Origin of the sequence: Tenacibaculum litopenaei (assembly GCF_964514025.1) — a bacterium.
GTDB lineage: Bacteria > Bacteroidota > Bacteroidia > Flavobacteriales > Flavobacteriaceae > Polaribacter > Polaribacter litopenaei.
The window spans coordinates 173,015-230,685 of sequence record NZ_CAZEQT010000006.1 but is presented as its reverse complement, the minus strand read 5'-3'; the positions used below and the strand labels follow the sequence as shown (position 1 = coordinate 230,685).

Below are 57,671 nucleotides of genomic sequence, written 5' to 3'. Positions count from 1 at the left end.
ATTGATGGCAATTTTTGAGATGATTTGTTCTTCGTCAAAACTCAAAAACAATTTGAAGCATGCATTTTTTGTGATATCGGCCGTTAAAAGCGTATTTTCCATGGCCTCGTTTATAGTAAAGGTGAACTTTTTACCGTTTAACGTATAAGCAATTCCTTCTTCCAGAACAACTTCTTCACTACCGTTATCCAATACCCACAACTGCTCTAGGTTTTTAAAAACCGCATAGGTTTGTGCTCCTAATTCCAAGAGTTCTCCATCGGGGTGAATCCAAAGGGTCGAGCTTCCATCAAGTTCTTTAAAATAGCATTGTGGCGCATCTAAATTGCTTACTGTCCAAACATCATTGGACTTCGAAGAAAACTGAATTTCGTCGTTCATCTTTAGCGTATAGGTCGCTCTGTGTAGCAACTTACCATTTACTTTAGTACCATTGCTACTCAAGTCTGTTAATTGCCAATGATTATTTTCCCAAAAAATGATTGCGTGCTTTCTTGAAATATCACTTTGTGTAAATACACTCGTATTGTTTTTATCTCTTCCAATGGTGTGTTGACTGTGAAGTACAACCACCCTATTGAGTTGTTGATTTTGAACTAGCGCCATGTGGGGGACGTTTTAAAAGATTGGTTATTAACCAAATATAATAAAAAAGAAAATCTTTTGGAAATACTAACTGAACGAATTTGATTGAAAATTTCAAAAAAAATGAGCTTCGTAAAACGAAGCTCAAAAAAGGGAGGACTCTAAATACTTGACAAGTTATATTATTTACTGTTTGGGTTTTACTTACTTTCTTTTAGTTTTATCCAAAAGTAGCGAGAAAGCATTACTTGAATCTTGAATATTCGTTAAATGGTAGTAAGCACTCGGTCAATATCAAAATTTCGTAGAGGAACAACTTTTGTAGCGTACTGATGATGCTATTCTCAATAGGCATCAAAATAAAAAATACATAATGTCCTAATTTCACAGCTTTTTAGAAAAAAATAAGGTTCGTATTTAACAAATTGCCCCAGTATAGGATTGCCAGCATAGGTATCCCTAGAAATGAATCATTTAGGAATCCTGATTGTGTAATTTTAATTTATTTTTTAATTGCCAATCATAGTATTCTTCTGGAAACAGTAATTCACCAAGTAACACCAATTCCTCAACAGTAAAGCTATTGTCTTTTAATTTTCTGTAAAAGGTAGGCTTGGAAATGTGTAATCGTTGAATAAAATATTTCGTTTTGTAATTGGAGTTTTTAACTAGTTCTGGAACATCATTGACAAAGGTTTCGAAGCTCTTAATTAATTGTATCATAATAATTTGTTTTTATAGCACAATAAAAAGGTAAAACGTTTTTTAATAAGGAAAATGATGTTTGGAAAGGCATTGCTTGTTTACGGAATAAACGGGAATATCAACGTTGCAAACGATAAACTACTACCTTAATTTTTTTCATAAATTCTCAAAATCTGAATGGTATAACGTCTTATTTTCATCTTTCATAAAGTTAAATTATCGTTCTTTTCAAGTCTCTGATACATTGCTATTAGGGAGCAACCATATTGCCTTTATCCGGTGTTCAATAACTATACATGTACTGATTTAATTAACTGAAAAACCTGTAAATAGTTAAAAAAATATACCCCAATCAGGCTGCTAGTTCCTTTTTAGGGTAATTTTGTATTCGTCATAAATATTTAAGCGGTAACATAGGTAATTTCAAGTTCAATCAGAGTGTTTAATAGTTTTGATACTGGGCATATTTCCTTCGCTTTTTGTGCGAGCTCTCTAAAATCCTTTTCTGACATTCCAGGCACTTCCCCGTTGAGGTACAAGGTGATGCGCGTAATGCTTCCGTCTTCAAAGTAGACCTTAGCCCTAGTAGTTAACTCTTTGGGCGTCCTTCCCGTTTCCGTGATTAAAAAACTTAATTGCATGGCAAAGCAGCCAGCATGAGCCGCCCCAATAAGCTCTTCCGGGTTCGTCCCCTTTTCATCTTTAAAACGCGTATGAAAAGAGTAGGCCGTATTGTTGAGTACTGCACTCTGTGTTGAAAGTACTCCAGTTCCTTCCATCCCAGTTCCTTTCCATGTTGCTGTAGCTTGTCTTGTAAATTTCATATGTATAAATTTTAATTGTTATGGTGGTAAAAGTAGCGGTAGCAGCGCATATAAATCAAATTAATAATTTTTATCTTTGATTAAAATTATTTATCATGACACTTCAGCAACTTAGGTATATCGTCGCTTTGGATGACGAACGGCACTTTGGACGAGCAGCCGAGCGTTGTGCAGTTTCGCAACCCGGATTAACCATACAGCTAAAAAAATTAGAAGAAGCCATAGGAATCCAAATATTTAATCGTAGTACTACTCCCCTCTCTCCAACAGGTAAAGGAAAAGAAATCATTGATAAAGCTCGTGTTATTTTAGAGGATGTAGATGCCATTCGCAATTTTATTGTCGATAGTAAGAACGAACTCGCAGGGAGCTTAAAACTAGGGATTGTCAGCACTTTGGCTCCTTATTTGATTCCTATAATCATGGAACCACTGCGCACAGCACTCCCAGCAATTCGCTTTGAAATTGTAGAAAAATCTACTGTCGATTTAATCAACTCCTTACAACAAGGAACCCTAGACATCGCCTTAATGGCAACTCCTACCGGACGAGATCGCTTACGTGAATTCCCTGTGTTTTACGAAGAGTTCATAGGGTATTTTCATCCTACATTAAAACCCTCAGCAACAAACATTCAGGTCGACATGTTGGATTTAGAGAATTTGTTATTATTACAAGAAGAGTATTGTTATAATTCTCAGTTGTTAGCTATTTGTGATCTGAAAAGTCCGGTAACACAAGAGCGATCTTTTCACTTTGGAGTCAGTTCCATCACTACCTTAAAAAACTTGGTAAGAGCTAAAGCAGGCTTTGCCTTTATACCTAGTTTGGCTACCATTCATGAGACCAATGATGCTTATCTACTTCGGTTTCCAGAACCGCGTCCGGTGAGAGAAATTAGTTTGGTGGTTTCTAAAAATTTTACCAAAACAGCTGCTCTTGAAAAAATGAAAGAGAGTATTTGGAACGCCTTACCTCCCTCTTTGCGCCAAGGAACGACCTTCACGAAAATTCGCTGGGATGATGCCCCTTATTTTAGACAAAAAACAAAAGAACTATGAGTTTTATTAGGTTGAAACTGTTACCATTTGTAGGGGTTTTAGGTATAGGTATTAGGGGAATTATCGACGGCAAGCATAGGGCTTTACCGTATTTTTTAATAGCGGTATTTCACGTATTTTGGTAGTATCCAATTAATACCGCTCTTATGAAACCGATATACTACCTTTGTCTCATAATGATAAGTTTGTGCTTGTTTTCATGTACTACAAATAATGATTTTGAGCTGCTGCAAAATAGAGAATTGACCACACGTGATTTTTTTCAAAAAATTACAGAAAAGGAGGTTCAAATAAACACAGAACACGTGTATTATATTTCGTATCACTTCGATTCCGTTACCCAAAAAATACGATTATTAGAGTTTGAAGAAAAAGCTCCTGATTTTTTTCTGTTGGAAAGTCAGGAAGAGGTCGCTGCTAGGCACCGTGATGATTCTTATGAAATTTACCTAAACATTTCGGGTACTATACGTGGATCCATAGGGAAAACCTGCAATGGAAAGTGGTCTTGTGCGGATGTAATCAATGATTTTCTTAAAAACAATTCAAATCTACGCTTCCGTGGAACATTGGTGTACGCACCTCAAAACCGTTCGTTTTACCTTATGTAAGTCCCCCAAATTATAAAGAAGTTTTACCTGTGTAAAACTTCTTTAGTTGTCTAGCTCTTCTTTCTTCGTTTACGATTCCCAGGAGCGTTATTTTGTATGGCTCCGGCCATAATACATCCGTAAGGCAGTACCTCGTCAATAACTTCTCCTAATCCAAATTCTTCCATTTGTCTACGTACGGTGTCGGCATTTTTGTAGGCCGAAGGAAGTTCTGTTATATCAATTTCACCCGAATAGAAACGAACGTCCAAACCGGCGGTTTCTTCTTGAAAGATTGCCTCCATAGATCGACCTTCTTTGATTTTACGGTGCGCCGTTCTACTGATGTTGCGTCCAGCTCCATGAGGGGCAAAACCGAGATTGGATGCCGTAGTTTCTCCTTGGACTATAAGAACTGGTTCACTCATATTTAGTGGAATCAATCGCGGTCCAGAAACATCCGGCATAAATTGAGCAGCCAAAGGAGTAGCCCCTTTTGCGTGGTAAAATAAATCTTCCTGTTTAAAAACAAAATTATGTTCATTCCAATACCTATCGCATTGTTGAATTCCAAGTTTTTCCAAGGTGGCATCGTGCAATACTTCGTGATTCAATTTAGTCCACTTCCTAATTATTTGTAAGGCCTCCCAATACCGAGTACCCTCTTCCGTATCAAAAGGAATCCATGCATTTTGTTTCAGCGTATCAGGAGACAATTCTTTTCTAAATCGTTCGGCAACACGCATTCCTTGTTTGTACAGTCCTGCACCAAATCCTCTACTTCCGTGATGTGTGACCATCATCGTATTTCCAGTATTCTTAGAGGTACCTACAAATAAAAAATGATTCCCATCGCCTTGGGTACCTAATTGAGCACGGGCTGCAGCAATACTTTTTTTGGAGTTTAGATAGAAATTTCCTTCGATTTCTTGAAGTAAATTTGCCGGAAGCCTAAATTGATCTTCTCGCGACCTTCCTCCATATCCAAAATGAGTAATGCTATGGGCGGCATCCAATACTTCTTTGGGAGCTACCTTACCAAAATCTGTAAGCATTACAGAGCAACAAATATCGGCACTGTGCATTCCAGGGTGAATCGCATTTTTCGCAACGGCCACCCCTCCCACAGGAATAATTCCTTTCGGTCCTGTTGGACAAGAATCTGGCATCACTCCTCCATTCACGAGCGTAGGCGTTTTCATCAATTCTTTCATGCTTTCCAGGACGCTTGCCACATTTTCTTCTTCCAACACGGTTTCTGCACGAATATTTACCTTAAAATCAGGAGGGCTTTCATGCAATTTTATAGTTTTTTTAGGTCTAAATTGTTCTAAATACTGAAGGCATTCCCTTTCATTCAAATGATTCGTGTTGATATACTCAACGGCCTCAGGTATCCATTTTCCTGACTTAAATCCCATTGCTATTAGTTGTTTAGCGGTTATCTTTTCCATTTTTTTAAAAATTTTAATTTTCTAATAAATTAACAAAATTGGTTATATTTTATTTTTGAGATTACAAATTTGAAGTAGTTATGCGCATTCTTTTTGCGTATTCGAAAATTTTTTCCATTTTTACCGAAAACCTATTAGCATGGATTTAGAACATCGATTTAATCAATTGGCCAAAGAATATACACAAGATTCTAGGCAGGTTAAAGTTTTGTGGAACGAACTATACAACGCTCATCACGAGTCACACAGAACCTACCACAATATGCGTCATCTACAAGAATTATTTCGATATGTAGATCAATACAAGCATCAACTAGCAAGCGTAGAGGCTGTTTCTTTTGCTGTATTTTATCACGATAGTGTCTATAAGTTAACCTCTAAAAAAAATGAAGAACTCAGTGCTAAGTTGGCAAAAAAAGCACTTACCAAAATAAACGTTCCGAAGCACTTAATTAGCTTGGTAACCGAAATGATCCTAGCGACCAAGAAACACGAAGGATCAGGCCATGATATACCGTATTTTATCGATTTTGATTTGGCCATACTAGGACAATCGGAAGCCATTTATGATAACTATGTTGAAAAACTTCGCGAAGAATACGAATGGGTACCACAAGTACTCTTTAATAGAAATAGAAAGGCGGTATTACAGCGTTTTTTAGACAGGTCTTTTTTGTATCAAACAGCTGAGTTTAGAAACGAATTTGAAGTACAGGCACGTGCTAACATCGCACATGAATTAAAAAATCTATAGTGCTTGGCATCTAATAAAAATGCACTGATTCGATACAAGGTTATCGATCAGTGCTTGCGCAATTCATTCCGCCGTTGGACACTTAATGATTTAATTGACGCCTGTTCAGAGGCTTTGTTCGAGTACGAGGGGAAAGATGTTTTTGTCAGTAAAAGAACGGTCCAGCTCGACATTCAGCACATGCGCAGTGATAAGTTGGGGTACGAAGCTCCTATAGAAGTATACGACCGTAAGTATTATAGATATACTGATCCCAATTACAGTATCAAAAATATTCCCATTCGCGAAGGAGACATTGCAGTAATTCAAGAAGCGATTACCGTTTTAAAGAATTTAAAGATTTTTCGTTGTTTGAGGAAATGAATGGTGTTGTACAACGCTTGGAGGATTCTGTATTTTCAAACACGAATAATCAGCGCAGGATAATACATCTCGATAAAAACGAATTATTGAGAGGTCTGGAGTTTATCGATCCGCTGTATAGAGCTATCAAAGATAAAAAGGCAGTCGATATTACCTATCAATCTTTTAAGGCAGCTGCTGCCAATGTCTTGACCATCCATCCGCAATTGTTAAAAGAATTCAATAATCGTTGGTTTGTATTAGCTTATCGGAAAAACAATATGGCTACTTTTGCACTCGACAGAATTCAATGTATTTCCAATTCGGTTCAAACGGATTATATCGATTGTGAAATTGACGGAGATACTTATTACGAGCACGTCGTTGGTGTCACCGTGGCTAATTCAGAAGTCCAAGATATCGAGTTTTGGGTAGATAAAAAAAACACCCCTTACGTTCTTACAAAACCCTTACATAAATCACAGCAACTACTTCGAACAACTGCTGACGGGAGTTATTTTAGCATGGCCGTTATTCCTAATAGAGAATTAGAACGCCTGCTCCTTGGCTTTGGTCACTCATTACTAGTAACAAAACCCCAAAAATTGAGAGATCGATTGTTCGATGATATAAAGCGAAGTACAGCTGCTTACAAAGCACTACCCTAGCTGCGATGGTACAAATGTACATCGATACAACAAGGCCTCTTGTGAGTGCAACCCGTTACAGCACTGCCTTATTTTTTAACATTAATATCCCGACGTATATTAGATATATAATAAACAAATAGATAAAAAAGTTTAAACCAATAAATAACAAGGTCTCCAGCTCCATAATCACTGTTTTTTCATCTATGTTTAAGAATAAGAGTACTGCGTTGACCTTTCCAGGACAACACAATAAAATGATACCGAATATCGTACATACGCCTCCTATAACTCTTTTTACCATATAAGAGTATAAGCGATATTTCAAGGTTTTGATAAAAAATTAGTTTATCCGAGCTGTAAATTCGTTAAAATACCAATAATTGTCTTTGAGCGGAAGCAAAAAAAGCACTTCAATGAAGTGCTTTTTTAGTTATCTGGTTGAAATGAAATAAGGTTCTGGATAAGTTTTTACGGGTAATTTTGTGACCCAACTAAAAACGATATTAGCAGTTAAGGCCGCGGCCAAATTTGAGCCAACCACCAGTTGTGGTGGGCTTATTTGATTGGAAACAGCTTTGTAATCTTCTATTATTTGATAAAACCAAGACAATTCTATGTCGTTGCGTTTTTCTAAATACGCAAGCATTTTTTCAATTAAAACGAACTCAAAACGGTCTTCCTGCTCTTCCACTTGAAAAATTTGATCACTATCGGGTGTCACCAGAAAAGCTCCTGCCGCCCAACCAAAATTTAACGGATGTATTACTGGAATTCCTAGTTCCTTACAAACTTGATCAAAGACAAAAGGGGTATCCATCACATCAAAGTCAATAGCATTAATAGCGATATCACTACCCTTTAGATATTGCTTTACCGTATCCGGTTCTAGAAAAACATTATGGAATTCAATATTTACATTGGTATTAATTGATTTTAATCGCTCACTAATGGCAGCCACTTTGGAACTCCCTACCTGTGCTTCGGTATAATTTTGTCGGTTTAGATTTGAGGCGTCTACTGTATCTCCATCGATAAAGACAAAATTTTCAAAACCAAGGCGAAGCAAGGACTCTGCAAGTACACTACCAAGACCAACCCCTCCAAAAACAATTTTTACCTTCTTTAATACATCCTGTTCTTCTGGGCGTATGTATAGTACGTTTTTGTGATACCTTGGCTCCTCGTGCATGAGCTCGAGTTTCTTTTTTTCTTCTATCATTTATTTTATACGTTTGGTGTTTGTGGTAAGATACTATTTTTTGAGAAAAATAGGCGATTATTCCCTCGCGCAATTAACATTGACTACTCAAATAGAAAATTGTTGTACCTAGCCCCCTTATATTTGTGTTTCATAGTGTATTTGGAAAGTATGAACCTACAGGATAAAATATATCGCGATCGGTTATTTGAATATATCAACACAATAACCCCGCTAACTCTTAGTGAATTTGAAGAACTTATTAGCTTAGTCTCAGTTGAGTATTATGAAAAGAATAGCATTGTTTTAAACCAAGGTGCTTATTGTCAATCCATCAAGTTTGTCCTTTCCGGAGTGTTTCGAAATTTTCAATTATACGAAGGCAAAGAAATTACGGATTATTTTAGTTACTCCCTCAGAAATCCCATTATCGCTTCCTTTACGAGTTTATTGACACGAACTCCAAGTACTTCCAGCATTCATTGTATTGAAGCCGGTGAGGTATTGAGTATTCCCTATCACAGTTGGACTAAGCTCTATAAATACAGGAGTTTTAATACGCTAGGTAGAATCCTTGCAGAAAACAACTATTTGCTCGCGACCGAAAGAATAGCTTCTTTACAATTCCATCGTGCCAATGATCGTTATTTGGCATTTATTAGTCAATATCCCGAATTGCTGAATAGAATTCCTCATCATTATATCGCATCTTATCTTGGAATTACTCCTGAGTCTATGAGTCGATTGCGAAAGCAAATACGGAATTGAAAATCTTATCATAGGTCAATGCCTAACGTTATTGTTCCTGAGATATTTGCTCCTAGCAAACTTGTTAACCATGAATGAGCAACAACAATTTAACAAACTACAGCTATTAGAAATTCCTCAGTTTTTGACTGCGGAAGAATGCATTGAACTATTAAATAGCGTAATGGACAATTTTACAGCAGCCACTTCACATTATCCCACTTACTACAGAACCAATGATCGCTATGTAGAAGAAAATGAACCGCTGGCAACGAAATTATTGACACGACTTCAGGTATACTTGCAGTCTAATAACCTTTCCTTGAGCCCTAAAATATCAGGGATCAACCCTCGGTTACGGTATTGTAAATATCAACGTGATCAGCACTTTTCGAAACATCAAGATGGTGTTTACTTTACAGATGATCACACAAAATCGGCATATTCCTTTGTACTGTATTTAAATCCATCGCATGAATACCTTGGCGGTACAACTTCGTTTTACAAACAGCAAGATTCAGCTATCCCGTGCAAAATTATTCAGCCGACACAGGGAAAACTTATCGTCTTCGATCATCATCTATGGCATAGTGGAGATTCAGTAATCCAAGGGATGAAATTTGTCCTAAGAACGGATTTACTGGTAGATGACAACTCGGAGTATCCATTTCACCGAGGGTATATCTGGACCTTGCTGCAAATGAACGGGAATATTATAAGTGCTGGCAGAGATGGGATGATTAAAATGTGGAACAGACAACTTACACGTATTTCAGCATTTAAAGCACATACACTTTCCGTAGTAGTATTACGTGCTGTTGGCCCCGAGGAATACCTGTCTTGTTCGAGAGATTTTACCATCAAAAAATGGCATAGTTCAGGAAAATTACTAGCGAGTCTAGCATTAGATGAAATGATTATTTCTGCCAGACGCTTCAATAATCAATACGTCTTAGGAGGTACTCGAGGGACACTTTATTTTACAAATACTGAGTTGATCTTAAAAGATTCCATTCAACTTCATCGTTCTTGGATTTGGGCATTATTCTCAGTCAAAAACCATCTGCTTACCTGCGGTGGAGATGGAATGCTCAAAAAAGTTCAGCCCGATAAAAAGCGAACGTCGGTGCTCGTTCACTGGAAAGAGGCTTTGTGTTGTATAAACCAGCATCGGAATTCCCTCGTTTTAGGTACGGACAAAGGTAGCTTACTGCTGCTCAGAAAAAACTATCAAATCAAACGCGTTTTTAAGCTGCATACCAGAAGAATAACGGTAATACTTCCGTATAAGGACGGAGTGTTGAGTGCCAGTGAAGACGGAGCTGTTAGCTACTTGGATTTAAAAAACAATAAGAGTTCCATTTTGATTCGTCAGGAGCACTTTATTCAAGCTATCAGTATTCTAGATAATCAACTCTACATTGCAGGATACGAAGGCGTTATTAGCCAACTAGATCTGACGGTAAGCTAACAAATTGCTTAGCTTAGATAATTTCTTTTGATGACAGCAAAGCAGGTAGTAAAATAGGTCCTAACAGAGCAACAACAGCAACCACTTGTTTACCCGGAAAATAAGGAATAAAGCTCATTACGAGAATAAAGAGTCCACTTAATAAAAACAAGGAACTATACTGCTTTACCACAAATGCTTTCCGCAGGTACACTAACCCGATAACGACATACATCAATGAGTTAATGAACATGGATATTTCCCAAGAAAAATTGAAAATCCAATGCAAAATTTTGGCTGTGATAATTCCTCCTACAATCAGCAAGAAAGAATACCCTATACACCTGCGTAAGAATAAAATCATTTTTTTCTCTTTAAGATACAAAAAAGAACAGTTATTAGCCAATTGCAAGGATAAATCAGGTGATTTTCCTATTGAAAATCAACATTTTGACAAACTACTCCATTTTTTTATTAATTAATATATGAGCAGTAAACTTATTTAACAGCTTACGAATTCTTTTTGATAACCAAGGCTCATAATAGTTACTTAAAACAAATGAAATAGACAGCATTACAAGGATTACAATACTGACCAACAAAAATTTACTAACTCCTTGAAATTTGCTGAAAATAATAAAGCCGATGTTCTGATGAATCAAATATAAAGGATATGTCAATACACCTAACTTAATAAAAATTGAAGAGTTAATCTTTTGCATTTTGTGAGTTGAAACCATTAACATTATTATATAGAAAACACATATAATGGCTACCACAATTAAAGGAGAAAAACTTATTTTATAACTACTTTCGAGACTAGGTAACCTTAAAATAGCGTAGTGAATGGATGTACCCAGAGAAATTAATAATATTAAAACATATTTTATTGACAAATTTCGTTGTGAATAAATCTGATAAAAAGTCATTCCTGCTATAAAATAAGGCATCCATTCTACAATGAAATAATAGTTTATTTTTTTCATTAAATAAAGATGCCCAAATGGAATATTAAGTATAGTAATTACCGACCAAAAAATTAGTAGATAGTCAAAATTGACTTTATGTAGTTTATTCACTAATAAATACATTCCTATTGTAAATAGGTAAAATTTCATTTCCACAAACAAAGTCCAATAAACTCCATCTACGTTTTTCGTCCCCAAATAATTTTGAAACATAGAGAGATTGACGATAAATTCCCTTATGCTTACATTATAGTTTTCTCCCCCAAAAAAGGTAATTACCAAAAAGGATAATGTAACGCATACCCAATAGACAGGGTAAAGCCTTGAAATCCTTGATATCGCAAACCTTGTGATTGATCTATGTTGAATAGAAAGAGCAATCACAAATCCACTTATTATAAAAAATAGGTCAACTCCCAAATATCCATATTTGAAAAATGATCCTAGTATGTAGAAATCAAGGTTAGAATCTATATTACCCGCCCAGCTTCTAAATAAATAATGATACAAAACCACACTTAAAGCAGCAATAAACCTAAACAAATCAATTTGATAAACTCTGTTCGTATCGGGGGTATTCATAATGTCAACTTACTTAGTATTGTTACTTTCCAAAATTTAGATTTGACGAAAATAACAAATTTAAAATTGTACTGTTATAGAATATAATAAATGTATTTTTTGTAAGGTTGTTAAAGTAAAAACGAGAGGGTCCCTAATCAGGAATCTCCTCTCGCTTCTTAATACAAGCTCCGCGCTCTACTACTAGTGATTTTAACTTAAAACCTTTCCCTTCTTTCTCTTCTATCGTCGCGTAATTCACTAATATCTTCGCGTTGCTCTCTTTTGTCTTCTATCAATTCGCGTTTGGTGGCTTTCAAATCGGCCTCCATGGTTCTAAGAAAATCTTTTACAATCTCCATGCCCTCAAGTCGATCTCGTTTAATGCGCACGGATAAAGACTGAAACTTTGCAAACAATCGTTCTTGCATCAACAATCGTTTTCTTAGGTTTCGAACGTCAGCCTTATCGTCGCGTACATCTCTTCGATCATCTCTGCTATCTCGTCTGTCTCTGGCGATATCGCGATAATCATCAGCCGTGCCTCTAAACTGTCGTAAGTTTCGAGCCTGCTCTCTTGTATTACTGCGGACTTCGCGTTTGCTGGAGCTCACTTCTCTCACTGCTCTTGCCAACTTGGTTTTGAGTTGTGCAATTTCGAGTTCCATACTGGCCTCAACGCCCCCTTTTAGTTGTAAGGCATTAAAGTATTTTGAAGCTTCCCAAGTTCTTTTAAGTTTTTTTATTTTACTTCTAAAGGCTTTAATTTCGTTTTTATCGCGTTTCAACTCCTTCACCCCTATCTTGATCTCTCGCTTGTTTTGGGCCATTTCTCTTCGGTTTTGCCCCTGAGCGTTCATCGTAACAAATAAACCTACGACAGTGATAATTCCAGTTGATATTTTTACAAATCCTTTCATAATCTTCTGGTTTTGTGTTCTGTTTTCTTAGACCTTTATAGTTTGAAAAAGTTTTATTTTTTTCAAAAAAAAAAGAGCAGCACACTGCTACTCTCTGTTAATTAACGAGTTATTACTCCTAAAAAAGTTTCAAAAAATCTTCATCGTTCATGGTTTGTATACTTTTTGCAAGATTAAATAGAATTTGATAACTCTCTTTAAAATTTTCATCAGGTCGTGTAAACCTATAATTTTGATGACGCCAAAAACCCATGGCACCCGCAGCATAAACAGTGTAATCCTTTAATGCTCGTTTGTCATTGTCGTCCAATGGTGCACTACTTTGATAACCTTCAAGTATTATTGCAACCTTGGCCAAATCCAATACGTTATCCAAAACACAACACCCTATCAAGGCCATTCCTATATCAAAAACTCGATGGTAATAACAGGCTTCTTCAAAATCCATCAATACGACATTTCCATTGGGAACTACCACCACATTATTGAAAAATAAATCAGAATGAATCAATGATTTACTCAATCCTTCATAAGTGCTTAGTTTTGATTTTAGGGCCAATAACCATGCGTAAAACGGACTTTCTGGTTCGTATGTTGCAATTTGATCAAAAAAACGCAAACCATAAGCAGGGCTGTCCGGTAAGTACGAAGGTGCAATAATGCTGTGAAGTTTAGCCAATTCACTACCGATGGCACGTAATTCTGTGTCGCTAAAATCTTGTACGATGGTTCCCTGCACATACTCCTTTAAGAGTACTGGTTTATTTTGGTAAAAAGCCAATAGTTTATGGTCTTTATTTCGTACTAGTACAGAAGTATCAAAGGAGTTTGCTTTGAGGTATTCAAGTAACAATGCCAGTTTTACACTGTCTTCACAAGATTTTTGTTCACAAATAGTTAAAACGTACTGTCTTGAATTAACGGTAATCTTGTAATTGCTATTTTCAAACCCTCCACTTAGCGCTACAAATTCGCACGGTCCGTCAATACCGTACTGAGTTGTTAAGATTTCTCGGATAGTCTCTTTAGACATATGAGTGTATATCGCCATGCTTAGGATTGTTTTTGTGTATAGTTTTCTTCCATAAAAGCCATTAAGGCTTTTTGTGCGTATGCTAGGTCACAATGAAGTTTTTTTTCACAGGCTTCAGCAGCCTTTTCAATAGAAAAATGTGTCGCCCCTTCAGGCAATACCTCAGTTGTAAGCGCTTCTTTTACTATTTCAGGAAACTTAGCAGGATGAGCCGTAGCCAAGCAAAGCGTTGTTAGAGAAGCATCCACTCGATCCGCATTTTTTGCTGCCTGTAGCGCTACGGCAGCGTGTGGATCTAGCAAGTAGGCCTCATTTTCAAAAACCTGCTTCATTTCTGCCAATGTTTCACTATCAGAAACGCTGTATGAACTGAATCCCTCTCGCAATATACGATGGTGTTCTCGTTTAAAACGCACAGAACCTACGGTGTCAAAAACCTGTTTGTATTCTTTGATTGCGTTGGTGTCCCCTTTGAGTTTAAAGTAAAGATATCTCCAGAAATTCATCGGGATAAGGATGTCGATAGCTGATGCCGGTGTTGAGACAATGGGTTCTAAAGAAAAAATACCCTCCTCAAAAATGCGGTGTAAACAGGCATTTTGATTGTTCGCCGCTACAAAGGTCTGAATCGGTAAGCCCATTTCCCTTGCCAAACTTCCTGCCCCCAAATTACCAAATCCTCCTGATGGTGTAGCAATATTGATAGGAGTGCCTATTTCTTCAACGAGCTGTAAATAGCCGTAAAAATAATGAACGGTCTGCATCATAACACGTCCCCAGTTAATGGAATTGACACTTGAAATGTTGAGCTTAGCTTTAAATGCTGGGTCGGCGTACATTTTCGCAATAATCGCATCTAAATCATCCCCTCCTTGGGTACAATTGGCTACGCTTACCGGATAAACATTAGACGCCACTAAGGTGGTAATTTGTCGTTCCTGCTCGGGAGTGATTTTCCCTTCTGGATACAACACCCAAACATCTAAATGCTTTTTACCTGCCGTATAGAAAGCTGCCGCAGGTCCAGTATCACCGGTGGTAGCAACGACAAGCGATAAATGTTCATTGCGCTTAGCCAGAAAATAATCGACGAGATTCACCAAAAATGCCATCCCTATATCTTTAAAGGAAATGGTAGGTCCGTGAAACAACTCCATGATATAAGTATCTTTTCGTGATGCTAATTTTGTAATGGGGATTATCTCTTCGACGTAAAAATCGGCATAGGCTTGAGCCAGTAAACCTTTTAAATCTTCTGCGGGAACGGCAGTTCTTGGAATAAACAATGATAATATTTCGAAGGCCAGCTCCTTATAAGAAAGTCCCTTCCACGATGCTAATTGAGCGCTGTCAATTTTTGGTAATTGTTCTGGAACATACAGGCCTCCATCACTGGCATACCCATTTAATATAGCGGTTTCAAAATCTACAGCTTCTCCACCTCCTGTGGTACTTACATAATTTAGCATTTTGTTGAGGTTTTATAGTGATGATATACTGCTTTTGCAATCATAATATCCTGAACAGCGACTCCGGTTAAATCGACCACCGTGATATCAGACTCTTTTCTTGTTATTCCTGACTGAATTGCCGTTCCTAACTCTACAACCCTAGAAGCCTCCAGGGTACCCGCTTGTGTTGCTTTAAAAATTTCACCACGGCTTTTGCTTTGGTTCAGGCTGTCAGCAATGACAAGAGAAGCTTTGATAAATACTCCTGCTTCTAATTCCTGTTTGTGAGGAGTATCAGAACCTACAGCTGTAATATGTGTCCCTGGCTGAATGGCAGCTGCCGGTATTAAAGGAACTTCAGCTGGTGTACAGGTTACAATCAAATTTGATTTTCTCGCCAATTCATCAGGTGATTTCGCGATAATAGGAGTCCATTCCGTACCTAAAGAGGCAGCGAATGCAGCTGTTTTTTCCTGATTTCGGCCCCACAAATATACGTTGCGACAGGAGCTAACAGATTTTAACATTTCCAGTTGCCATTTTGCCTGAATTCCAGTTCCTACAATCCCTATGGCTTGTACCTGCTCAGGAGCAAAATATTTCGCAGCAAGTGCTCCTGCTGCTGCTGTTCTCAGGTCTGTTAAGTAGCCTTCATCTAATAAAACTGCTTTCGGCACTCCTGTTTTTTGATCAAATAACAACATTAATCCCTGGCTTGAAGCCAAACCTAGTGAGGGATTATCGTAAAATCCTGAGGCAATTTTCACCACGTAGTAATCGTCATTTTTGATATATCCATATTTGATATGCGCATCCCCTTTGGGCTCGTCGAATAGTAACTCCCCTACCGGTGGAACAACTGTTTGTTCATTACTATAGGCGATAAAACCTTCTTCCATGGCCTGAACCAAATCGAGGTTCTCTGTGATTTCCTTTATCTTTTCAAGATTGATAACACTTGTCATTAGTCTGTAATATTTTAAGTAATAAATTTGAATCTATTTTCTTCCCTGTGAGTACTAACACTACTTTTTTTCCCGACACTTCAGTGTCTTTAAGCAATGCTGCTACGGTAAGTGCCGCTGTTGGCTCCGTAATAAGTTGATGTTCCTCAATGAGCAAGCGAACGGCACAACTAATTTCTCGTTCACTTAATAACTGGATCCTCGCTAAATGAGCACTGCAGATATCATAGGTAATGGCATCTTTAATTATTCCTCCCGCAGCAGCATCCGCGATGGTTAAAGCTGCAGAAGGAGCTACAATTTTATTGGCGTTAATAGAATCGTACATCTCAGATGCATTTTCAGGTTGACAACCGACAACCGCTGTGGTCGTGTCTTTAAAATACAAGCACAAACCCGCTGCTAATCCACCACCTCCTATAGGTGTGTAAACCGTATCTACAGCTCCCAGCTGAGCTTCGATTTCACAACCTAAGGTTGCTTGCCCCTTAATAATATTAATATCGTTGTAAGGATGTATCAGTATTCCTTGGTGCTCTTTTGCATATTGAAAGGCTTGTTCTTCCGCTTCTACACTATTCTTACCAAAGAGTTCTATGCGAACGCGACTACTCTTTAATGCCTTGAGTTTCGCCTTTGTAATGGTCTCTGGTAAAAATAACACTCCTCTAAATTGAAGTATCTCAGCGGCATAGATAAAGGCTGCTGCATGATTCCCTGTAGAAGATGCCACCAAGGTTTTCGCCAACTCACTCGGAGTCAAACTTCGGAGTTTTGAAAACATGCCTCTAATTTTAAACGACCCTGTTCGCTGTTGCAATTCTAATTTTAAATACACTTCAGCCCCAGAAATATCACTTAACACCTGTGAATATAGCAATGGTGTGGTATAAATACTTCCTTGTAAATCAAGGTGCTTTTGTTGTATTTCTTCTCTCACATTCATTTTACAAAGGATTTAACTGATCTATAGCAACTAAGGTACGGGCTATTAAAGCTACTACATTTTTGTAATACACTGGATGTGTATTTTGAATATCATCTGTTGGTTGATGATAGTCTGCATGATCTTCTTCACTAAAAGTTAAACTGGGGATTCCCATAGCGAAAAAAGGTCCATTATCTGATGATTGCATCCAATAATCTTTCGTTTGGTCGTTTGGATCATCGTGCCCAAATGAAACCTTTAATTCGGTAAAATTCTTAGAGATTTCTTCTAGAATAGGTCGATATTTTGGATACTGATGAGTTCCTACTACATAAATTTCATTCTGATCATTTCTACTTATCATGTCAAAATTAAGCATCAAATTCAGTTGATTTTCAGCTACTGGAGGGTGTTTAACAAAGTGTTTAGAGCCCCACAAACCCAGTTCTTCGGCGTCAAAAGCAGCGAATATGATGCTGTGTTCTGGTGGATTTTTACTAAAAAAGCGTGCCAATTCCAATACTGCAGCGGTTCCTGAAGCATTGTCATCCGCCCCGTTGTAGATGGTGTCACCTACCATCCCCATATGATCGTAATGCGCTCCAACAACGATGTACGATGAGGGATACTTGGTGCCTTGTATAGTCCCTATTATATTCTTTCCCGACTGTTTTTTCCCTGTTCGTTCGTCTTCAAAAGAAAACTCCTGGGTCGCTACCTGTAAACCTAAACCTCTAAAGTGATTTTCAATGAGATTTTGTGCTAATTTATTCGCTCCTGTACCTCTACCCGCATAGGCATCTGAGGCCAGTACTTTTTGCAAGTCCAATAGGCTATTCCATGATAACTCAGGAGTCACGACCTTGTATTCGTGAATTTCTACAGGAGTCATCCAATGAATACTGTCGGCGGGAGCTGCTTCTAAAGTATACCAATAAAAGCGACTGGGAATTTGCATTTCTTTGTAATAAGCTAAGTACTTTTTGTGCTCTTCAGCATCTTTAGGATAATCGGTAGCAACCTTTTCCATTCCTGCCCACGAATGGACTCCTAAGCGCGCTGTAGGATGTATTGCTCTCTCAGTACCAGCTAAAAACATGTCGGTCCCACCTGAAGCCACCCAGCCATCTCTTGGGATATAGGTGTTTACATCTCTATTCCTCAATACTCTTGAGGCCAGTAAATTGATTTCATCGTCAATTGAACCGGGCACTTCTTCCATCACTAAGGTCGTAACTTCCGGATGTTTGTTGAGTACTGCTTTTAAATCTTCCAGAGTATTGCTGTAAATAACACCCTTCATCCACAGGCTATCTTTTGCTTCATTTTTGAAATAGAACGTCGCTACCTGTGAGCCTTCGCGTTGTAAAGCCCATTTTTGTGTAAACGGAAACAAAAATAGCACTTGAGGAAATACATATACCAAAATTCCCACTAAAACGACCAACGCAATACCTAATCTTACCAAAATTTTTTTCATTTTATACATTTTAATTAAACACTAAAAATCTCGGGTAAAGGCATAAAAAAACTCCGTACACCAATTACCACGAGGTAATTAAGGTATACGGAGTTTTCCGTAGGCAATTCACTGTATTTCCAATTTCTTCCTTAATGTTAAAATACACTGAGCAGTCGAGACTGCTAAAAATTGCGTCCGTCACAAATATACACTTTTTTGCTGCCTAGCAAACCCTTTTAACTAAATTTTAAGTAGTGTTATAATCCGTGTTTTTTTGAGCACATGTTCACCTGAAAGTGTATCTTCGCGGCCATGTGGATGTATTTAGGACTTTTGGCCGCTCTATTTTTAGGCCTACATAATTTATGTAAAAAACACGCGGTTAAAGGAAATGAGGTGTTTCCAGTGCTATTTGGTACTACCCTAGCTGGACTACTTTGGGTAAGTCCGCTTTTTGTAACTAGCAAAATTGCTCCAGAAATTTTAGCACCGTACGGATTACAGATAAGCGAATTACCTTTGAAAACGCATGGTTTGATAGCCATTAAATCACTTATCATGATGTCATCATGGATTTTAGCCTATCAAGCCTTAAAACACCTGCCAATTACGATTGTTACCCCCATACGATCAGCGGGGCCATTTTTTACCTTTATAGGAGCTATACTCATCTATAACGAACAGCCTACTGCACTGCAGTGGCTAGGATTTTTTATGATTATTGGTTCAGTTATTGGCTATTCACAAATAGGAAAAAAAGAAGGCATCAATTTTACCAGAAATAAATGGATTTTTGCCATCATCGGGGCCACGTTTTTAGGTGCTAGTAGTGGATTGTACGACAAGTTTTTGATACAACAATTACAGTTAAATCCTCCTACCCTACAATTTTGGTTTTGCACGTATACTACCTTATTTCTTTTAATTGTATTGGCCTTTACCTGGTTTCCTTATCACGAGAAGCGAGCAGCTTTTACGTTTCGATGGACCATTCCTGCCGTGGGAATATTATTGCAAACTGCAGATTATTTTTACTTTAAAGCACTACAAGACCCTGAAGCCTTAATTATGTTACTCTCAGCCATTAAAAGAAGTCAAATACTCATTGCCGTGGTCATTGGTGGTTTGCTATTTAAAGAGCAAAACAAGCGTAAAAAACTACTGCCATTAGCAGGAATTACCTTAGGGGTATTTTTAATTTTATATTCATAGCAATTATGAGACAGACAAAAACACTGGGAATAGTAGCGCATGTAGATGCAGGTAAAACCTCTCTAACTGAAGAGTTATTGCACTTAGCGGGTACAACCCGAACCAAAGGTAGTGTCGATAAAGGTTCGGCTGTAACGGATGGGCTTGCTATGGAGAAAGCTAGAGGTATTTCTATTAAAACCGCTAGCGTTGAATTGGAATGGAACGGTCACTGCATACAACTAGTAGATACTCCTGGCCATATAGATTTCTCTGCGGAAGTAGATCGGGCCTTAGACATCCTAGACGTTGTTATTTTGGTGGTTTCTGCTGTTGAGGGAGTTCAAGCTAATACCCTAAATTTATGGGAAGCCCTTAAAGAACGTGGGATTCCAGTTATTTTCTTTGTCAATAAAATAGATCGTTTAGGAGCAGACCTAGAACGTGTTTTTAAAGATATTGAGCGTGATTTACAACTGCAAGCATGTATGCTTAATTATCTCAATACTCATAATGAAGATGCATTTACGCTAACGGAGTTTCATGACTTTGGCAAACTTGCTGGCGAATATCCTATAGAAAAAACCCTCGAAAATATTGCCGATTACGACGATGCCATTTTAGAATCACTACTCGCCGAAGATCTTCTCAATTATCATGATGTTTACGATACAGCGAAAATACTTATCAAAGACGCCAAACTCGTCCCAGTTGTGGTTGGAAGTGCAAAAATGAGTCTGGGAATTTCCGAATTACTCGTATTTATACAGGCACTATTTCCTTACCCTAACTACAGTGATCAAACCCTGAGTGCTAAAGTGTTTAAAGTATACTTCGATGAACGCTATGGTCGATTGGCTCATGTTAAAGTACTCGGTGGAACCTTGAGAGCCAAAGCGAGTATTTGGTCCCAAACAGCAGCTAAAGACTGTAAGATAAATCAGCTTTTAAAACGCAAGCTCAACAGCTATGAACCCGTTGCTGAATTGCACGCTGGAGATATCGGCGTTATTGCGACTTCAGAAGCTATTCCGGCGGGAGACGTTTTAGGCACGCAAACGACCTTGAACACCTTTACTCCTATGAACACACCAGTATTGAGTACTGAAGTAAAGGCAGTAAACGAGAAAGAGTATCAAAATTTAGGACAAGCACTGGAATATCTCAATATAGAAGATCCTTTATTGGACTTTTCGTGGAACAAAGAGGATCGAACTTTTTCTTTAAAAATACTCGGACCGATGCAAACAGAAATATTAAAAGATAGCCTGTTAGAACGCTATGGCATTGCTACTGAGTTTTTCCCTCCAAAGGTAATTTATAAGGAAACTCCTAAAACTACTGCGGAAGGGTATGTTCGTTATTGGATGCCAAAACCAAGCTGGGCCATTATGACCTTTTTAATCGAACCAGGAGCACCGGGTTCAGGAGTTCAATACCGTTCAGCAGTGCGGACTTCTGACATTGCTACGAAGTATCAGAACGAAGTTGAACGCGCCATACCGTGGTCATTGCGTCAAGGAATTAAGGGGTGGGAAGTTACCGACCTTTCCATCACCCTACAAGAAGGATCTGATCATAATGTGCACTCAAATCCAGGCGACTTTTTATTAGCTACTCCCATGGGAATATTAAGAGGCCTAGAAAAAGCCGGAACTGATTTATTGGAACCTATGTATCGATTCCAAATCAAAGCTCCATCCGAAAGTATCGGTGCTATTACTGGTGATTTATCACAGATGGGAGCTCAACTCGAGACTCCTGAATTTATTGAAGATTCCTTTCTGCTATCTGGGCGTGTTGCCGTTGCCCAAGCCTTAGAATACCCTATTCGTTTTGCAGGTACAACCTCAGGTAAAGGACGCTTAAAGTTTACCCTTGACGGCTATGATAAAACAGAATTTTCAGAAGATAAAACGCGCCCTTATCAAGGGGTTTGCCCCCTTGATGAAGCACAATGGATATTGCATAAACGCGGTGCCTTTAAGGCTGATGAACGAAAAAATTGGTAGCGATCCCTTTTTTGATCACTTGATTACCTCTTCGTCGGAGCCTTAATGATCTCTAATAACTGCTTCAATTGGTCATCCTCACCTGTCAGCAGTTGATTTTTTGATGCCGAGATTTCAATATCAGGTTGGGTTCCAACACCGTCAAGCGTTTGACCGTTGCGCTGAAAGGACAACATGGTTGATACTTTTACGCGAATTTTTGAAGCACTTAGGTATATTTTTTTAGAGTTTCCACTAGAACCATCGGTTCGAACACCTACAATTTGTACGTTTGGTAAACCTTTAAAAGCACTGGTAAACACTGTTGCTGCGCTAAAACTCTCTTCATTGACCAAGATATACACCTTAGGTACTCGTTTACCAGTATCATTGCGTAAAAGCATATAATGAGGTATACTAAAAAGTGTTTTCTCAAATCCTTTAGCAGTAGTAAAATGTTTCGAAAACTTTTCTATTGCTTCTCTGTCCTCTTCATTAAATTCTTCAGCATTTTTTGGATAGAGATATCTACTAGACATCGATCCAAAGCGCTTACTTGGCTCATCAGTTCGCAAGTAGGCAACATTGGCCACCCACGGCGATTCAGAAGGTGGTACGATATACGGACTCAGTAACTGAATGAGATCACGTACTCCACCGGGATTAAACCGAAGATCGATGATTAAAGAACTCGCATTGCTAGCGTCCAATTTTGATTGGATAAAACGCGCCAAGTCAGGTTGCTCATCCAAATGTATCATAGACGGAAAACGAAGATAATCGATTCCTGTGCCTAGTTGCTTATAGATTCCCTGGTGATTTCCTTGTCGCATAGCATTTACCAATTGGTAGTTCTCCATTTCTACCTGAGAATAATATCCGATGCGTTCTTCCGTAAGGGCTAAGGTTTCCGTTTGTATTTCATTACCATTAGAAAATGTAAATTTAAAGTGCTCTGGTAAAGGAAGATTATTCTTGACATATAATTGACCTATTCGCTGAAGGGAAGTACTGCCTCTTTTCAGCTTAGCCTCTTTTGGAGCCAATCGAGATCGATACGCCATAGCGTCTATAAAATCACTAATCTGAACCCCATTAATTGCTTCCAGAAATGGAAAATCCGCCTTGTAATATTCCCAACCATTTTCGCTTTTCTTCAAAGCCAGCACCTTGGTATCATACGGTACAATAGCAAAGGGTAAGCGCTTGGTATACGCTGGATATTCACTGGAGCGAAACCCTTTCCAACGAACGCTTGAATGACGATCCCCCAGCAATGCCATAATCTTTGCCAGTTCGAATGAAAGCTCCGCAACTTGTATCGGTTGTTTCCATTTTGCAACTGATGATTTCAGGGTTTTGATAGCAGACGAAAAAGCTGTAGTACGATAACGGTAATACGACGAACGTTCTTTGATGATCTGCTCAAATTCAGCGATATCTGAAAGCGCCTGATCCAACGTTATTTCGGAAACCACCTTCGTATCGGGTTTGTGCTTCCTATTAAATGACAATACCTGCTGACGGTTGTTCCTCGTATATATCGATCGAATCTCCTTTAATCGTTTCTCTTTTAGAACCGACAAGGTTACTTCCTCAGTAACGGCTTTTCCCATGGCCCCCAATACGGGAACCAGATCTTCTGAGAATCGCTTTTTCCATTTAAACGGAAACTGCGTTCGACAAAATTGAACAATTTCTTCCGTCTTTGTTCCGTCTATTGCGACCAATGGCAACCATTGGTTTTGAACTAAAACTACCGGTTGTCTCGCCTGCCACTTCACAGCTTGGAAGGGGGCAGTTTTATTTAAATCGTCAGACTGAGACCACAGGGATAAACTTCCTATCACCCACAATAAAAAACTTCTTAGTATATTCATTTCTCTAGTATTTTAAGCAACTCAAAACTATACGTTCACTACTATGAGTACAAATGAAATAGACAAGCCTAGGCTGTGTATCGATAAACCAAGGCGCACGATCGACTTATTGAATTAACTATTGCGTATCTTTATATTTGTAAACATGCCTACATGAACCTATCAAAAAAAATTTCACAGTTGCAACAAGCACCATGGCTGCAGCCTGCACTGTATACTGCAGTAGCACTAGGAATACTGATCCCCCTTTTCGATCGGATTTTTATAGCTACTCCGCACTCACTCCATTTTTTTCTGACCTGTGATGCCTTTGAACATTTTGTGTTTGCCATCATCGCATACGCAGCCTTTTTTAAGTTTCGATCTTGGACTAGTTTCTACAAAATCATTTTCATTGTAACGAGTTTAAGCTGCATTTCTGCGATGGCTGGATTAAAAGATTACGACCGACATGGGCAATTAAAAATTGGGACTTCGTTCGATATTTTTACGAGTTATCTCGGCATCATACTTCTCCTCTATTTCACCATCAACTTTATCCATAATCTCCCCTATCTCAACCGCTATCGACAAATGCAGGTAGAGTTAAACAAAACCAAAGAACAGTTACTAAAAAACAAGCTTCATCCGCACTTCTTATTCAACGCCTTTAACTCCCTGTACAGCCTGTCTTTACAAAACAAGCAACAAACGAGCACTTACATCCTAAAACTCTCCAACATGATGCGCTATTTAACAGATGAAAGTGCATTATCAGTGGTTCCGTTAGCCAGAGAAGTTGCTTTTATTCAGGACTACATTACCATCGAACAAATTCGGTTTGGTACAGATGATAGAATTCAGTTTCATCACCACGGGGTAGCAATGGATTTTCTTGTACCTCCACTACTCTTAATTCCTCTTGTTGAAAATGCCTTTAAACACGGGCTATATACAAACCAAGCAGATAGCTATATCCGTATAAACATCAGCCAACTTCAAAATAATGTTATTTTTAGCATCGTAAATAAGAAACAAAGCAAACAGCATTTTCAAGAATCGAGGCAAGGAAAAGGCCTAGATATACTCCGAGAACGACTTCAATTATCAGGCTTTCCAAAAAATGCCTTGCACATAAAAGAAACAGAAGAAGAATATTTGGTTCAACTCACGCTAACTCCAAGTAAATTATGAATCCCTATCAAGTAGTACTCATCGACGATGAACCTTTAGCTTTAGACGTTTTAAAGCATTATCTCAGCAGTTTTGACCGCTTTGAAATCGCCCAGAGCTTTACCGATGCTTTAGCCGCCTTTAAATACCTGCAAACCAACCGTGTCGATTTGGTGTTTTGCGACATCGCCATGCCAGAACTTTCCGGAACAGAGCTTATTAAGGCTCTTGGAAAAGAGCTTTCTTTCGTCATGGTGACCTCCTATTCACAGTACGCTATAGAATGTTTTGAACTCAACGTTGCAGACTACCTGCTAAAACCCATTCCTTTTGAACGGTTTAGTAAAACCTTACAACGATTTGAAGCCCAGCAGCATCCAACTGGAAAACCAGATGTATCCGAAGCCGTATTCGTAAAAGACGGAGAAGATTTTATAAAGATATACCTAGATGATATTGATTATTTCCAAGGGATGAAAGACTATGTAAAAATCGTCGTTGGAAAGCAACATCAACTGGCCTTAAAAACGCTTAAAGCTATTGAGGAAGAACTCGAGCCTAAGGGATTTATTCGCATTCATAAATCGTACATTATACCATTGCGAAAAATTAATCACTACAACGGAAAAGATGTCATTGTAAACGATCAAGTGATTCCTGTGGGCGCTAGTTATCGTCAGCGACTTAAACACTATTTAGACAGCTTGCGATTTTAACTAAAAAATCCTTGGATCTATTGACACAAGGATTTTTAAAATTAAGTAATTCTTCTTCTTTCTAGTTAGAATTTCTCCCAAAATAGAACAACCTATTACGGTTGCGTTTACTATACAATACTACGACAAAATGCCAGGATTGACAATGCCCAACAGCCCTAAACCTACTTCAGGGTTTTCCCTAATTAGCCTACCTAGTTCCCCTGTAAACTAAGGTAAAAAAAGAAAGGTTTTCACTAGAAAAAGAGCTCCTAGAGAAAACCTTAAATCGCTAATCAAAAAATTAACTTACTACTACTATATTAAAGATACAACAGAGTTAATTAGCAATGAATTTATAAAGACAGATGTCCGTTATCTATCGTTAAGTGGTAGGGTTTGTGTCGATGAATGGTTCAAAAAAAAAGTCTACCGGTAATGGTAGACTTTTCTTTTAGATAAACTGCGAACTCGATTAGCGCGCGTTTCTATTTAAATAATCCGGTAAGGTTGGATTGTTTGGATCGTTAAAATCGTTTCTTGGATCACCGTCCTTATTTTTATCCTCGTCTTTGGTCAATACGCGGTCACCGTCGTCATCGGTATCCAAATAATTTGGGAACGAATCTCCATCGGTGTTGTCATTCTTTGGATTTCCATCACCATCAGGATCTTCGAAGATACTCGGTACATTGTCTCTATCGTGGTCTGTGTTCGGAACGATGTCCCACAGCTTTATATAAAACAATAAAATTCCATTGGCAGGTACTGATCCTGACCCGACATTTCTGTAGGCCAATCCAGAAGGAATAAAGATAATTCCATCACCTTCACCAGTATAACTTAAAGGTCCGTTTGTTACGGTCGTGTTTTGTCCTCCTTTAAAATGAACAAAGGCATGTGTCCATCCTGGAATTACATTCGCAAGCGTTAACCAAGCCGTATTCTTCTCAAAAGAATTCGCAACCGTTTTTGAATTACTAATAATACGACCATCGTATTTGGTCAATACAGAATCCATTACCGTTGGGAAACCTTTCGCTTTCGGATCTGTCCCCACTTCAACCTGATAATAATACAATTTATACTTGATATCATTCTCAGTAACTTCCTTTGTAATCAACTTAGCATCATCAGCCAAAGCAGTTTCACCAGCCTTTAAGGGTTCTACTAATTTAGTTGTCGGATTGTAGTAATTGTTCTTGAAAAACTTAACCAAAGTATCGTTATCAATTAATGCTTGTGCAGCATGATCAAAAGGTGTTGTTTCATTGCTTCCACATGAAGTAAGCAAAACAGCTCCTAAAAGGGCGAATAAAAAATGCTTAGTTTTTATCATTTAATATAAAGAATTTTGACGCGCAAGTTAGCATTTTTATATTTTTGTAAAAAATGAATAACTAATTTTTAACTTTTTATATGAGAATTGACAAATATTTGTGGTGTATTCGGCTGTTTAAAACGCGTAGTATAGCCACAGATGCTTGTAAAAAAGGCCACGTTAAAATGGGAGGAACTAATTTAAAGCCCTCTCGTGAAGTTTTTGGTACCGAAGAGATTACCATCCGTAAAAATCAAATTAACTACAAGATCCGAGTACTCGACATCCCCCAAAATCGCGTGGGAGCAAAACTCGTGGACTTGTACCGAAAAGATTTGACTCCTAAGGAAGAGTTCGAAAAGACGGAATTACTTAAATTTGCCAAAGACCATTATCGCAAAAAAGGAACAGGACGTCCAACCAAGAAAGATCGAAGAGATATAGAAGATTATTACGACGATCAAGAAGGAGAAGTCTAAGCCTTAAAACACCTATATATGAATACAACCAACTCTATTATATTAAACGATACAGAAGTCAATCAGAAAATTCGACGTATTGCTTACCAGATTTATGAGGCCAACAGCGAAGAAACAGAAGTTGTCTTAGCAGGTATTGCAGAAAACGGCTATTTGTTAACTCAAAAACTAGCTGCTGTCTTGGAAGAGATATCACCCTTACAACTCATCTTATGTAAGGTGACTATGAACAAGAAAAGCCCAATCAATTCGGTACAAACCTCACTAACACCTGAAGAGTACACCGACAAATCACTAGTTTTGATTGATGATGTGCTGCACTCAGGAACGACCTTAGTATACGGAGTCAAACACTTTTTAGAGGTACCATTAAAGCGTTTTAAAACAGCTGTACTTGTAAATAGGAATCACAAAAAGTACCCAGTGAAAGCAGATTTTAAAGGCTTGTCCCTTTCTACATCTATTAAAGAACACGTGGTGGTTGAATTTAAAGAGCACGAAACCATCGCTTATTTATCATAACAAAAAAAAGCACTGTATCCTTTACAGTGCTTTTTTTTGTGCTTGTTTTACTCTTGTGAAAATAGCTGCATCACTTCCGTTATAATAGTATCTATAGGCTTACCGTCGATCCCTATTTGATAATCGGCCTCCATATAGTAAGGATTTCTTTCAAATAGATGTTTCGCCACATACTCTGCTAAATCGTCTGGCTTCAGACTCGCCACCAAAGGGCGGTTTTCTCGTTCCTGTTCAAGACGCCCTACTAAAGTACCTACTCCAGCTCTCAAATAAACGGTTTTCGCATCTGAATTCCCCATCAAATTCATATTTCCGGCATAGCAGGGAGTTCCTCCACCTAAAGAAAGTACAAAATCTTCCTCTGATGCAAGCAATGCTTTCAAATATCGATGCTCAGCTTGCCTAAAATAAATTTCTCCTTTATTCTGAAAAATGTCAGAAATAGACATTTGTTCTTTTTCTTCTATATAATGATCCAAATCTAAACTCGGTAATGAAAGCTTTTCTGCTACAATTTTTCCTATTGTAGACTTTCCGCTTGCCATGTACCCTAAAAAAATTAATTTCATTCTTATTGACTTTTAAGACGTTACAAATATCATTAAAAAAAACCTAAAAAAAGCTTTTGAGAATCAAAAAACCGTTGTATATTTGCACCCGCAATCGCAGATATGCAATAGCAAACAAGACCGGGTAGCTCAGTTGGTAGAGCATCTCCCTTTTAAGGAGAGGGTCCTGGGTTCGAGCCCCAGCCCGGTCACTTTTTTAAGTTGAAAAACTTAAAAATAGCACAGCAAAACTGTGAGCGTTCTTTTAAATTTTGAACTAAATTTTTTCTAAATAATTTTTACAAAAAACTATTTTGAGATTAAAAAAAAGAATGTATATTTGCATCCGCAATCACAAAGATGCTTAAGCAAATTAATGACCGGGTAGCTCAGTTGGTAGAGCATCTCCCTTTTAAGGAGAGGGTCCTGGGTTCGAGCCCCAGCCCGGTCACTACAAGTTAAGTGTTAGCACTTAACTTTTTTTATTTACGCACGTATGGCGGAATTGGTAGACGCGCAGGCTTGAGGGGCTTGTTCACCAAGTGAGTGCAGGTTCGACTCCTGTTACGTGCACAGAAAACCTTGTAAACATCTTGTTTACAAGGTTTTTTTATTTAATGCTATTTCATCCGTACCTACTCACTAATTATTTTCTTCTCCGTTACGCAGTTTTCTCTATAGTTTTTAAAGGAGACCACCAGTAGTAGTCACTACGCCAAAAGAACACTTGTTCTTGGCAAATCAACTTATGTAAAGTACTGTGGAGTGCTGTACAGCTAATTTTGTAAGTGAATTTAAAAACTATATATGATGAAAGTAATCTTACTGAAACTCCTATTACTAAGCACTTCCCTCCTAGCTCAGGAATACCACAACCCTTCGCTCTTGTTTGACCCTAGTCCTTTTGGATTCAGCCATTCAGCGAAAGTACTCAACCAGGGTACGTATATTTTTATATCAGGACAAAGTGGTAGTCAAGACCTTAAGCATACGCTTTCCAGTGATTTTAGAAAACAAGTACAACAAGCTTTGAAAAATATCCAACACATCCTTGATAGCCATAAGCTAAAGCCCGAAAACATCGTGAAAATTACCATTTTAATAGTAGATCACAACGAAGAAAAATTGCGTATTTGGACCGAAGAAATGAAAGTGCTCTGGAATCAGCAACGATATCCCGCCAGTACCTTAATCCCCGTACCTACATTAGCACTGCCATCGCCTTTAAAAAGAAATAACCGCACAAACTATAGCTACCTGCAGCTGTATCACTGCACTAAGAGCCCCCTCCTTTCGAAGTTAATGGAATTTACAAGTAGTAATTTATGAGAAATGTTGCGAAAAAATACCAGTATAATGAATAATAGGCCTAGACTATATTTCTACTAGTATGTCCAATATTTTTTCCGACCGTAACGGTGAAACCTATAATCCGATAATTTTTAGAATCCGTAATGAGAGCGTTTACTAAATTGATACTATCCTTTTTGACCGTTATTGCAGGATATAAAAGCTATAGTTATTTTTGCTACTATAATAAGTATAGTATAAAATTAAATACAATATGAGTACCATAACAATTACACAAGAAGATATTTTAGCAGCCTTTCAATCAAGACATGCTACCAAAGAGTTCGATCCGGAAAAAAAACTCTCTAAAGAAACGATGGAGTTTATTTTAAAAACAGCAAACTTATCACCCAGCTCTTTTGGTTTTGAACCTTGGCATTTTGTCATTGTTCAAAACAGTCAATTACGCGAATTATTAAAACCTGTTGCTTGGGGAGCCCCTTTGAAGTTAGATACTGCCAGTCATTTCGTGCTAGGATTGAGTATGAAAGCTCCAATGACCAAGTGGGACTCTGATTATATACAGTACATGATGAAGGAAATTAAGCAACTCCCAGAAGATGTACAAGAGGTATACCTAAAGTTTTACCGAGAATTTCAAGAGCGTGATTTTAATTTAGACAGCGATAAGAAGCTTTTTGATTGGGCTTCGAAACAAACCTATATCGCCTTAGGGAACATGATGACTTCAGCAGCTCTTATAGGGGTTGACAGCTGTCCTATTGAGGGTTTTCACGAAGAAAAAGTAACGGCATTACTAGAAGAAGAGTTCGGTATCGATACAACTAAATACGGCCTCTCTTATATGGTGGCCTTTGGTCATAGAAAAAGTGAACCTGCTCATTCTAAAACAAGGCGACCTTTGGAAGACATTATTACTTGGAAATAATGTGAAAAGAGCTCTAAGAGCTCTTTTTTCCTTTTTATAAACGCGGTGCGCTAAGCCATTATGCGAAGTAGTAAAATATAAAGTATTTGTAGTAATTTTGCCGAAAAACGAGGCATGCAAAACGAAGAACACCTAAGATATATTCAACAAATTTTTGATCGTTATTTAGCCATTGACCGAGATTCGCTTGAACAAATAACAAAACATTTAAAGCTCATTGAGCTCCCTGCTGACAGCTGTGTACTTCCCTATGGTACTATTGCTAAAAAACTCTATCTGCTCTACCGCGGTTCTGTGGTTTCTTGTTTTATGGATGAATCGGGAAAACAATACCATAAAAACATCTTTTTGGAAGGCGCATTTGTCGGTTCAACAGTTTCTGCCATGGATCGTACGCCCTCACAATTCTCGTTGACCTGTATCGAAGCTTCAAGTATGTTTGAAATCGATTACACAACTTTCAGAGCGCTTATCAATACGGATGGGTATTTTAAGGATTTTTATATTCAATATTTGGAAAAAAACTGGATACGAGACAAGGAGGAACGAGAAGTTGCGATAGTCATTCAAGAAGCGACACATCGATACAAAAGTTTTTTAGAAGCGCACCCTAATATCGAATCACGTATTCCCCTACAATTAATTGCCTCACATTTAGGTATCACCCCTACCCAGCTCAGTAGAATTCGAAAAAAATTAACTATTTCATAGGTACTCAACATAGGTAAAGTAGTTTGTTTATCCATAAAGGTACTTTTGAAATATGAAACTCATATTTTACATTTTAGCCTTTATGGGAGGCGTGTTTCTAGCCGTACAGGCTGGATTTAACGCTCAAATCACGCGAAGTACCAAACAACCTTTGATTGCGGTCGTAGCAACAGCCATTACTAGTGGTGTACTAGGAATGATACTGCTTCGTATCCAGGGAAGTCATTGCAATACAAAGATATCTTTTCCTTGGTATTTGTGGCCACTTGGCGGAATTTTTAGTCTGTTAGGACTCTCGGCATATTTTTATACCATTCCGAAAATTGGCATTTCAAAAATGATAGCCTTTGGATTGATGGGACAATTGCTCTTTTCTGTAATTGCTAGTCATTTCGGTTGGTTTAACTTACCAGAAGCACCAATCAACACCCGAAAAATAGTTGGAATATTGAGTTTGCTTTTAGCAGTAATCTTATTAAATTATCAAAAATGAATTATACTACGTTAAATATAGAAAACCTAGCAGCCCTATGGACACTTGTTGCCCAAGCCTCGGGAGACTATCAATGCATTAAGGGAGTTAAAACCGCCTTTATAAACGATTCGGAATGGCCCAATAGAATCTGGTCATCTACCGATAACATTCCGTTGTCCATCTTAACCGCTAAGAACACTGATTACAGAAATACGAGATTATCAATGTTTGGTGCTCCTATCAGTCCTGCCTCAGCCTTAGCGAAGGAACTCGATCTTGCTTCTCAACAATTTGGTATGCACTTACAACCTACAGCTCTGGATACAGAAGGCCATGATGAACTCACATTTAGTAAGGTAACTACCGAACAACATGCTCAACTTTGGTCAGCCACCTTTGCCAGTGCCTTTGGCTATCAGATTCCAGCAAGTACCGTTTTTAAAACTTCGGAAACCATTGCCTTTTATAATATTTACAAGCAAAACACTTTAGTAGGAACGGTCTTCACTTTTACCACCGGTACGGTGCTAGGGATACACTCTTTGGGCATCCCCCCTCAGCACAGACGCAAGGGATATGCTCGAAAAATTATGAAATCACTTATTCGACAGGCTGTTCAAAACCAGCAGCAACTCATTTGTTTACAAGCCTCTAAAATGGCCAAACCGCTATATCAAGACTTAGGGTTTCAGGAAGATTTTATGATGTATAATTACCGAATTAAATAAATCATACGTACATTAAATGTTAATATATTAACATATGTAATTAGGGTTTACCCTGTCAAACACCACAATATCCCTAGTTCAAATTGGGGATAAGTAGGTATTTCTCAATACTACAATTGACCGTACCTTTGGAATACCCCACTAATCTATTTTTCATCAACAATTACAATCGATCGTGCCCCCATGGTCGGTTGTAATTTTTTACGGATAGCTTACAGGAGCCAAAATCCCGTCGTGATTACTGTCCTTTCTTTTAAATATATCCTGCGAAACAGGATAAGCGTGAAACTGTTGCTGAGGGGCTGTATCTAAAATTTTAGCTATGGTACTGCCATTATTTCTGCAGGCCAACCATTCGTATTCATCTTCTTTATTCAACACCAAGGGCATTCGATAACTTCCCAGCGTATTTGGAGTATTGTGTATGCGCTTAAAAAGGTCGTTCGCTTCAGTAGTAATAATACTTGCAGCCGTTTGGAGTCCTGCCTCACTCCTATGCTCACTAAACAGGCCTGCAAAGGCGAACAACGCTCTTTCTTGCAACGAAAAGTAATAAGGTATCGATCCCTTTATGTCTTGGTTTTTATGCGGTTCAAACAAACCATCGGCAATCACCAAACAGCGTTGCCACCCAATTAACTGATTGAATAATGGACTTTCAAATAGGCGTTCACGGGTTGCATTCAGGGTATTTCGTTTTTTTAAAAAATCACTTCTTTTGCTTATGTCATGTGCAGCGGGCAATACCCCCCACTTGGCAGTGACAATGGTCTCTGGATCTTCTTGTTTTACAATGTATAAGTTTTTTGATTCCCATCCATTAAAATGAAAATAGGGTTCATAGGACTCTGGAGTTTCAAACATTGCATCAAAACGCTCCTCTAAAGATTTTCTGTGTTTTTTGGTCACTGAAATATGATAGCACATACCGTATACTTTAGTACTAAAGATAACAAATCTGTAGTAAACTTCACAAAACCAACTAGAAAACGCCGTTGAACTACAGTTATATGCCACTTGACGAAACACCGACGAAAAGAACTCCTTAGTCATGTATCTTCGAAGTGAAATAGTTATTTTTCATTATTAGATTTTTAGTTGGTTTAACAAAGAGAAGCATGGAATTCATGCTTCTCTTTACTTTTAAAAACGGGATTTTTCCTCGAAACTCACTGCAAACAATTACGTACTTTTGTCAAAAAATATGTCATAGCTCAATTTTAGTAGGTTTAGTTATGAACAAAAAAAAAGGGCTCTTAGAGCCCTTTTACTATTAATTTACAATAATTTTTTTGGTATGAACACTGTTCTTTGCAATGAACACTGCTATATAAACACCCGATTTTTCAGGGACTGACACGCGGCCATCATGAATATCTTCATCTTCCGTGACAAGGGCTCCTTTTAAATCCGTAATATAAATGCGCTCAAATTCATACTGGGTCACATCGTAGTTGATGGCCTCTTTAACTGGATTTGGCACAAAAAACAAAGATGTGCTTTGCTCTTCTACTCCTAATACAGAGCTCAAATCAAAGGTGTCCTCAGCCTTGGCCCCTCCCCATAACAAGGTTGCTATATAAGGATTGTCGATAAAAGGGTTTCTATTTCCCTGTAAACTTGCAATGTGGTCATTGCGTTGTTTTTCAAAATCGCTCACAGGATCTTCCACATTCCACTGTAAAAATATATCAGGCATGCTTTGATGATTGGTATACGTGCTAATTGCAACTCCTTTGGCTGGAGTTTGTGTCGGATAGCGCAGGTACATGTACATCATCATACGTGCAACATCCCCTTTCCATTCATCTCCCGGATACCAGTGTCCTCCAGATACAATTCCAGAGTTTCCAGAACCATTGGTAAATTTTCTGTTAGACCTAGAAGAATTCATTTCCGTATCTGCGGGTCGTAAAGAATGGGCATCTGTTCCGGCACTGGGATAACTGGTCGTCAATCGCGGTGTGGCCAATGACTTGGGATAAACGTGCTCTCGATTCCACTTTCCTTGACAGCCTGTTGAACTGGTACAATTGCTATCCTTGCTTCGCGTTCGATCGTTTTGCAAATCTGCATCCGTGTCGTTATAGCCATAGATTAATAAAATATTCCTCTTAGATGAATCTGAAGGATCTAAATCACTAACTTTTAAAGCATTCCAAACTTCCGGAGTATAACTAAGCAGGTCTGTATGTGTGGTTTTCACCAAGTCTCCTAATTTGGTAAATAAGTCTGCACTGCTCGCTCCGAAATCGATTTGACTGTAGTAGGCTGGAATGTTCTTTTGAATCTTTGCTGATTCTTGAGCCTGGATATTTAATATTCCAAGACTAAAAAGAATAGATAAACTAAATAAATATCTCATTTATGATGGTAAATTTCTTAATAAATGCAAAAATCGGAAAAAAATCCATCAAAGTTACAAGAGATTATTTTCTATTTCTTATTTAAAATTTATTTAATTAAGCAAAAAAATACTGACAATCAACACTATAAACCGATATAAAAGTCAAAAAACTGTTGCCTAAATGAATAAATTTCTGTATATTTGAGCATAACATAATTTATGTTTGTTCAAGGGGATAAAAGTTTCTACTCTAGATTTTGTAAAGAGTAGAAGCTTTTTTTTTGATTTTAAAGTAGGGTATGTACCTAGTTAGCTGTTATATATACATTTGGGAGGGAGATTATCATGAACATCGTGCTAGTCTGAAAGGAGATCTCTTTAAACAGCTAAAGAGGTCTCACTTTTTCAACGCTCTCTACTGCCCTATCCTTCAATATACCAACAACTTACAATAAACTCAATAGACATAAACCCTAAGACTATCAGGGTTAACCCTTAGCTTGCTTTCAGTAGTTTCACGCATTCATTTTCCGAGAATTTTAACATTTTTATCAAAAGTACTCATGTATCTTTGCAACAGTTCTAAGAGACGTCTTAGAATCTTTTCTTTTTCATAGCAATTTTCCCGCTCAATTTTGAGCGGGTTTTTTTATCTTAAAATTTAGGTAATTCAACAATAGTAACCCCCTTCTTATCGATAATAATCCCAGTAAACACAGGTTATTCGTAATTTTAGACTATCAAATACACAATACATTAGATTTTTCCCTTGACATATTTCCCTTGATATAATTACATGGAGTCTCAATTTTCAATTGAGGCTCTTTTTTAGTTCTTTCCCTGTAGACTGTTGCGTTTCGCTGTTTTTGAATCTCAGTAGATTTCAAACAATCACCGACCTCGAAATAAGGGTTTTCCCTAGGTACTAAATAGTAAAATTGGGTATTGTACAACTGTTTCTTTGCGCTTACATTTGTATCAGAAACACGTTCAAAACAACTAACTACTAGTCAGTTAACAGTATTTTTTCTTTAAGTAAATCAAGTTTGAAATAAAAAAGTGTATCTTTAGAACAACAGTACACTTCCCCTTTATTTTTCGATAACCATCAAAAATCTTTTCTAACCAATGACTTACAATAGTATTTTAAAAATTAAGGAGCTAGATTTAAAAATTGCAGAACTGGAAAAAAACATAAAAAGCTATTTGAGTGAAAAGAACTACGAGTTAGACAATCGCAAGTTGAGAGAACTCGTTCAGTGGAGCCATACTATTAAAAACCAACAGGTAGTGCGCATGATATTTCCGAATGAACACTGTCCGGATGACGTAAAATCGATTGTAAGAGGATTTATTAAAGACGAATTCAAATCTGAATAATTTTGAGGTATTAATTCCGTAGAATTATTAGCTACTATTATAACTAACCTAACTTGAAAAAACACCAATAGCTCACTATTGGTGTTTTTGATTTATACCTATTGTAATAGGTAAGTTTCATAATCTAAGTAACAGGTATCACCTTGTACTATGGTTTTCACCCCATTCCAAGTTTTGGTATGAATGCCCGCTCCAACAGTATAATCACTCACCCATTGGTTATGTCGCGTATAATCAACCCATTTTTTCAATGTCGGGTTGTACTCGTATTCGTTAGCACTCATCACTCCGTCGCGGTACACATAGCAACCAGAATCACATTCACCAACTACAGAAACTACTCTAAAACGAGCTCCTGTTTCAGCCTTGATTTTAAAGTCAATAACTTTTCCATCAGCCACACTTCGTTTCCCTCCATTTAATGGGTAATAATCACGACCTACATGGCTATCAATACCGTATCCCCAGTATAGTTTGCTTCCAACTCCGTACCAGCGCTTCAATTGTTTGTCGTACTTTTCAACATAGAAACGTCCAAAGAGCTCTGCTCCACTGGTACCGTGATCACTTCCGTAAATTTTAATGGTTACAGGATCGACACGAACGTTATCGTAGTATACTAAATCACAATCACGTTGGGTATATTCTAAGTTTGAAATCACTTTAAATGGCCTGTTATCATAGGTGTAATTTACCTTATAAGAAATAGGATATCCAGGGTTGTTTACAGATACCTCCGCTCCTTCTTTTAAGAATTCTACTACTTTTTCTAAATTGTTCGCCATGGCAGCTAAAGAAGAGGCAATTCCTGATGAAGCACTTCCTCCCAATTGTTTTACTTTTACTGACGACTCATTAAAAATAGATTTATAACGTGCTTTTACATCGGCATTTACTTGAGTTCCTATCGACTTATAGGCAAAGTTTAAAGCCGCCTCTACTTCTAGTGCACTACTAGACGATTCGTAGATAAGGGTATACAATTTTCCATAAGTAACCGATTCAACATATGCAGATGGGTTTTGCTTTTCTGGAGCCACTTGTAAGTAATCTGTAACATACGGTGCTAAACGCTCGGGGTTCACATCGCGATCTAACCAACCGTTTGGTCCAATAATTCCTTCTTTAGGAGCTACAGAAGCCGTAAAAAAGCGTTGCTTTAGCGTTACGGCATAGCGCGTTTTCTTTTTTGAAAAATCCAGTCCAAAACTTCCAGCCACGTTCACACTTGGCCCTGAGTATCCTGCGTTTAACGATAATTGAAATTGTTTTTCATCGTGAACACGTTGAATACTGATATCAAAACTCGCAGGAAAATTAGCCTTGCTATTGTAGTATGCGTTCAAAATTGCATTGAGGTTATCCTGAACTTTTCCGGGAGTTGGAGCCTCTATGGTTCTCGTTGTTGAAGCAGAGGTACCCGATAATACATTTACGCGTACTTCAATTGGGTTTCTCGCTTTTCCGGTAATCGGCACTGAGGTAGGAGCACCTTCTTGAATAGAACGAGATGCTACCAAGTTTCCTGGCCATAACAGGGAACTGTTAGGATCGAGAATAAAGAAATCGGAATCCGTTTGATTAAACGAAACCTTTTTAGTCACACAATTTTCCTCAACAGGAACGCCACGTCCAGCTGGATTCGAAAGCTCTTCCACAGTTAATCCAGAGATTCCGTCAGGAAGGTCCTCATTTAAAAATTGCGCCATTTGCTTATGGCTAGCTTTGGGTTGCGGAGACGCTTGTGTTACATCGTCATTTTGACATGATGCAAAACAAAGTGCAACCATACTTCCTAGAATAATTGAAGGGTATTTCATGGTAATAAATAAAAATTGATTGTAGTGCTCAATACGAGCGTTTTGACTGCATTTGTTAAGGACAATGTTGATCAACACATTGTACTTAGCAAATACCTGCGGCTAGGGAACCGCTACCTTTAATATAACCGAAAGTTTCTCTTGACTTATTGCAATAACGCGTTCATTCGAATGGAGATACTTGTTTGCATAAAGAACAAGTATTTGACTTTATACTCTAAAAAAATCTTTTTTTTCAATTTAATATTCACAGATAATTAACGATTCGACAACGAAATATTAGTATTTTCGCAGTATGCAAAAAACATATTACAGTCTGCTTATCGCTTTATTTGCTTGTGTGTTCAGTTATGCACAAGAAACACAAACCCCGTCAACCAACCAGCTTAAAGGGCAAATTGTGGATAGTAAATCGAAACAACCGCTCAGCGCAGCTCATATTTTAAACTTGAATACCGTAGTGGGTACCATTACAAATGAAAAGGGATTGTTTAATTTAACAGCGCAAGCAAACGATACTGTATTGGTGTCATTTTTAGGATATTCTTCAATTAAGTTAAAGGTAACCAACGATCTTTTAAAAGGAAACGAAGTTGAAATATCACTGAGTGAAAAACCAGAAGAAATCAAAGAAATCGTAATAAAATCTACCAAATTAATCGGAGTTTTAGAAGTAGATGTCAAACAAGTCCCTAAAGATAAATTTACGCGAATCCACATCAATGGATTGCCTCAGACCTATGAAGTAGGACGTCCACAAAAGTTAAATAGTACCTTGTCAAAACTGTTAAATCCAGTTGACCTGGTATACAATTTGTTTGGAAAGAAACCTACACAACTCAAAAAACTTCAAAAGTTAAAGAAAGAGGACGATTTGAGGAAAATGTTAGCCGGAAAATTTGACAGAGAAGTAATGATGGAGTATTTGGAAATGGACCGAACGGAATTGAACAAACTCCTCTCCGACTGCGACTATTCTGAATATTTTATCAAGAAAGCCAGCGATCTACAAATTATTGAAGCAGTATTGAACTGTTACGAGAATTACAAGGCGATTAAAAAAGGAAAGATCGAAAGAAACAGAATACCAGAAAAAACAGATTTAAAGCAGTAAAATTTTACTGCTTTTTTTATGCGCCTTTTTCGATAAAAAAACTAAATTTACAGCTTTTAAAAACACACACAAACACAACTAAAATGATTCATTTCTTTGGAAACACAAACGGCAAAGTTTTTGCTGTTCAAACAACAGAAGAATTAAGCAACGAAACTATTTCGAAACTTACTTGGTTATTTGGTAACCAACCTAAAATAAATGCGGCGTCTCTCGACGCCTTTTTTGTTGGGCCAAGAGCAGCAATGATTACTCCATGGAGTACTAATGCCGTGGAAATTACGCAGAATATGGGGATTAACTCATTAGTGCGAATTGAAGAATTCCAAGCCGTTTCGGAAGATTTTTCTGATTTTGATCCAATGATTTCTCAAAAGTATCACGGACTGAATCAGGAGAGTTTTACCATTGCAATTACTCCTGAACCCGTATTAGCGATTGATGATATCGCAGCGTACAACGAGCAAGAAGGTCTCGCTTTAAGTGATGAAGAAATTCAATATCTGAACGACGTCGCTGCAAAAATTGGAAGAAAACTAACCGATTCTGAAGTTTTTGGATTTTCTCAGGTGAATTCGGAACACTGTCGTCATAAAATATTCAACGGTACTTTTGTCATTGACGGAGAAGAGCAACCTACTTCCCTATTTAAATTGATTAAAGAAACTTCGAAGCAACACCCAAACGATATCGTCTCGGCTTACAAAGACAATGTCGCGTTTATAAAAGGACCCGTAGTACAGCAATTTGCGCCTAAAAGCGCTGATAAACCAGACTACTACGCGGTATCGGACTTCGAATCTGTTATTTCATTGAAAGCAGAAACTCACAACTTCCCTACAACCGTGGAACCGTTTAATGGAGCGGCTACTGGATCAGGAGGAGAAATTAGAGACCGATTGGCAGGAGGAAAAGGTTCCCTTCCGTTAGCCGGAACTGCTGTTTATATGACTTCGTACTCACGTTTAGAAGAAAACAGACCTTGGGAACAAGGCATGGAAGAAAGAGCCTGGTTGTATCAAACTCCTATGGATATCTTGATCAAAGCCTCTAATGGTGCCTCTGATTTTGGAAACAAATTTGGACAACCCTTGATCTGTGGTTCTGTATTGACCTTTGAGCACGAAGAAGACGCAAGAAAACTAGGGTTTGACAAGGTAATCATGCAAGCCGGTGGTATTGGTTATGGAAAACAAGAGCAAGCTATTAAAGGAACTCCTACAGAAGGTGATAAAGTGGTCATTTTAGGTGGAGAAAACTACCGTATTGGAATGGGAGGTGCAGCAGTATCTTCGGCGGATACCGGTGAATTTTCTTCGGGAATAGAACTGAATGCTGTGCAGCGTTCGAACCCTGAAATGCAAAAGAGAGCAGCCAATGCTGTACGTGGTATGGTGGAAAGCGATGAAAACTTAATCGTATCTATTCACGATCACGGAGCCGGCGGACACCTTAATTGTTTATCAGAGCTCGTAGAAGATACCGGAGGACATATCGATTTGGATCAGTTACCTGTAGGGGATCCTACCCTTTCAGCGAAAGAAATTATCGGAAATGAATCACAGGAACGCATGGGACTTGTGATTGCCGAAAAACACATAGATACACTAAAAGCAATTGCCGATCGTGAGCGCTCACCAATGTATACGGTTGGAGACGTTACTTCGGATCATCGCTTTACCTTTGAATCAAAGTCGACTGGAGAAAAACCGATGGATTTTGACTTGAATGACATGTTCGGAAGTTCACCTAAAACCATTATGACCGATACTACGGTGAACCGAAACTACCAAGCACTAGACTATACTAGTAGCGAATTTGTCAACTATTTACAACAGGTATTACAATTAGAAGCTGTTGCTTGTAAAGATTGGCTTACCAATAAAGTTGACCGTTGTGTTGGTGGAAAAGTAGCCAAACAACAATGTGCCGGTCCTTTGCAATTACCGTTGAACAATGTGGGGGTAATGGCCTTAGATTATCAAGGAAAAGAAGGTATTGCAACGACTATAGGACACTCTCCTATTTCAGGACTCCTCAATCCGGAAGCTGGTAGTAAAAACTCTATTGCTGAAGCATTGACAAACATCGTTTGGGCTCCATTAAAAGACGGATTACAATCTGTTTCTCTTTCAGCAAACTGGATGTGGCCTTGTAAAAATGAAGGTGAAGATGCCCGTTTGTACAAAGCTGTCAAAGCCGTATCGGAATTTGCCATCGAATTAGGTATTAATGTTCCTACTGGTAAAGATTCATTATCGATGAAGCAAAAGTACCCAACAGAAGAAGTAATCTCTCCGGGTACCGTTGTAATCTCAGCTGCTGCAAATTGTAATGATATCACAGCTGTGGTTGAACCTGTGTTTCAATTAAACCAAGGAAGCGTTTACTACATCAACTTCTCGAATGATGCCTTTAAGTTAGGAGGAAGTTCTTTTGCTCAAGTTTTGAATAAGGTAGGTACAGATGCTCCGAATATTAAGGATGCAGCCGCATTTAAAACGGCCTTTAACGCTTTACAAACCCTTATCAAAGAAGGAAGCATTGCAGCAGGTCATGACGTTGCGTCTGGTGGTTTGATTACGAGTTTGTTGGAATTGTGTTTCGCATCGAACCATGTAGGTGCCAATATCGACCTCAGTGTTTTAGGTGAAGAAGACAGTATCAAAGTATTGTTTTCAGAAAACGCAGGTGTCGTATTCCAAGCTACTAATGACGCTCAGGTGGAAGCGTATTTAAACGCACAAGGCGTAGCTTTTGCCAAAATAGGTAGCGTTATCGAGTCTGATCGCCTCAACATCAAAAACGGATCGGATGTACAAGCTTTGTCTATCCACGAGCTTCGCGATGTTTGGTATAAGACCTCATTCCTTTTTGATCGTAAGCAAACAGCTAACAATTTAGCGGAAGAGCGCTATAACAATTATAAAAACCAACCTTTACAGTTCACCTTCCCTACTCAGTTTACCGGAAAGGTGGATGCTATAGTCGGAACTGTTAATAAACGTCCAAAAGCGGCTATCATTCGTGAAAAAGGTTCTAACTCTGAACGCGAAATGGCTAATGCCATGTATTTAGCTGGGTTTGATGTTAAAGACGTTCATATGACCGATTTAATTTCTGGAAGAGAAACGCTAGAAGATATTCAGTTTATCGGTGCAGTAGGTGGATTCTCTAATTCAGACGTCCTCGGTTCAGCAAAGGGATGGGCAGGTGCCTTTATGTATAACGAAAAAGCACAAACAGCCCTTAAAAATTTCTTTGATCGCGAGGATACACTCTCAGTAGGAATCTGTAACGGAGCGCAACTTTGGATGGAACTTGAACTCATTAACCCAGAGCATGAAGTGCACGGTAAGTTAGTTCACAACAATTCACAAAAACACGAAAGTTCGTTTACCTCGGTTAAAGTTCAGGAAAACAATTCTGTGATGTTAGGAAGTCTTGCCGGAACAGAACTTGGAGTTTGGATTTCTCATGGAGAAGGTAAGTTCAATTTACCTCAACAAGAATCGGACTATCAAATTGTGGCGAAGTACAGCTATGAAGGATATCCTAGTAACCCAAATGGATCTGATTTTAACACAGCCATGCTTACCGATGCAAGCGGACGCCATTTAGTGACCATGCCTCACATCGAAAGATCTATTTTCCAATGGAACTGGGCTCATTATCAGAATGATAGAAAAGATGAAGTTTCTCCTTGGTTAGAAGCTTTTGTAAATGCTAGAAAATGGATCGAAAACCTTGACAACTAACAGTGTAACATTTGTTACAGAACAATTGAATTATTAGTGTTAATTTTGCACACTAATAATATTAGTCTGTTAGAAGGGTTTTAGATTAATAATATTATTAAACCGAGAAGGCACCATTGGTGCCTTCTTTTTTGTTTTAGAGTACTTTTTAAAGCAAAAAAAAGACACTGATCAGTGTCTTTTTCTATCGTTATATATTATCTAAACTTATTTCTCGTTATAATGTACTTCAATTTTTCCTTGACATCTCGTCCAACATCGTAAATCATTTGCTCATTGCTTGGAAATTGAACCGCTCTCAATTTCGCCAGGTCAATAAATTCGGTAGCCAATGCTCTTCTATCTCCCTTATAGGTTCCATAGCGATGTTCAAAAACAAATTCACTTTGCAGAGGAAAATGCTGTACCACTTGTCGGCTGTAATTGTCAATAAAACGAACTTGTCCGGCTACTTTCACCCATTTCGACTGGGTAAACCTATAAAAATGACAGGTAGCTTTGATGTACTTGTCCACTTTTATACTATTTCCTAAACTGTCTTTTACCTGGTTCCCTTTACTGTCAAGCAAAAAGGTTTTACCGTCTTTAATTTGCTTTTCCCTAACGAATTCTTTTTCGTGTATTTGCTCTGGAGAAATATTGATATCTCTAAATAGTAATTCTAAAGTAAAATCGTACTGTTGTCCACGACTTTTTTTGCTGTGATACACCGTCCAAAAATCATTGAGTCCATAGGTGTCAAAATTTAACAAATCATCTTCTAAACGTCTTGGAATGACCTTATCAGTCTCATTTTTCATTGAAACAAAGACAAAATCAGTACCGATGGCATGTGCCTCCTGCATTAGCGCACGAACGTCGCGGTAATTTGGGTTAAGGCGCTCAAGCCTTGCTAAATCGTCATACACACGGCGGTAGTCCCCTTTGTTACGCGATTGGAACACGGCTTTGGCCTGATCGTAGAGATACGCAGACAATTCATTTTTAGACTCGATAATCAAATCCGTATAATTTTGCATGTCAAAATCAGCATATTGTCCAGTTGCCATGATCTTTAATGGTAAAATCGGCTTAATTTTTTCTTGACGCTGACGAAGTCCTTGATACAGCTGATAGATGCGTTCAAGATTTTCCGGATTTCGTTCTTTTTCTAAAAAGGAGATACTTTCTTGATCCCTCGCTGTCGCTTTGTAAAAAGCCTCCTGTAACATGGGCACGTAGGGCTGGTATTTTTCTTTGTGCTTGTTACCTCCTAATTTTTTAACTGCTAAGTTAATGGCCTCGTCGTAGTTTCCTTTACTGATAGCTTTTTGGGTAGTTTTAATACTGCTACAGCTCAAAAGGAACATTCCCAAACTGAGGAAAAAGAATATTTTTTTTTTCATAAATGCTTACTAGTATAGTTTTGTATGCGGCTACCCTTGCAATTAAGATGCCAAAGTATTTGCCACTACAAAACTATACTATTTTAGGAAGCAATTATTCAAATTTTAAATATTTTATCAGGTTTACTTTCGTCGCTTTAAAGGCCTTTAGGCCCACCACTATAAACACGAGTACAGCCAAGATAATTGGGGTAATCACGAACGGAATTACCGGCATATCAATGCGATACACAAAATTGTCTAACCACTCCTGCATAAAGAAATAAGCAATGGGAATTAAAACGACTGATGCAATCAGTGTAATTTTTAAAAATCCTTTCATTAACTGCAACATGAGCTCTTGCACACTCGCCCCCAAGGTTTTTCTAATCGCCACCTCTTTTAAGCGCTGTTGTATGGTTAAGGTAGCCAGAGCGAAAAGCCCTAATAACGAGATGACAATTACAATATAAGTGAGTATTGAAAATAGTGTTTTTTGACGTGTGTACTTCCTAAAAGTACGTTGGAAATTCTTATCCAGAAAACGATAGCTAAAAGGATAATCTTGCTCTATGTTTTGACGCCAAAATTTTTCGACAAATTGCATGGTTTCCTGAATATTTTCGGGATTTACTTTAAGCTGAATATTGTAAAAATTATATTCCTTAATCCAATCAAAGGTATTCCAATGGCAAAAGAAGGTCGGTGGAATTTTACGATCCAGTCCAAAAACGTGGTAATCTTTTACTACTCCTACTACGGTGTACTTATCAATCTCATCATCTGAAGAGAAACCGATTTTGATCTTTTTACCCAAGGGATCCTGATAAATTCCCAGTTGTTTCGCCATCGTTTCATTAATGAGCACATTGCTAATTGTATCCGAGGCCAAATTAGGGTCTAGCTGACGTCCTTTATGCATTTCGATAGCTACCATATCGAGGTAATTAAAATCGATTGCATTGGAATTCGATTGTGCCAAATTATCTCCGTACGAGGTATTCGTGGAATTGGAACTCCCTCCATTCGGAACAAAGAAACTACTAGAAACTTCCTCGATATGCGAGTGTTTGATGAGTTCCTTTTTTGCCAGTTGATATTTGTCATAACGGTCTTCTCTAGCATTCATAGTAATCATGACAACTTGTTCTCCCGCAAATCCCAAGTCTTTTGCCATCATATACGCTACTTGTTGGTAAATTATTATAGATGCCGTCAGGAAAAATCCAGAAATCAAAAATTGAACACCCAGCATGATATTTTGAGCAAAAATTCCTTTTCTACTTCTTGAAATACTTCCTTTTAATACTTCAATAGATTCGAACTTAGCCATGTGCAAGGCGGGAAAATAACCTATAATTAGGGCAATGAACACGGTTACTAAAAATACCTGAAATACTGCTGTTAGCTCGTTCCAAAGCACCAGCTCCTTCCCTATAAATTGATTGAAAGAAGGTAGAATTAGTTCAACTATAAGCAATGCAAATACAAAGGCGATACTTGCTTTGACCAGTACCTCCAACATGTATTGACTCATCAAATTGAATTTCGTAAGCCCTAAAGTCTTCTTAACTCCAACTTCTTTTGCACGTTGAGTCGCCGATGCCAAAGAGAGGTTGATAAAATTGACACAGGAAATAATAAGTAATAAAACTGCCAGTGACAACATGATTACTATGAGTTTATAATTTCCTTTACCTTCAGGTCCACCTTCTTCGGTATAGCTATCAAGTCGTATGGTATTCAAGGGTTCCAACAATACTTTTGTTCCGTACTTACGTTCCCATTCTGCTACACTCAAACCATCTTTTTTAGCCTGGGGTTCAGCTTGTTTTTTTACCCACACCGCGTTAAATTTTTGTTCTAAGGCGGGAATATCAATAACGTCATTGCATTTCAATAATAGATTGTACGAAAAGCTCCCCCAATGGCCTTCGGGCTCCTCTTGGAATTGGCGCACCATATCGGGTTCAAAATAGTGTTTGCCTGTTATTTCGTAAACAGTAGTCACGATATAACTAATGTTTTCGATTTCTATGCTTTGTCCTATAGGGTTGGTTTTCCCAAAATAGGTCGTCGCAAGCTTTTTACTCAAGGCTATGTGGTTTTTCGCTTCTTTAAATTTAGACTTAGAACCTTGAACGATCTCAAATGGAAAGAAGTCAAAAAAGCGAGCATTTCCCATTAATATATTTCGAGTATAGTGTTTTTTATTTCGATACGTTACCAAATCGGCATCGTACCATCCCCTACTCAAATAAAAATCCGCTACCTCCGGCACTTCTTCCAAATAGGTTTTCCCTTCTATTGCCGTACTTGTTGTCCATATTTGCATGTCCGACATTTGATGTACAACTCGGTATACTTTGTCCTTATAAGGGTTTGTACTATTGTAACTCTTTTCATCTTTTAAATACAACAATACCAGCAGCAGCACTCCCAAACTAATGGTCAATCCAGAAATATTCACTGCAGTGTTCAACCAATTCTTTTTTTGGTTTCGAAAAAATAGTTTAAACCAAGTTTTTAACATGTTTATTCAAACTTTAAATAGTTAATCAAATTAATTTTAGTGGCTTTATAAGCCTTTCCTCCTACTACTAGGATCACCAATATCACAAGGATTACGGGTGTAGCCATATATGGCCACCAAGGCATGTCAATGCGATAAACAAAATTATCGAGCCAGTTTTGCATAAAGTAATAGGCAATGGGGAGCATAATGAAAGAGGCAATTACAGTAACTTTGATAAAGGATTTTAGTAATTGGGTCATTATTTCTCTAACAGAAGCTCCGAGTGTTTTTCGAATGGCCACTTCTCTCAAACGCTGTTGTATATTCAAGGTGGCCAATGCAAACAACCCAAGTAATGCCATCAGAATCACGATTGAAGACAATACGAAAAACATCACTTGTTGTCTTTTGTATTTCTCATAGGTTTTTTCAAATTTCTTGTCCAAAAATTCGTAACTAAATGGATATTTATTGTCGATGTTCTCCTTCCAAAAACGCTCTATATCCGCAATAGTTTCCTCCATATTTGGCGTTGTTTTCAGTTTAAATTGTATGGAATGAATCCAATTTTTAGTGAACGGAAAGGTATTGGGATGCACAAAGAACATCGGATCAATTTTTTTATCGAGCCCGTCAAAGTGATAGTCTTTAACCACACCGACAACCGTCAGTTTACGATCATCGCCTTCGTCAATCCACCCTAAACTAACTCGCTTTCCTATCGGATCCTCTGCAATTCCTAAACGCTTTGCTGCAGTCTCATTTATCAATAAATTTTGAATGGTATCCGAAGCAAATTTTTCAGACAATTCACGCCCTTTAACCATGTTTAAGCCTGCAAATTGTATGTAATTAAAATCAATACTATTAGCTCCGGCATTAAAGCCTTCCTCTTTGTATCGCAATGCAGTACCATTCATATTTCCTTCACCGGGAACTAACATACAGGTCGAGATATCAGCAACTCCAGGATGTGAAGCTAAGGCGGCTTTGATTCGTTGGTATTTTTCATACTCATCATTGATATTAAAAACACTCACATCTATTATTTGCTCTTTTTGATAGCCCAAATCTTTCGTAATGATAAAACTCATTTGCTGATAAATAACGAGTACTCCAATTAAAAAGAACCCAGAAATTACAAACTGTAACCCTAGCATTGCATGGCGAAGGGTTCTGCCTCGTCTACTTCGAGCGTAATTCCCCTTAAGTACTTCCACCGCTTTGAAGTTCGACAGATATATAGCTGGAATGCTTCCAATAAATACACTTAACACTAGGGTTATTCCCCAAACGGTCAAGGCAATAGCTTCATCAAACAAGCTGAGTTCTTTTTGTAAGAAATCGTTCACATAAGGCAAGCTCAATTCCACCAAAACTAAGGCGATTAAAAAAGCGAGCATCCCTTGCACCAAGATTTCCCATACGTATTGGAACTGCAATTGAAGTTTGGAAAGTCCCAATGTTTTCTTCACTCCTACTTCCTTTGCTCTTTGACTCGATGCAGCTGTAGAGAGATTGATAAAGTTTACACATGAAATAACTATGAGCAGTACAGACAAGCCTAATAAGGTAATTAACAACTCGTAGTTTCCTTTTCCTGAAGGTCCGGCATAATCGGCAATGTGGTGCAAGCGAATATCAGCAAGACGTTCCAGACCCGTGGTCATAAAACCATAGCGCGATCGCCCTTCTTCGATACTCAACCCCATCTTATCCAATTCTGGTTTGATATTGCGTTCTAGGAGCACTCGGTCCATTTTTTTCTCCAGCTCATCAATAGCCGTTCCTTGCTGGATTTTACAAAACAATTCGTTTTGATAATTTCCCCAGTGTTCTTCAAAAGGGGTAGCAAAAGGCACTAAAACCTCTGACTCATAATGACTTTTTGTCGGTGTTTTGTAGACACATGCGACGGTATATTGTTTCTCGTCCATGGTGAGCATTCTACCCACTGCCGATTCATTAGCAAACAAGGCGGTCGCTACCTTTTCGGAGATTGCGATGTGTTTTCGAGTCGTCGAAAAGTTATCGATGCTCCCCTCTAGGATGTCTAGTGGAAAAAAGTTAAAAAAATTCGGCTCGGTAAACGTGAGCTTTTCCGTAAAATAATGCTGTGTATCATTGCTGAGTACCCGTCCTCTATAAAAAGGAGAAATCATAATGGTTTCGAGTACTTCAGGAATATCTTTTTCATAGTATATCATTTGACCAGCAGTACTGGTATACCAAATCCCATTATCTGGTTTGATGTTCGCTACTCTATAAATATCGTTTTTATAGGGGTTCCACTGATTGTATCGCTTTTCATCTGCCATATACAGCAGTACTAATAGCAGCCCTGCCAATCCCAGGGTCAAGCCCAGAATATTAATAAAGGTATGTATTCCATTTTTTCTGCTGTTACGCATAAAAAGGGTGAGCCAAACTTTAAACATTTTATTCAAATTTTAAATGTGAAATTAAATCTACTTTTGTCGCCCTGTAGGCCTTAAACCCAACCACCATAATAACGAGGCATAGCAGTACCAAAGGACTGAGCATATAGGGCCAGATGGGCATGGATATTCTGTAGGCAAAATTGTCTAACCATTGATTGAGTCCCCAATAGGAAACGGGTATCAACACAGCAGTGGAAATGAGTACTACCTTGACAAAATTTAGCAATAAGTCAGCCATCAATTCACGTACAGAAGCTCCCAGTGTTTTTTTAATGGCCACTTCTTTTAAACGCTGTTGAATTACCAGAGACGAAAGTGCAAGCAAGCCCAGCAAAGAGACACTGATAATTATGATTGTCAAAACACTAAAAAACAATTGTTGTCTTTTATAGGTTTCAAATGTCTTTTTAAACTGCTGGTCTACAAAGCGATATTCAAATGGATACCCAGGCTCTAGCTCTTCTTGCCAAAACTTGGTAATCTCATCCAGTGCTAAGGGTACTTTAGTCAAATCAAGCTTAAAGTGCACGGCGTTAAGATTGTACTTTAACCAATCTATGCCAGAATAATGTAGGTAAAAAACGGGACGAATTTCACGTTCAAAACCTTCGAAATGATAGTCTTTTACCACTCCCTTAATGGTGAACTGTTTTCCAAAAACGGTTACCGTTTTACCGATTGGTGCTTGAATACCTAATTTAGAAATGGCGGTTTCATTCATAATTATACTTTCGGCTGTAAGGGCCGGAGTATTAGAACTAAAGGAATTCCCCTTTACAAACTGAATATCCAACATCTTAAAATGACCGTAATCAACGGTATTCATTTTGCAGTCCACCAAAGCATCTCGATATTCCACATTGTTGGAGTTGTCTTCATCTTTTCCTGGGGTTTCTAAGCTAGAAGAAACACTAATGACATAAGGTTTCTTCTCGAATTCCGCTTTAGCCAGTTGATAGCGTTGCCATCTGTTTTCACCCTTTGCCATGGGTACCACTACAACTCCTTCACCAGAAAATCCGAGTTCTTTAGTATTCATAAAGTTGACCTGTGATTTTACAATTAGTGCGCCGATTAAGAAAAATCCTGCGAAGAATAATTGAACTGCAAGCATGGTATTTCGAAAAACCATAATACTCTTTGGGCTTCCTAATTTTCCTTTTAAGGCAGTAAGTGTTTCCATTCTTCCCAAAAATCCACTGAACAGGATTCCTACCAGTAAACTTATCAGCAAGGCAATTCCGACAATTTTAACAAATAGCATTCCTGTAATAACAGAGACGTTCAAACCAAAATAATCGTTGAACAGGGGTAAAACAAACTCAGCTGTTCCAAAAGCCACTACTACAGCAATGCCTATTTGTAGGGCTATTTCACCTGAGTACTGCAAGTAAAACCATTTTTTTGCCAAGCCCAATACTTTCTTAACGCCTACTTCCTTCGAGCGTTTTACGCCATTGGCAAAAGAAAGGTTGATAAAATTAATGGTAGATATCAGCAGTATGAGTAATGCTAAGGAAATACTAAGCATTAGAAATAAATAGTTCCCCTTCCCTTCTAAGGGACCTAAGTCACCTTTCCCATGAAGGCGATAGTCAGCCAATTTTTCTAAAAAGGGAACGGATCCGCTTCGTTCTAAATAAGCATCCAAAGAGATTCCTTCTTGCGTTGCTTCTTTTTGATAGTACTCATCTATAAATACTTGTAGTATTTTCTCTTCGACATTGGCAATCACTGCATCATCGGCTATTTTGTAATAGGTATACTGCGAGTAGGCTCCCCAATTATTGGCTTGATTTTTATTCACACTGTCCCATATCACCACCTGTGGTAAGGTTGTAGAGGCCTTTTGCTGCTTAAAAACTCCACTCACCACATACGTATCTTTTCCTATGCGCAGTGCTTTGCCTATAGGATTGCTTTTCTGGAACAGGTGTTCACTTACTTCCTCAGCAATAACAATGGAATTCTTGGTTGCGAATAACTCGTCTTTATTTCCCTTACGTATTGGATGTGGGAAAAATTCAAAAAAATTAGGTTGTGCATACAATATTTTTTTTGAGAAAAAGCTACGCTCTCCCACCTGTAGCAAATCTTCCATGTACCAAGACGGCATACTAAGCGCATCCGTTATTTCAGGGATGAGCTCCTTACACTTGGCCGCTTCTGGCTGCGTACTATCATCAAAAACCTGACCATCAGAAAAACGATGTCCCACTTTATAGATGTGATCTTTATGCGGATTCCAAGCATCGTACGCCACTTCGCTGTCATAATATGACAACCCGATCAGCAAACAGAGCAATCCCAAAGACAATCCACCTATATTAACAAGGGTACTCATCCAGTTTTTGATACTATTGCGATAAAATAATTTAAACCAAATTCCTATCATTTGAGCGCGTATTAATTACTGCACAAGAACATCAACTTCCTGCTTATTCGATGTCTCCGATACAATTTCACCATCTTTTAAAGTCACGATACGCGAAGAGAATTTTGCATCGTATGACGAGTGAGTAACCATAATAATGGTCGCTCCACTGCTGTGCAATTCTGTAAGTAGTTCCATTACATCATTTCCGCTCTTACTATCGAGATTTCCCGTTGGCTCATCCGCTAAAATTAATTTTGGATTCGTTACCAGTGCTCTAGCCACGGCAACGCGTTGTTGCTGTCCTCCTGACAATTGCAATGGAAAGTGTTTTGCGCGATGGGCAATTCCGATACGCTCTAGGATTGCCTGTACACGCTCTTTTCTTTCCGAAGCTTTTACCTTGTTATAGATCAAAGGCAACTCGACATTTTCAAAAACCGTTAGCTCATCGATAAGATTAAAATTTTGAAACACAAACCCTATATTAGCTTTGCGTACACCAGCGCGTTCTTTTTCGGTATAGCCAGCCACTTCCAATCCATCAAAGGAATAACTTCCTTGATCTGGCCCATCTAATAATCCTATGATGTTTAGTAACGTAGATTTACCACAACCAGAGGCTCCCATGATAGATACAAATTCTCCTTCTTTTACCGTCAAACTCAGGGAATTTAAGGCTGTTGTTTCTACTTCTTCTGTTCTGTAAGTTTTTACTAAATTCTCAATTGTAATCATCGTATGTTATTTTTTATTTCTTATTAACTTTAATTCTATAGTGGTGAGATTTGAGGCTACCACTTGCTTTAACTTATTCTACTGTCTCTTTCTTTTCTTTAGGTTGCTGCTCCATCCAATAACATTGATAGGTTCCTTGTGCATTACTCCCTTTTATTTGCAGGCGATATTGCTCATTACTAATCACTGGAAGCACCAGAATTGCTGCACAACGACGATCTACAACACCCGACTTCCACAAAGCTTTTCCTTTCGAATCCACGATCTCAAATACCAACTCCCCTCGTGTGAGTTTTGCATCGATAACCACACAAACCCGTTCGGTATGTATACTTGCCAATGAATGCGATTTATTCCCGGAAAAGTTACTGAACTTAGAAGTTATTTCCTGTTTGTCATTTCGGGGTCCTTCTGTAGTTAAAGAGCCCAAGGCACCACTTGCAATACATCCTAAAAACCAAGTAGTTAAAATAAACACTAATCTCATTGTCGCTATTATTTTTCGTTAATATTGAGTTGTTCCATATCCTTAAAATCATCATAACTAGAAGTAATTACCCGATCACCTTCTTCTAACCCGCTCAACACCTCATAGTAAAATGGGTTTTCTCTTCCAATTTTAATAGTTCTTTTTACAGCCTTGTTGTCAGCGTTTACAACAAATACCCATTTGCCATTGGTAGACTGATAAAACGGCCCCTTGGTAATCAGTAAAGCTTTGCTATTACTCGACAAGAATACCTTACTTTTCAAGCTCATTCCTCTTTTTAAGTTTGCAGGCATACTATCGTTTTTAAAACGCAGCTCCACTGTAAAGCGCCCATTCACAACTTCGGGATAAATTTTATGCAATTCAATATCATGCGGGGTGTTTTCCACAGCAACTTTCCCTTTAATTCCTTCTTCTAGCTTAGCAATATAATATTCATCTACTTTGGCTACCAATTTATAGCCATCCATCACAGCAATTTTCCCTACCGACTCTCCTTGATTGTAGTTTTGACCTAATACTGGATTAAATGAAGACAACAAACCACTAACAGGAGCTTTAACCGTAAAATTTTCTTTGTTCTTTCGCAACAAATCAAGACTTTTTTGCATGTTAGTTATCGAGCTATTTATGCGTTGTAATTGAACATTTCTACTTTTTTTACCTTCTGAAACAGATTGTTTTATAACACCGTTACGTTCTTTTTGGTAGATGAATTCTTGGTTGGATTTTTCATAGTCATTTTTAGCTACCACGCCTTTTTTATACAACTTACTATCTAATTGAAACTGACGTTCGGCATTTTTATAATCGTTATCTATTTGTAATAATTGTTGATCGAGATTCAATTGTTGATTGGTAATATTTACACGAATATTTCTCAAATTATTTATCTGTTCAACTATTGCTGTTTCTTGAGTGAGGTAATTGAGTTCTGCCGATGGGTTGTATACCTTTAACATAGGTGCTCCCTTCTTAACCATTTGACCGCTTTCAACAAACACTTCAGCCACAGAACCACCCTGAATTACGTTTACTAATACCGATGTTTTGGGCTCCACGGTACTGTTAAAAAGTATGACATCTTCAAATTCTCCCTGACTTACCGCTCGTATACTCACTTCATTGCGATCTAGATTTACTTGTTTTTTTCGCGTCAAATTCATCAATAAGATTCCAACAAGTACCACCGCGGGAATTCCATAAATAAGCATCTTTTTTGAGGATTTATTTTTAGGTTTCAACTGTTTGTCCATAATAGTTTTTTTGTGTTGCTTAGCTATATGCGACAAATGTGCCAACAAAAAAACAACGAATTAACTTACTGATAATTAATGTTTTAAATTGTTACAGGTTTTGAGAAGTGTTCGTATTCGAACAATAATTTGTTCACTATCATACAATTATGTAATTATGTAGTATGAGAAAAAAAGAAGCTACCATATTAATAGTAGACGATGATGATGACATCCTGTTTTCAGCACGTATCAGTTTAAAAAAATACTTTACGGCCATCAACACCCTCAACAATCCTAAAAAAATTAGGGAATTCTTATTGAGCAATCCAGTAGATGTAGTGTTGTTAGACATGAATTATCGAATAGGATTTGAAGATGGTAAAGAAGGATTGTATTGGCTTAAGCAAATAAAAGAGTTAAGTCCGTCAACAACTGTAGTACTCATGACTGCTTTCGGAAGTGTACATTTGGCTGTGGAAGCGATTAAACAAGGAGCTACTGACTTTATTTTAAAACCTTGGAATACCGAAAAACTATATGCTGTGGTTAATGCCGGTGTTGAATTGGCAAGGTCTAAACGAAAAACACATCAACTACAACATATACAAGAAGTTAAAGACAAAGACTTCCATCATAAAACGGAACATATCATAGGACGAGCTCCTGCCATGGAATCGGCTATTAAGTTGGTTCATAAGGTCGCCCCCACCGATGCGACTATTTTAATTCTGGGTGAAAATGGAACTGGAAAATACGTATTTGCGAAAGAGATTCACTTAAAATCAAAGCGGAGTTCAAAACCTTTTATACATGTTGATTTAGGAGCACTCAATGAAAATATCTTTGAAAGTGAATTATTTGGCTATGCCAAAGGAGCATTTACAGATGCACATAAAGATACCATAGGACGATTTGAGTTGGCCGAAGGAGGAACCATCTTTCTCGATGAAATAGGAAACCTTCCGCTTCACCTTCAATCAAAACTGTTGACTGTGATTCAAAACAGAAAGGTTACTCGACTAGGAGAAGGAAAAGAACGGGCCATCGATGTTAGGATCATCTGTGCTACCAATGCTCCTATCCACGAAATGGTTAACAACCAAACGTTCCGACAAGATTTACTTTTTCGGATTAACACCATTGAACTAAACCTCCCAGCATTGCGAAATAGACAGGAAGACATTCCGTTGCTCGTCACTCATTTTTTGGAAAAACTAACAAAAAAATACCGCAAACCTATTGCTAAAGTTAGTAAAGAAGCCATGCAAACGCTTTTGAAATATCATTGGCCTGGAAATATCCGCGAAGTAGAACATATAATTGAGCGTGCTGTTATTATCAGTGATACAGAAATCATTCAAACAGAAGATCTCCATTTTTCATCACAACAACTACCCGATGCCAAACTGCAATCGCTTAACCTCGAGGAAACTGAAAAATTATTAATTCAAAAAGCGCTAGAAAAACACCAAGGCAACATTTCTCGTGCAGCTAAAGAGCTCGGTTTAACCCGCGCGGCTCTGTATAGACGATTAGAAAAACATCAATTATAATGGGAACTAAACATTATATACAACTCACAATCCGACTACTACTGTTTTCAGTGAACTCCGTTGCTGTCTATATGAGCATACGATACAATTACCTAATTAACAGCATTGTATTTGTATTGGTCCTTTTATTTCAAGCGTATCTCATTATTGATTATGTTAAAAATGTACTCCTTGAAGTAGAAAAGTCTATTGACTGTTTACTTCACAACGATTACTCCAATACCATTTCTTCAGCCAAAAGAAACGTTCCTCTCTACAACAAAACAGCACTCTTACAAGAAAAGTATAGAAAACAAAGTCTTAGAAAAAGTTCTGAAGAATTAATATTTGTCAATATTATTGAGAGTTTATCGATAGGTTTACTCATTTTAAGGAGAGATCGTAACCATACGATTGAAGTATTTCAGTTAAACAATGCTTTTATTAATTTTCTTCAGATTCCCAAAATGTACAAATGGTCTTTACTAAAAACAAGATTGGGTAAACTCAATGAATTTCTGGAAGAGTGGCGCGAATTTAAACATACCATTACCTTAAAAATTAACAAAAAAGAAGAAACATTTTTTATAAAATCGTCAATTACAACGACCAATTCATACGAGTACTGTGTTATCAGTTTGGAAACGATACAGCAGTTGATTGATAAAAAAGAGAAAGAAGCTTGGTACAAACTCATGAACGTAATGTCGCATGAAATTATCAATACCATTACTCCTATTAGTAGCTTGGCTGAAAACTTATACAGTATTTTACAAGATGATCCTGAGGATGAAGATACCGTTGAAGAACTCGCCCACGGCCTACAAGTAATAAAAAGACGTTCGAGCCATTTGACCAGTTTTGTAGATACCTATAGGAAATTAGCCGAACTACCCCTACCAGCGAAGGAACAAATTGACCTTAACCAACTGATAACAAACACTCTTTCGCTATTTCAAGGAGATTTTGAAAACAATGCTATCAAGGTAACCGTACAAATTCCTGATAATAGCACTGTCCTTGCCGATAAAAATCAATTGGAACAAGTGATTATAAATATTATTTCGAATTGTATCTATGCATTATCCGAAGTAAATGAACCTCTAATTACAATTCAAATTGTTCATGAGCGTTACCGTACCCACATTCATATTACCGATAACGGTATCGGAATTTCAGAAGAAATTAAGGCCAATGTATTCGTACCTTATTTTACTACCAGGAAGGATGGTTCAGGTATTGGACTCACCTTAAGTAAGAGTATTATTGAGGCACATAACGGGAGTATCCATTTTGTTTCATCAAAAGGTAAAACAACATTTACATTGAGCCTATACACCTAACTACATTCATCCCATAATTTAAAAGCCTAGTTATCAAATGATACTTAGGCTTTTTTTATACAACATAGCTAAATTTTAAAAGGACGTCCTATACACCTAATAAAATCATACCATACTTATAGGTTACATCATACGACCTAATGGAATCGTGACGAGCAACCATTAAAACACTTACTATTAGTTCTATAAGAAAATCGAGCATATAGAAAAGAGCACTATAGCGTGCGGTCGTACCTTATAAATACGAAAGCCTGAGAATTGCGTATTTGAAAATAAACTGGGTATGTATCACGTATAACGAATTCTTACGATCGACCTACTCACTCAAACTTAGCCCTTAATTACCGAGGTTAGCAATATCCAGCTTTGAACATATGTAAAGAAGATTACAACTGTAATCATAAAAGCAGGCCAGATCATATTACAGAAGTAAAATACATCTGGGGAGCTGTTGTTACAAATGTAAACAACACTAGTTAACAATTGTAATTTACATATGTAATCAACACTAACACTTTAAATAATAGTGTGTAATACGTTGTATATCAACAAATTAGAGTCAACTATATCTAAAAAGCAGCCATTTATAGAGCTAACTATCAGTATACTAGTTATTTATAGCAAAAATGGGCTAATA

General features: G+C 37.9%; 49 protein-coding genes and 3 tRNA genes (1 of these 52 cut by a window edge). 26 read left to right on the top strand and 26 right to left on the bottom strand.

Going from position 1 to position 57,671, the window contains the following annotated elements:
* From ACKTS5_RS09570 to ACKTS5_RS09560, 3 genes are all read right to left on the bottom strand, one after another.
* Positions 1–606 carry the 5' portion of an FHA domain-containing protein gene (locus ACKTS5_RS09570; protein ID WP_408043647.1) on the bottom strand. It extends 327 nt beyond the left edge of the window, so the window shows 606 of its 933 coding nt (coding positions 1–606); its start codon is at positions 604–606; the stop codon falls past the left edge of the window.
* 453 nt (positions 607–1,059) lie between these two features.
* A complete protein-coding gene (locus ACKTS5_RS09565; protein ID WP_408043646.1) occupies positions 1,060–1,308 on the bottom strand; it encodes a hypothetical protein in 249 nt (82 codons plus the stop codon).
* Positions 1,309–1,691: 383 nt separating this feature from the next.
* The gene (locus ACKTS5_RS09560; protein ID WP_408043645.1) at positions 1,692–2,114 is read right to left on the bottom strand and encodes an OsmC family protein; all 423 of its coding nucleotides are present in this window, start codon (positions 2,112–2,114) and stop codon (positions 1,692–1,694) included.
* 95 nt (positions 2,115–2,209) lie between these two features.
* On the opposite strand from ACKTS5_RS09560, the gene ACKTS5_RS09555 reads away from it, so the two are divergent.
* Positions 2,210–3,175: a LysR family transcriptional regulator gene (locus tag ACKTS5_RS09555; protein WP_408043644.1), complete on the top strand. Its 966-nt coding sequence runs from the start codon at positions 2,210–2,212 to the stop codon at positions 3,173–3,175.
* Positions 3,176–3,321: 146 nt separating this feature from the next.
* On the top strand, positions 3,322–3,786 hold the full coding sequence (locus ACKTS5_RS09550) for a hypothetical protein (protein ID WP_408043643.1): 465 nt from the start codon (positions 3,322–3,324) through the stop codon (positions 3,784–3,786).
* A 50-nt stretch (positions 3,787–3,836) separates the two neighbouring features.
* On the opposite strand, the gene ACKTS5_RS09545 is transcribed toward ACKTS5_RS09550, so the two are convergent.
* Positions 3,837–5,219, bottom strand: coding sequence for an RtcB family protein (locus ACKTS5_RS09545; RefSeq protein ID WP_408043642.1), 1,383 nt, complete (start codon positions 5,217–5,219; stop codon positions 3,837–3,839).
* Between the two features lie 139 nt (positions 5,220–5,358).
* On the opposite strand from ACKTS5_RS09545, the gene ACKTS5_RS09540 reads away from it, so the two are divergent.
* Genes ACKTS5_RS09540 through ACKTS5_RS09530 form a run of 3 tightly spaced genes read left to right on the top strand, consistent with a single transcriptional unit; the run spans position 5,359 to position 6,983 of the window.
* The gene (locus ACKTS5_RS09540) at positions 5,359–5,973 is read left to right on the top strand and encodes an HD domain-containing protein (RefSeq protein WP_408043641.1); all 615 of its coding nucleotides are present in this window, start codon (positions 5,359–5,361) and stop codon (positions 5,971–5,973) included.
* A gap of 3 nt (positions 5,974–5,976) precedes the next feature.
* Positions 5,977–6,336: a hypothetical protein gene (locus ACKTS5_RS09535; RefSeq protein WP_408043640.1), complete on the top strand. Its 360-nt coding sequence runs from the start codon at positions 5,977–5,979 to the stop codon at positions 6,334–6,336.
* Positions 6,333–6,983: a helix-turn-helix transcriptional regulator gene (locus tag ACKTS5_RS09530; protein WP_408043639.1), complete on the top strand. Its 651-nt coding sequence runs from the start codon at positions 6,333–6,335 to the stop codon at positions 6,981–6,983. Before ACKTS5_RS09535 ends, ACKTS5_RS09530 begins: the two co-directional genes overlap by 4 nt.
* A gap of 412 nt (positions 6,984–7,395) precedes the next feature.
* Here the strand turns inward: ACKTS5_RS09530 and ACKTS5_RS09525 are convergent, their stop codons facing one another.
* Complete coding sequence (locus ACKTS5_RS09525; RefSeq protein WP_408043638.1) at positions 7,396–8,184, bottom strand: HesA/MoeB/ThiF family protein; 789 nt, start codon at positions 8,182–8,184, stop codon at positions 7,396–7,398.
* Between the two features lie 150 nt (positions 8,185–8,334).
* Between ACKTS5_RS09525 and ACKTS5_RS09520 the strand changes: the two genes are divergently transcribed.
* Positions 8,335–8,931: a Crp/Fnr family transcriptional regulator gene (locus ACKTS5_RS09520; RefSeq protein ID WP_408043637.1), complete on the top strand. Its 597-nt coding sequence runs from the start codon at positions 8,335–8,337 to the stop codon at positions 8,929–8,931.
* Positions 8,932–9,001: 70 nt separating this feature from the next.
* The gene (locus ACKTS5_RS09515; RefSeq protein ID WP_408043636.1) at positions 9,002–10,381 is read left to right on the top strand and encodes a 2OG-Fe(II) oxygenase; all 1,380 of its coding nucleotides are present in this window, start codon (positions 9,002–9,004) and stop codon (positions 10,379–10,381) included.
* 13 nt (positions 10,382–10,394) lie between these two features.
* Here ACKTS5_RS09515 and ACKTS5_RS09510 read toward each other — a convergent pair whose 3' ends face one another.
* The 8 genes from ACKTS5_RS09510 to ACKTS5_RS09475 form a co-directional block, all read right to left on the bottom strand.
* Positions 10,395–10,724 (bottom strand): hypothetical protein, encoded by a 330-nt coding sequence (locus ACKTS5_RS09510; protein ID WP_408043635.1) that lies wholly within the window; start codon positions 10,722–10,724, stop codon positions 10,395–10,397.
* 94 nt (positions 10,725–10,818) lie between these two features.
* A complete protein-coding gene (locus ACKTS5_RS09505; protein ID WP_408043634.1) occupies positions 10,819–11,910 on the bottom strand; it encodes an acyltransferase family protein in 1,092 nt (363 codons plus the stop codon).
* Between the two features lie 197 nt (positions 11,911–12,107).
* Positions 12,108–12,809: a hypothetical protein gene (locus ACKTS5_RS09500; RefSeq protein WP_408043633.1), complete on the bottom strand. Its 702-nt coding sequence runs from the start codon at positions 12,807–12,809 to the stop codon at positions 12,108–12,110.
* A gap of 118 nt (positions 12,810–12,927) precedes the next feature.
* Positions 12,928–13,860, bottom strand: coding sequence for a phosphotransferase (locus tag ACKTS5_RS09495; protein ID WP_408043632.1), 933 nt, complete (start codon positions 13,858–13,860; stop codon positions 12,928–12,930).
* A 2-nt stretch (positions 13,861–13,862) separates the two neighbouring features.
* Positions 13,863–15,311, bottom strand: a complete 1,449-nt coding sequence (gene thrC, locus ACKTS5_RS09490; protein ID WP_408043631.1) for a threonine synthase — start codon at positions 15,309–15,311, stop codon at positions 13,863–13,865.
* Positions 15,305–16,258, bottom strand: a complete 954-nt coding sequence (locus tag ACKTS5_RS09485) for a Rossmann-fold NAD(P)-binding domain-containing protein (protein WP_408043630.1) — start codon at positions 16,256–16,258, stop codon at positions 15,305–15,307. The genes thrC and ACKTS5_RS09485 overlap by 7 nt, the downstream gene beginning before the upstream one ends.
* A complete protein-coding gene (locus ACKTS5_RS09480; RefSeq protein WP_408043629.1) occupies positions 16,236–17,204 on the bottom strand; it encodes a pyridoxal-phosphate dependent enzyme in 969 nt (322 codons plus the stop codon). Before ACKTS5_RS09480 ends, ACKTS5_RS09485 begins: the two co-directional genes overlap by 23 nt.
* Position 17,205: 1 nt before the next feature.
* Positions 17,206–18,666 carry a M28 family peptidase gene (locus ACKTS5_RS09475; RefSeq protein WP_408043628.1) on the bottom strand — a complete coding sequence of 487 codons (1,461 nt, stop codon included), beginning with the start codon at positions 18,664–18,666 and terminating at the stop codon, positions 17,206–17,208.
* A gap of 294 nt (positions 18,667–18,960) precedes the next feature.
* Here ACKTS5_RS09475 and ACKTS5_RS09470 point away from each other — a divergent pair, with 294 nt between their 5' ends.
* Together ACKTS5_RS09470 and ACKTS5_RS09465 are read left to right on the top strand one after the other, a co-directional pair.
* Positions 18,961–19,860: an EamA family transporter gene (locus tag ACKTS5_RS09470; RefSeq protein WP_408043627.1), complete on the top strand. Its 900-nt coding sequence runs from the start codon at positions 18,961–18,963 to the stop codon at positions 19,858–19,860.
* 5 nt (positions 19,861–19,865) lie between these two features.
* Positions 19,866–21,851, top strand: coding sequence for a GTP-binding protein (locus ACKTS5_RS09465; RefSeq protein WP_408043626.1), 1,986 nt, complete (start codon positions 19,866–19,868; stop codon positions 21,849–21,851).
* Positions 21,852–21,874: 23 nt separating this feature from the next.
* On the opposite strand, the gene ACKTS5_RS09460 is transcribed toward ACKTS5_RS09465, so the two are convergent.
* Positions 21,875–23,710 carry a S41 family peptidase gene (locus ACKTS5_RS09460; RefSeq protein WP_408043625.1) on the bottom strand — a complete coding sequence of 612 codons (1,836 nt, stop codon included), beginning with the start codon at positions 23,708–23,710 and terminating at the stop codon, positions 21,875–21,877.
* Between the two features lie 153 nt (positions 23,711–23,863).
* Here ACKTS5_RS09460 and ACKTS5_RS09455 point away from each other — a divergent pair, with 153 nt between their 5' ends.
* Both ACKTS5_RS09455 and ACKTS5_RS09450 read left to right on the top strand, forming a co-directional pair.
* Positions 23,864–24,883, top strand: a complete 1,020-nt coding sequence (locus ACKTS5_RS09455) for a sensor histidine kinase (RefSeq protein WP_408043624.1) — start codon at positions 23,864–23,866, stop codon at positions 24,881–24,883.
* Positions 24,880–25,578 carry a LytR/AlgR family response regulator transcription factor gene (locus ACKTS5_RS09450; protein ID WP_408043623.1) on the top strand — a complete coding sequence of 233 codons (699 nt, stop codon included), beginning with the start codon at positions 24,880–24,882 and terminating at the stop codon, positions 25,576–25,578. The genes ACKTS5_RS09455 and ACKTS5_RS09450 overlap by 4 nt, the downstream gene beginning before the upstream one ends.
* Before the next feature lie 454 nt (positions 25,579–26,032).
* On the opposite strand, the gene ACKTS5_RS09445 is transcribed toward ACKTS5_RS09450, so the two are convergent.
* On the bottom strand, positions 26,033–26,896 hold the full coding sequence (locus ACKTS5_RS09445; protein WP_408043622.1) for an FKBP-type peptidyl-prolyl cis-trans isomerase: 864 nt from the start codon (positions 26,894–26,896) through the stop codon (positions 26,033–26,035).
* Positions 26,897–26,976: 80 nt separating this feature from the next.
* Between ACKTS5_RS09445 and ACKTS5_RS09440 the strand changes: the two genes are divergently transcribed.
* A complete protein-coding gene (locus tag ACKTS5_RS09440) occupies positions 26,977–27,357 on the top strand; it encodes an RNA-binding S4 domain-containing protein (RefSeq protein ID WP_408043621.1) in 381 nt (126 codons plus the stop codon).
* An 18-nt stretch (positions 27,358–27,375) separates the two neighbouring features.
* The gene (locus tag ACKTS5_RS09435; RefSeq protein WP_408043620.1) at positions 27,376–27,879 is read left to right on the top strand and encodes a phosphoribosyltransferase family protein; all 504 of its coding nucleotides are present in this window, start codon (positions 27,376–27,378) and stop codon (positions 27,877–27,879) included.
* Positions 27,880–27,926: 47 nt separating this feature from the next.
* Here ACKTS5_RS09435 and ACKTS5_RS09430 read toward each other — a convergent pair whose 3' ends face one another.
* The gene (locus ACKTS5_RS09430) at positions 27,927–28,448 is read right to left on the bottom strand and encodes a shikimate kinase (RefSeq protein ID WP_408043619.1); all 522 of its coding nucleotides are present in this window, start codon (positions 28,446–28,448) and stop codon (positions 27,927–27,929) included.
* 118 nt (positions 28,449–28,566) lie between these two features.
* Between ACKTS5_RS09430 and ACKTS5_RS09425 the strand changes: the two genes are divergently transcribed.
* From ACKTS5_RS09425 to ACKTS5_RS09390, 8 genes are all read left to right on the top strand, one after another.
* Positions 28,567–28,639: transfer RNA gene (locus tag ACKTS5_RS09425), tRNA-Lys, on the top strand.
* Positions 28,640–28,805: 166 nt separating this feature from the next.
* Positions 28,806–28,878: transfer RNA gene (locus ACKTS5_RS09420), tRNA-Lys, on the top strand.
* 39 nt (positions 28,879–28,917) lie between these two features.
* A tRNA-Leu gene (locus tag ACKTS5_RS09415) sits at positions 28,918–29,000 on the top strand.
* A 234-nt stretch (positions 29,001–29,234) separates the two neighbouring features.
* Positions 29,235–29,756, top strand: a complete 522-nt coding sequence (locus ACKTS5_RS09410; protein WP_408043618.1) for a RidA family protein — start codon at positions 29,235–29,237, stop codon at positions 29,754–29,756.
* Between the two features lie 235 nt (positions 29,757–29,991).
* Positions 29,992–30,666, top strand: coding sequence for an NAD(P)H-dependent oxidoreductase (locus ACKTS5_RS09405; protein WP_408043617.1), 675 nt, complete (start codon positions 29,992–29,994; stop codon positions 30,664–30,666).
* A gap of 114 nt (positions 30,667–30,780) precedes the next feature.
* Positions 30,781–31,377 (top strand): Crp/Fnr family transcriptional regulator, encoded by a 597-nt coding sequence (locus ACKTS5_RS09400; RefSeq protein WP_408043616.1) that lies wholly within the window; start codon positions 30,781–30,783, stop codon positions 31,375–31,377.
* A gap of 52 nt (positions 31,378–31,429) precedes the next feature.
* A complete protein-coding gene (locus ACKTS5_RS09395; RefSeq protein ID WP_408043615.1) occupies positions 31,430–31,870 on the top strand; it encodes a DMT family transporter in 441 nt (146 codons plus the stop codon).
* Positions 31,867–32,580 carry a GNAT family N-acetyltransferase gene (locus ACKTS5_RS09390; RefSeq protein ID WP_408043614.1) on the top strand — a complete coding sequence of 238 codons (714 nt, stop codon included), beginning with the start codon at positions 31,867–31,869 and terminating at the stop codon, positions 32,578–32,580. The genes ACKTS5_RS09395 and ACKTS5_RS09390 overlap by 4 nt, the downstream gene beginning before the upstream one ends.
* A 201-nt stretch (positions 32,581–32,781) precedes the next feature.
* Here the strand turns inward: ACKTS5_RS09390 and ACKTS5_RS09385 are convergent, their stop codons facing one another.
* Both ACKTS5_RS09385 and ACKTS5_RS09380 read right to left on the bottom strand, forming a co-directional pair.
* Positions 32,782–33,507: an SOS response-associated peptidase gene (locus ACKTS5_RS09385; protein WP_408043613.1), complete on the bottom strand. Its 726-nt coding sequence runs from the start codon at positions 33,505–33,507 to the stop codon at positions 32,782–32,784.
* Positions 33,508–33,853: 346 nt separating this feature from the next.
* Entirely contained in the window at positions 33,854–34,945 is a 1,092-nt protein-coding gene (locus tag ACKTS5_RS09380) for an endonuclease (protein WP_408043612.1), read from the bottom strand.
* Between the two features lie 1,110 nt (positions 34,946–36,055).
* On the opposite strand from ACKTS5_RS09380, the gene ACKTS5_RS09375 reads away from it, so the two are divergent.
* Positions 36,056–36,307 carry a hypothetical protein gene (locus ACKTS5_RS09375; protein ID WP_408043611.1) on the top strand — a complete coding sequence of 84 codons (252 nt, stop codon included), beginning with the start codon at positions 36,056–36,058 and terminating at the stop codon, positions 36,305–36,307.
* A 98-nt stretch (positions 36,308–36,405) separates the two neighbouring features.
* Here the strand turns inward: ACKTS5_RS09375 and ACKTS5_RS09370 are convergent, their stop codons facing one another.
* Positions 36,406–38,127 (bottom strand): thiol-activated cytolysin family protein, encoded by a 1,722-nt coding sequence (locus ACKTS5_RS09370; RefSeq protein ID WP_408043610.1) that lies wholly within the window; start codon positions 38,125–38,127, stop codon positions 36,406–36,408.
* A gap of 295 nt (positions 38,128–38,422) precedes the next feature.
* Here ACKTS5_RS09370 and ACKTS5_RS09365 point away from each other — a divergent pair, with 295 nt between their 5' ends.
* Together ACKTS5_RS09365 and purL are read left to right on the top strand one after the other, a co-directional pair.
* Positions 38,423–39,241, top strand: a complete 819-nt coding sequence (locus ACKTS5_RS09365) for a carboxypeptidase-like regulatory domain-containing protein (RefSeq protein ID WP_408043609.1) — start codon at positions 38,423–38,425, stop codon at positions 39,239–39,241.
* A gap of 83 nt (positions 39,242–39,324) precedes the next feature.
* The gene (gene purL, locus ACKTS5_RS09360) at positions 39,325–42,999 is read left to right on the top strand and encodes a phosphoribosylformylglycinamidine synthase (RefSeq protein WP_408043608.1); all 3,675 of its coding nucleotides are present in this window, start codon (positions 39,325–39,327) and stop codon (positions 42,997–42,999) included.
* Positions 43,000–43,196: 197 nt separating this feature from the next.
* Here the strand turns inward: purL and ACKTS5_RS09355 are convergent, their stop codons facing one another.
* The 7 genes from ACKTS5_RS09355 to ACKTS5_RS09325 all read right to left on the bottom strand — a co-directional run bounded on the left by ACKTS5_RS09355 (position 43,197) and on the right by ACKTS5_RS09325 (position 54,177).
* The gene (locus tag ACKTS5_RS09355; protein ID WP_408043607.1) at positions 43,197–44,384 is read right to left on the bottom strand and encodes a hypothetical protein; all 1,188 of its coding nucleotides are present in this window, start codon (positions 44,382–44,384) and stop codon (positions 43,197–43,199) included.
* A gap of 94 nt (positions 44,385–44,478) precedes the next feature.
* Complete coding sequence (locus ACKTS5_RS09350) at positions 44,479–46,845, bottom strand: ABC transporter permease (protein WP_408043606.1); 2,367 nt, start codon at positions 46,843–46,845, stop codon at positions 44,479–44,481.
* Positions 46,846–46,898: 53 nt separating this feature from the next.
* Entirely contained in the window at positions 46,899–49,316 is a 2,418-nt protein-coding gene (locus tag ACKTS5_RS09345) for an ABC transporter permease (RefSeq protein ID WP_408043605.1), read from the bottom strand.
* A gap of 1 nt (position 49,317) precedes the next feature.
* Positions 49,318–51,714 (bottom strand): ABC transporter permease, encoded by a 2,397-nt coding sequence (locus ACKTS5_RS09340; protein ID WP_408043604.1) that lies wholly within the window; start codon positions 51,712–51,714, stop codon positions 49,318–49,320.
* Positions 51,715–51,729: 15 nt separating this feature from the next.
* Positions 51,730–52,431 carry an ABC transporter ATP-binding protein gene (locus ACKTS5_RS09335; RefSeq protein ID WP_408043603.1) on the bottom strand — a complete coding sequence of 234 codons (702 nt, stop codon included), beginning with the start codon at positions 52,429–52,431 and terminating at the stop codon, positions 51,730–51,732.
* Positions 52,432–52,504: 73 nt separating this feature from the next.
* Positions 52,505–52,918 (bottom strand): hypothetical protein, encoded by a 414-nt coding sequence (locus ACKTS5_RS09330; protein ID WP_408043602.1) that lies wholly within the window; start codon positions 52,916–52,918, stop codon positions 52,505–52,507.
* Positions 52,919–52,926: 8 nt separating this feature from the next.
* Positions 52,927–54,177: an efflux RND transporter periplasmic adaptor subunit gene (locus ACKTS5_RS09325; protein WP_408043601.1), complete on the bottom strand. Its 1,251-nt coding sequence runs from the start codon at positions 54,175–54,177 to the stop codon at positions 52,927–52,929.
* 164 nt (positions 54,178–54,341) lie between these two features.
* On the opposite strand from ACKTS5_RS09325, the gene ACKTS5_RS09320 reads away from it, so the two are divergent.
* Positions 54,342–55,712, top strand: a complete 1,371-nt coding sequence (locus tag ACKTS5_RS09320) for a sigma-54-dependent transcriptional regulator (RefSeq protein WP_408043600.1) — start codon at positions 54,342–54,344, stop codon at positions 55,710–55,712.
* Complete coding sequence (locus ACKTS5_RS09315; RefSeq protein ID WP_408043599.1) at positions 55,712–57,034, top strand: sensor histidine kinase; 1,323 nt, start codon at positions 55,712–55,714, stop codon at positions 57,032–57,034. Before ACKTS5_RS09320 ends, ACKTS5_RS09315 begins: the two co-directional genes overlap by 1 nt.
* The last annotated feature ends 637 nt before the right edge of the window (positions 57,035–57,671 follow it).

Excerpts from the sequence above, each read along its gene's own strand:
- ACKTS5_RS09565 (WP_408043646.1), bottom strand. The coding sequence starts at position 1,308 with ATGATACAATTAATTAAGAGCTTCGAAACCTTTGTCAATGATGTTCCA.
- ACKTS5_RS09560 (WP_408043645.1), bottom strand. The coding sequence starts at position 2,114 with ATGAAATTTACAAGACAAGCTACAGCAACATGGAAAGGAACTGGGATG.
- ACKTS5_RS09555 (WP_408043644.1), top strand. The coding sequence starts at position 2,210 with ATGACACTTCAGCAACTTAGGTATATCGTCGCTTTGGATGACGAACGG.
- ACKTS5_RS09550 (WP_408043643.1), top strand. The coding sequence starts at position 3,322 with ATGAAACCGATATACTACCTTTGTCTCATAATGATAAGTTTGTGCTTG.
- ACKTS5_RS09545 (WP_408043642.1), bottom strand. The coding sequence starts at position 5,219 with ATGGAAAAGATAACCGCTAAACAACTAATAGCAATGGGATTTAAGTCA.
- ACKTS5_RS09540 (WP_408043641.1), top strand. The coding sequence starts at position 5,359 with ATGGATTTAGAACATCGATTTAATCAATTGGCCAAAGAATATACACAA.
- ACKTS5_RS09530 (WP_408043639.1), top strand. The coding sequence starts at position 6,333 with ATGAATGGTGTTGTACAACGCTTGGAGGATTCTGTATTTTCAAACACG.
- ACKTS5_RS09525 (WP_408043638.1), bottom strand. The coding sequence starts at position 8,184 with ATGATAGAAGAAAAAAAGAAACTCGAGCTCATGCACGAGGAGCCAAGG.
- ACKTS5_RS09520 (WP_408043637.1), top strand. The coding sequence starts at position 8,335 with ATGAACCTACAGGATAAAATATATCGCGATCGGTTATTTGAATATATC.
- ACKTS5_RS09515 (WP_408043636.1), top strand. The coding sequence starts at position 9,002 with ATGAATGAGCAACAACAATTTAACAAACTACAGCTATTAGAAATTCCT.
- ACKTS5_RS09510 (WP_408043635.1), bottom strand. The coding sequence starts at position 10,724 with ATGATTTTATTCTTACGCAGGTGTATAGGGTATTCTTTCTTGCTGATT.
- ACKTS5_RS09505 (WP_408043634.1), bottom strand. The coding sequence starts at position 11,910 with ATGAATACCCCCGATACGAACAGAGTTTATCAAATTGATTTGTTTAGG.
- ACKTS5_RS09500 (WP_408043633.1), bottom strand. The coding sequence starts at position 12,809 with ATGAAAGGATTTGTAAAAATATCAACTGGAATTATCACTGTCGTAGGT.
- ACKTS5_RS09495 (WP_408043632.1), bottom strand. The coding sequence starts at position 13,860 with ATGGCGATATACACTCATATGTCTAAAGAGACTATCCGAGAAATCTTA.
- thrC (WP_408043631.1), bottom strand. The coding sequence starts at position 15,311 with ATGCTAAATTATGTAAGTACCACAGGAGGTGGAGAAGCTGTAGATTTT.
- ACKTS5_RS09485 (WP_408043630.1), bottom strand. The coding sequence starts at position 16,258 with ATGACAAGTGTTATCAATCTTGAAAAGATAAAGGAAATCACAGAGAAC.
- ACKTS5_RS09480 (WP_408043629.1), bottom strand. The coding sequence starts at position 17,204 with ATGAATGTGAGAGAAGAAATACAACAAAAGCACCTTGATTTACAAGGA.
- ACKTS5_RS09475 (WP_408043628.1), bottom strand. The coding sequence starts at position 18,666 with ATGAAAAAAATTTTGGTAAGATTAGGTATTGCGTTGGTCGTTTTAGTG.
- ACKTS5_RS09470 (WP_408043627.1), top strand. The coding sequence starts at position 18,961 with ATGTGGATGTATTTAGGACTTTTGGCCGCTCTATTTTTAGGCCTACAT.
- ACKTS5_RS09465 (WP_408043626.1), top strand. The coding sequence starts at position 19,866 with ATGAGACAGACAAAAACACTGGGAATAGTAGCGCATGTAGATGCAGGT.
- ACKTS5_RS09460 (WP_408043625.1), bottom strand. The coding sequence starts at position 23,710 with ATGAATATACTAAGAAGTTTTTTATTGTGGGTGATAGGAAGTTTATCC.
- ACKTS5_RS09455 (WP_408043624.1), top strand. The coding sequence starts at position 23,864 with ATGAACCTATCAAAAAAAATTTCACAGTTGCAACAAGCACCATGGCTG.
- ACKTS5_RS09450 (WP_408043623.1), top strand. The coding sequence starts at position 24,880 with ATGAATCCCTATCAAGTAGTACTCATCGACGATGAACCTTTAGCTTTA.
- ACKTS5_RS09445 (WP_408043622.1), bottom strand. The coding sequence starts at position 26,896 with ATGATAAAAACTAAGCATTTTTTATTCGCCCTTTTAGGAGCTGTTTTG.
- ACKTS5_RS09440 (WP_408043621.1), top strand. The coding sequence starts at position 26,977 with ATGAGAATTGACAAATATTTGTGGTGTATTCGGCTGTTTAAAACGCGT.
- ACKTS5_RS09435 (WP_408043620.1), top strand. The coding sequence starts at position 27,376 with ATGAATACAACCAACTCTATTATATTAAACGATACAGAAGTCAATCAG.
- ACKTS5_RS09430 (WP_408043619.1), bottom strand. The coding sequence starts at position 28,448 with ATGAAATTAATTTTTTTAGGGTACATGGCAAGCGGAAAGTCTACAATA.
- ACKTS5_RS09410 (WP_408043618.1), top strand. The coding sequence starts at position 29,235 with ATGATGAAAGTAATCTTACTGAAACTCCTATTACTAAGCACTTCCCTC.
- ACKTS5_RS09405 (WP_408043617.1), top strand. The coding sequence starts at position 29,992 with ATGAGTACCATAACAATTACACAAGAAGATATTTTAGCAGCCTTTCAA.
- ACKTS5_RS09400 (WP_408043616.1), top strand. The coding sequence starts at position 30,781 with ATGCAAAACGAAGAACACCTAAGATATATTCAACAAATTTTTGATCGT.
- ACKTS5_RS09395 (WP_408043615.1), top strand. The coding sequence starts at position 31,430 with ATGAAACTCATATTTTACATTTTAGCCTTTATGGGAGGCGTGTTTCTA.
- ACKTS5_RS09390 (WP_408043614.1), top strand. The coding sequence starts at position 31,867 with ATGAATTATACTACGTTAAATATAGAAAACCTAGCAGCCCTATGGACA.
- ACKTS5_RS09385 (WP_408043613.1), bottom strand. The coding sequence starts at position 33,507 with ATGTGCTATCATATTTCAGTGACCAAAAAACACAGAAAATCTTTAGAG.
- ACKTS5_RS09380 (WP_408043612.1), bottom strand. The coding sequence starts at position 34,945 with ATGAGATATTTATTTAGTTTATCTATTCTTTTTAGTCTTGGAATATTA.
- ACKTS5_RS09375 (WP_408043611.1), top strand. The coding sequence starts at position 36,056 with ATGACTTACAATAGTATTTTAAAAATTAAGGAGCTAGATTTAAAAATT.
- ACKTS5_RS09370 (WP_408043610.1), bottom strand. The coding sequence starts at position 38,127 with ATGAAATACCCTTCAATTATTCTAGGAAGTATGGTTGCACTTTGTTTT.
- ACKTS5_RS09365 (WP_408043609.1), top strand. The coding sequence starts at position 38,423 with ATGCAAAAAACATATTACAGTCTGCTTATCGCTTTATTTGCTTGTGTG.
- purL (WP_408043608.1), top strand. The coding sequence starts at position 39,325 with ATGATTCATTTCTTTGGAAACACAAACGGCAAAGTTTTTGCTGTTCAA.
- ACKTS5_RS09355 (WP_408043607.1), bottom strand. The coding sequence starts at position 44,384 with ATGAAAAAAAAAATATTCTTTTTCCTCAGTTTGGGAATGTTCCTTTTG.
- ACKTS5_RS09345 (WP_408043605.1), bottom strand. The coding sequence starts at position 49,316 with ATGTTTAAAGTTTGGCTCACCCTTTTTATGCGTAACAGCAGAAAAAAT.
- ACKTS5_RS09340 (WP_408043604.1), bottom strand. The coding sequence starts at position 51,714 with ATGATAGGAATTTGGTTTAAATTATTTTATCGCAATAGTATCAAAAAC.
- ACKTS5_RS09335 (WP_408043603.1), bottom strand. The coding sequence starts at position 52,431 with ATGATTACAATTGAGAATTTAGTAAAAACTTACAGAACAGAAGAAGTA.
- ACKTS5_RS09330 (WP_408043602.1), bottom strand. The coding sequence starts at position 52,918 with ATGAGATTAGTGTTTATTTTAACTACTTGGTTTTTAGGATGTATTGCA.
- ACKTS5_RS09325 (WP_408043601.1), bottom strand. The coding sequence starts at position 54,177 with ATGGACAAACAGTTGAAACCTAAAAATAAATCCTCAAAAAAGATGCTT.
- ACKTS5_RS09320 (WP_408043600.1), top strand. The coding sequence starts at position 54,342 with ATGAGAAAAAAAGAAGCTACCATATTAATAGTAGACGATGATGATGAC.
- ACKTS5_RS09315 (WP_408043599.1), top strand. The coding sequence starts at position 55,712 with ATGGGAACTAAACATTATATACAACTCACAATCCGACTACTACTGTTT.